Annotated in this window: 66 protein-coding genes (2 of these 66 cut by a window edge); 50 read left to right on the forward strand and 16 right to left on the reverse strand. The window is 35.1% G+C overall.

Features of this window, described 5'->3' with window-relative positions; translation table 11 throughout:
* Positions 1-688, forward strand: partial view of a competence/damage-inducible protein A gene (locus CIB95_RS03470; protein ID WP_094921854.1) — the 3' portion only. Its footprint begins 551 nt before the window's first position; 688 of the gene's 1,239 nt are visible here — the last part of the coding sequence; its start codon lies off the left edge, out of view; the stop codon is at positions 686-688.
* Between the two features lie 18 nt (positions 689-706).
* Positions 707-2,281 (forward strand): DEAD/DEAH box helicase, encoded by a 1,575-nt coding sequence (locus CIB95_RS03475; protein ID WP_094921856.1) that lies wholly within the window; start codon positions 707-709, stop codon positions 2,279-2,281.
* Positions 2,282-2,351: 70 nt separating this feature from the next.
* Here CIB95_RS03475 and CIB95_RS03480 read toward each other — a convergent pair whose 3' ends face one another.
* From CIB95_RS03480 to CIB95_RS03490, 3 genes are read right to left on the reverse strand one after another with little or no spacing between them, the layout of a single operon-like run.
* Entirely contained in the window at positions 2,352-3,104 is a 753-nt protein-coding gene (locus CIB95_RS03480; RefSeq protein ID WP_094921858.1) for a permease prefix domain 1-containing protein, read from the reverse strand.
* Complete coding sequence (locus tag CIB95_RS03485; RefSeq protein ID WP_094921861.1) at positions 3,104-3,442, reverse strand: PadR family transcriptional regulator; 339 nt, start codon at positions 3,440-3,442, stop codon at positions 3,104-3,106. Before CIB95_RS03485 ends, CIB95_RS03480 begins: the two co-directional genes overlap by 1 nt.
* Positions 3,432-4,457 (reverse strand): acyltransferase family protein, encoded by a 1,026-nt coding sequence (locus tag CIB95_RS03490; protein ID WP_094921864.1) that lies wholly within the window; start codon positions 4,455-4,457, stop codon positions 3,432-3,434. Before CIB95_RS03490 ends, CIB95_RS03485 begins: the two co-directional genes overlap by 11 nt.
* A 440-nt stretch (positions 4,458-4,897) precedes the next feature.
* Here CIB95_RS03490 and recA point away from each other — a divergent pair, with 440 nt between their 5' ends.
* The 15 genes from recA to hfq all read left to right on the forward strand — a co-directional run bounded on the left by recA (position 4,898) and on the right by hfq (position 23,336).
* On the forward strand, positions 4,898-5,926 hold the full coding sequence (gene recA, locus CIB95_RS03495; RefSeq protein WP_094921867.1) for a recombinase RecA: 1,029 nt from the start codon (positions 4,898-4,900) through the stop codon (positions 5,924-5,926).
* Positions 5,927-6,336: 410 nt separating this feature from the next.
* Positions 6,337-7,902: a ribonuclease Y gene (gene rny, locus CIB95_RS03500; protein ID WP_094921870.1), complete on the forward strand. Its 1,566-nt coding sequence runs from the start codon at positions 6,337-6,339 to the stop codon at positions 7,900-7,902.
* A 140-nt stretch (positions 7,903-8,042) separates the two neighbouring features.
* Positions 8,043-8,837, forward strand: a complete 795-nt coding sequence (locus CIB95_RS03505) for a TIGR00282 family metallophosphoesterase (RefSeq protein WP_094921873.1) — start codon at positions 8,043-8,045, stop codon at positions 8,835-8,837.
* A gap of 83 nt (positions 8,838-8,920) precedes the next feature.
* Positions 8,921-9,181 carry a stage V sporulation protein SpoVS gene (gene spoVS / locus CIB95_RS03510; protein ID WP_094921874.1) on the forward strand — a complete coding sequence of 87 codons (261 nt, stop codon included), beginning with the start codon at positions 8,921-8,923 and terminating at the stop codon, positions 9,179-9,181.
* Positions 9,182-9,250: 69 nt separating this feature from the next.
* A complete protein-coding gene (locus CIB95_RS03515; protein ID WP_094921876.1) occupies positions 9,251-10,171 on the forward strand; it encodes a dipeptidase in 921 nt (306 codons plus the stop codon).
* 251 nt (positions 10,172-10,422) lie between these two features.
* Positions 10,423-12,159 carry a 2-oxoacid:acceptor oxidoreductase subunit alpha gene (locus tag CIB95_RS03520; RefSeq protein ID WP_142296459.1) on the forward strand — a complete coding sequence of 579 codons (1,737 nt, stop codon included), beginning with the start codon at positions 10,423-10,425 and terminating at the stop codon, positions 12,157-12,159.
* Complete coding sequence (locus tag CIB95_RS03525; protein WP_094921878.1) at positions 12,160-13,026, forward strand: 2-oxoacid:ferredoxin oxidoreductase subunit beta; 867 nt, start codon at positions 12,160-12,162, stop codon at positions 13,024-13,026.
* 492 nt (positions 13,027-13,518) lie between these two features.
* On the forward strand, positions 13,519-15,057 hold the full coding sequence (gene miaB / locus CIB95_RS03530) for a tRNA (N6-isopentenyl adenosine(37)-C2)-methylthiotransferase MiaB (RefSeq protein ID WP_094921880.1): 1,539 nt from the start codon (positions 13,519-13,521) through the stop codon (positions 15,055-15,057).
* Entirely contained in the window at positions 15,057-15,488 is a 432-nt protein-coding gene (locus CIB95_RS03535) for a RicAFT regulatory complex protein RicA family protein (protein ID WP_094921883.1), read from the forward strand. The genes miaB and CIB95_RS03535 overlap by 1 nt, the downstream gene beginning before the upstream one ends.
* 350 nt (positions 15,489-15,838) lie before the next feature.
* Positions 15,839-16,405, forward strand: a complete 567-nt coding sequence (locus tag CIB95_RS03540) for an outer spore coat protein CotE (protein WP_094921885.1) — start codon at positions 15,839-15,841, stop codon at positions 16,403-16,405.
* A 57-nt stretch (positions 16,406-16,462) separates the two neighbouring features.
* Complete coding sequence (locus CIB95_RS03545) at positions 16,463-17,599, forward strand: putative amidoligase domain-containing protein (protein ID WP_094921886.1); 1,137 nt, start codon at positions 16,463-16,465, stop codon at positions 17,597-17,599.
* A 38-nt stretch (positions 17,600-17,637) separates the two neighbouring features.
* Positions 17,638-20,220 carry a DNA mismatch repair protein MutS gene (gene mutS, locus CIB95_RS03550; protein WP_094921888.1) on the forward strand — a complete coding sequence of 861 codons (2,583 nt, stop codon included), beginning with the start codon at positions 17,638-17,640 and terminating at the stop codon, positions 20,218-20,220.
* A gap of 19 nt (positions 20,221-20,239) precedes the next feature.
* Positions 20,240-22,129, forward strand: a complete 1,890-nt coding sequence (mutL, locus tag CIB95_RS03555) for a DNA mismatch repair endonuclease MutL (protein ID WP_094921890.1) — start codon at positions 20,240-20,242, stop codon at positions 22,127-22,129.
* A gap of 12 nt (positions 22,130-22,141) precedes the next feature.
* Complete coding sequence (miaA, locus tag CIB95_RS03560) at positions 22,142-23,098, forward strand: tRNA (adenosine(37)-N6)-dimethylallyltransferase MiaA (protein ID WP_094921892.1); 957 nt, start codon at positions 22,142-22,144, stop codon at positions 23,096-23,098.
* A 13-nt stretch (positions 23,099-23,111) separates the two neighbouring features.
* The gene (gene hfq / locus CIB95_RS03565) at positions 23,112-23,336 is read left to right on the forward strand and encodes an RNA chaperone Hfq (RefSeq protein WP_094921894.1); all 225 of its coding nucleotides are present in this window, start codon (positions 23,112-23,114) and stop codon (positions 23,334-23,336) included.
* A 23-nt stretch (positions 23,337-23,359) separates the two neighbouring features.
* Here hfq and CIB95_RS03570 read toward each other — a convergent pair whose 3' ends face one another.
* Positions 23,360-24,349, reverse strand: coding sequence for a tyrosine-type recombinase/integrase (locus CIB95_RS03570; RefSeq protein ID WP_094921896.1), 990 nt, complete (start codon positions 24,347-24,349; stop codon positions 23,360-23,362).
* Positions 24,350-24,447: 98 nt separating this feature from the next.
* Positions 24,448-25,074, reverse strand: coding sequence for a cyclic di-AMP binding protein CbpA (gene cbpA / locus CIB95_RS03575; RefSeq protein ID WP_094921898.1), 627 nt, complete (start codon positions 25,072-25,074; stop codon positions 24,448-24,450).
* A 274-nt stretch (positions 25,075-25,348) separates the two neighbouring features.
* On the opposite strand from cbpA, the gene CIB95_RS03580 reads away from it, so the two are divergent.
* From CIB95_RS03580 to CIB95_RS03590, 3 genes are all read left to right on the forward strand, one after another.
* Positions 25,349-26,323, forward strand: coding sequence for a carbohydrate kinase family protein (locus CIB95_RS03580; protein WP_094921900.1), 975 nt, complete (start codon positions 25,349-25,351; stop codon positions 26,321-26,323).
* Positions 26,324-26,412: 89 nt separating this feature from the next.
* Positions 26,413-26,646, forward strand: a complete 234-nt coding sequence (gene tlp / locus CIB95_RS03585) for a small acid-soluble spore protein Tlp (RefSeq protein ID WP_094921902.1) — start codon at positions 26,413-26,415, stop codon at positions 26,644-26,646.
* Positions 26,647-26,660: 14 nt separating this feature from the next.
* Positions 26,661-26,942 carry a hypothetical protein gene (locus CIB95_RS03590; protein WP_094921904.1) on the forward strand — a complete coding sequence of 94 codons (282 nt, stop codon included), beginning with the start codon at positions 26,661-26,663 and terminating at the stop codon, positions 26,940-26,942.
* Positions 26,943-26,993: 51 nt separating this feature from the next.
* Here the strand turns inward: CIB95_RS03590 and CIB95_RS03595 are convergent, their stop codons facing one another.
* Positions 26,994-28,112, reverse strand: a complete 1,119-nt coding sequence (locus CIB95_RS03595; RefSeq protein ID WP_158217551.1) for a WG repeat-containing protein — start codon at positions 28,110-28,112, stop codon at positions 26,994-26,996.
* Positions 28,113-28,282: 170 nt separating this feature from the next.
* Here CIB95_RS03595 and spoVK point away from each other — a divergent pair, with 170 nt between their 5' ends.
* Together spoVK and CIB95_RS03605 are read left to right on the forward strand one after the other, a co-directional pair.
* Complete coding sequence (gene spoVK / locus CIB95_RS03600; RefSeq protein WP_094921908.1) at positions 28,283-29,227, forward strand: stage V sporulation protein K; 945 nt, start codon at positions 28,283-28,285, stop codon at positions 29,225-29,227.
* Between the two features lie 113 nt (positions 29,228-29,340).
* Entirely contained in the window at positions 29,341-31,056 is a 1,716-nt protein-coding gene (locus CIB95_RS03605; RefSeq protein ID WP_094921909.1) for an ATP-binding protein, read from the forward strand.
* Positions 31,057-31,169: 113 nt separating this feature from the next.
* Here the strand turns inward: CIB95_RS03605 and CIB95_RS03610 are convergent, their stop codons facing one another.
* Complete coding sequence (locus tag CIB95_RS03610) at positions 31,170-31,253, reverse strand: YjcZ family sporulation protein (protein ID WP_094921911.1); 84 nt, start codon at positions 31,251-31,253, stop codon at positions 31,170-31,172.
* Positions 31,254-31,443: 190 nt separating this feature from the next.
* Here CIB95_RS03610 and CIB95_RS03615 point away from each other — a divergent pair, with 190 nt between their 5' ends.
* The 4 genes from CIB95_RS03615 to CIB95_RS03625 all read left to right on the forward strand — a co-directional run bounded on the left by CIB95_RS03615 (position 31,444) and on the right by CIB95_RS03625 (position 33,637).
* Positions 31,444-31,701 carry a stage VI sporulation protein F gene (locus CIB95_RS03615; RefSeq protein ID WP_094921913.1) on the forward strand — a complete coding sequence of 86 codons (258 nt, stop codon included), beginning with the start codon at positions 31,444-31,446 and terminating at the stop codon, positions 31,699-31,701.
* An 86-nt stretch (positions 31,702-31,787) separates the two neighbouring features.
* Positions 31,788-32,711, forward strand: a complete 924-nt coding sequence (gene rnz, locus CIB95_RS03620) for a ribonuclease Z (RefSeq protein WP_094921915.1) — start codon at positions 31,788-31,790, stop codon at positions 32,709-32,711.
* Positions 32,712-32,792: 81 nt separating this feature from the next.
* Positions 32,793-32,954, forward strand: coding sequence for a hypothetical protein (locus CIB95_RS16140; protein WP_158217552.1), 162 nt, complete (start codon positions 32,793-32,795; stop codon positions 32,952-32,954).
* A 128-nt stretch (positions 32,955-33,082) separates the two neighbouring features.
* Positions 33,083-33,637 (forward strand): DUF3221 domain-containing protein, encoded by a 555-nt coding sequence (locus tag CIB95_RS03625; protein WP_094921918.1) that lies wholly within the window; start codon positions 33,083-33,085, stop codon positions 33,635-33,637.
* A 262-nt stretch (positions 33,638-33,899) separates the two neighbouring features.
* Here the strand turns inward: CIB95_RS03625 and namA are convergent, their stop codons facing one another.
* Both namA and CIB95_RS03635 read right to left on the reverse strand, forming a co-directional pair.
* Complete coding sequence (namA, locus tag CIB95_RS03630; RefSeq protein WP_094921921.1) at positions 33,900-34,934, reverse strand: NADPH dehydrogenase NamA; 1,035 nt, start codon at positions 34,932-34,934, stop codon at positions 33,900-33,902.
* Between the two features lie 112 nt (positions 34,935-35,046).
* Positions 35,047-35,997, reverse strand: a complete 951-nt coding sequence (locus CIB95_RS03635; protein ID WP_094921924.1) for an alpha/beta hydrolase — start codon at positions 35,995-35,997, stop codon at positions 35,047-35,049.
* 222 nt (positions 35,998-36,219) lie between these two features.
* On the opposite strand from CIB95_RS03635, the gene CIB95_RS03640 reads away from it, so the two are divergent.
* Positions 36,220-36,408, forward strand: coding sequence for an aspartyl-phosphate phosphatase Spo0E family protein (locus CIB95_RS03640; protein WP_094921927.1), 189 nt, complete (start codon positions 36,220-36,222; stop codon positions 36,406-36,408).
* An 89-nt stretch (positions 36,409-36,497) separates the two neighbouring features.
* Here the strand turns inward: CIB95_RS03640 and CIB95_RS03645 are convergent, their stop codons facing one another.
* Positions 36,498-37,244, reverse strand: a complete 747-nt coding sequence (locus CIB95_RS03645; RefSeq protein ID WP_094921930.1) for a glycerophosphodiester phosphodiesterase — start codon at positions 37,242-37,244, stop codon at positions 36,498-36,500.
* A gap of 150 nt (positions 37,245-37,394) precedes the next feature.
* Here CIB95_RS03645 and msrB point away from each other — a divergent pair, with 150 nt between their 5' ends.
* The 3 genes from msrB (at position 37,395) to CIB95_RS03660 (ending at position 40,205) form a co-directional block, all read left to right on the forward strand.
* On the forward strand, positions 37,395-38,354 hold the full coding sequence (gene msrB, locus CIB95_RS03650; RefSeq protein WP_094921933.1) for a peptide-methionine (R)-S-oxide reductase MsrB: 960 nt from the start codon (positions 37,395-37,397) through the stop codon (positions 38,352-38,354).
* A gap of 94 nt (positions 38,355-38,448) precedes the next feature.
* Positions 38,449-39,417, forward strand: a complete 969-nt coding sequence (locus tag CIB95_RS03655; RefSeq protein ID WP_094921936.1) for an MBL fold metallo-hydrolase — start codon at positions 38,449-38,451, stop codon at positions 39,415-39,417.
* Positions 39,414-40,205, forward strand: coding sequence for an SDR family NAD(P)-dependent oxidoreductase (locus CIB95_RS03660; protein ID WP_094921939.1), 792 nt, complete (start codon positions 39,414-39,416; stop codon positions 40,203-40,205). Before CIB95_RS03655 ends, CIB95_RS03660 begins: the two co-directional genes overlap by 4 nt.
* 1 nt (position 40,206) lies before the next feature.
* On the opposite strand, the gene CIB95_RS03665 is transcribed toward CIB95_RS03660, so the two are convergent.
* Entirely contained in the window at positions 40,207-40,404 is a 198-nt protein-coding gene (locus CIB95_RS03665; protein ID WP_094921941.1) for a YqzH family protein, read from the reverse strand.
* A 48-nt stretch (positions 40,405-40,452) separates the two neighbouring features.
* On the opposite strand from CIB95_RS03665, the gene CIB95_RS03670 reads away from it, so the two are divergent.
* The 8 genes from CIB95_RS03670 (at position 40,453) to CIB95_RS03705 (ending at position 45,453) form a co-directional block, all read left to right on the forward strand.
* Positions 40,453-40,995, forward strand: a complete 543-nt coding sequence (locus CIB95_RS03670; protein ID WP_094921944.1) for a nucleotidyltransferase family protein — start codon at positions 40,453-40,455, stop codon at positions 40,993-40,995.
* A 311-nt stretch (positions 40,996-41,306) separates the two neighbouring features.
* On the forward strand, positions 41,307-41,786 hold the full coding sequence (locus tag CIB95_RS03675; RefSeq protein WP_094921947.1) for a hypothetical protein: 480 nt from the start codon (positions 41,307-41,309) through the stop codon (positions 41,784-41,786).
* Positions 41,787-41,842: 56 nt separating this feature from the next.
* Positions 41,843-42,313 (forward strand): CDI toxin immunity protein, encoded by a 471-nt coding sequence (locus CIB95_RS03680; protein WP_094921949.1) that lies wholly within the window; start codon positions 41,843-41,845, stop codon positions 42,311-42,313.
* 75 nt (positions 42,314-42,388) lie between these two features.
* Positions 42,389-42,796 carry a hypothetical protein gene (locus CIB95_RS03685; protein ID WP_094921952.1) on the forward strand — a complete coding sequence of 136 codons (408 nt, stop codon included), beginning with the start codon at positions 42,389-42,391 and terminating at the stop codon, positions 42,794-42,796.
* Between the two features lie 159 nt (positions 42,797-42,955).
* Positions 42,956-43,108, forward strand: coding sequence for a hypothetical protein (locus CIB95_RS16145; RefSeq protein WP_158217553.1), 153 nt, complete (start codon positions 42,956-42,958; stop codon positions 43,106-43,108).
* Positions 43,109-43,385: 277 nt separating this feature from the next.
* Complete coding sequence (locus CIB95_RS03695; protein ID WP_094921957.1) at positions 43,386-43,919, forward strand: hypothetical protein; 534 nt, start codon at positions 43,386-43,388, stop codon at positions 43,917-43,919.
* Between the two features lie 221 nt (positions 43,920-44,140).
* A complete protein-coding gene (locus CIB95_RS03700) occupies positions 44,141-44,812 on the forward strand; it encodes a 5'-methylthioadenosine/S-adenosylhomocysteine nucleosidase family protein (RefSeq protein WP_094921959.1) in 672 nt (223 codons plus the stop codon).
* A gap of 107 nt (positions 44,813-44,919) precedes the next feature.
* The gene (locus tag CIB95_RS03705) at positions 44,920-45,453 is read left to right on the forward strand and encodes a hypothetical protein (RefSeq protein WP_142296461.1); all 534 of its coding nucleotides are present in this window, start codon (positions 44,920-44,922) and stop codon (positions 45,451-45,453) included.
* A gap of 145 nt (positions 45,454-45,598) precedes the next feature.
* On the opposite strand, the gene CIB95_RS03710 is transcribed toward CIB95_RS03705, so the two are convergent.
* Complete coding sequence (locus CIB95_RS03710; protein ID WP_094922170.1) at positions 45,599-46,018, reverse strand: VOC family protein; 420 nt, start codon at positions 46,016-46,018, stop codon at positions 45,599-45,601.
* A gap of 243 nt (positions 46,019-46,261) precedes the next feature.
* On the opposite strand from CIB95_RS03710, the gene CIB95_RS03715 reads away from it, so the two are divergent.
* The 8 genes from CIB95_RS03715 to CIB95_RS03745 all read left to right on the forward strand — a co-directional run bounded on the left by CIB95_RS03715 (position 46,262) and on the right by CIB95_RS03745 (position 50,431).
* Complete coding sequence (locus CIB95_RS03715) at positions 46,262-46,909, forward strand: HAD family hydrolase (RefSeq protein WP_094922173.1); 648 nt, start codon at positions 46,262-46,264, stop codon at positions 46,907-46,909.
* Positions 46,910-46,963: 54 nt separating this feature from the next.
* Entirely contained in the window at positions 46,964-47,638 is a 675-nt protein-coding gene (locus CIB95_RS03720; protein ID WP_094921964.1) for an HAD family hydrolase, read from the forward strand.
* 42 nt (positions 47,639-47,680) lie between these two features.
* A complete protein-coding gene (locus tag CIB95_RS03725) occupies positions 47,681-48,166 on the forward strand; it encodes an AAA family ATPase (RefSeq protein WP_094921967.1) in 486 nt (161 codons plus the stop codon).
* 55 nt (positions 48,167-48,221) lie between these two features.
* Positions 48,222-48,596: a hypothetical protein gene (locus tag CIB95_RS03730; protein WP_094921970.1), complete on the forward strand. Its 375-nt coding sequence runs from the start codon at positions 48,222-48,224 to the stop codon at positions 48,594-48,596.
* Between the two features lie 194 nt (positions 48,597-48,790).
* A complete protein-coding gene (locus CIB95_RS16150) occupies positions 48,791-48,946 on the forward strand; it encodes a hypothetical protein (protein ID WP_158217554.1) in 156 nt (51 codons plus the stop codon).
* 104 nt (positions 48,947-49,050) lie between these two features.
* The gene (locus tag CIB95_RS03735) at positions 49,051-49,404 is read left to right on the forward strand and encodes a DUF3139 domain-containing protein (protein ID WP_233143882.1); all 354 of its coding nucleotides are present in this window, start codon (positions 49,051-49,053) and stop codon (positions 49,402-49,404) included.
* Positions 49,405-49,543: 139 nt separating this feature from the next.
* Positions 49,544-50,020: a GNAT family N-acetyltransferase gene (locus CIB95_RS03740; RefSeq protein ID WP_094921975.1), complete on the forward strand. Its 477-nt coding sequence runs from the start codon at positions 49,544-49,546 to the stop codon at positions 50,018-50,020.
* 18 nt (positions 50,021-50,038) lie between these two features.
* Positions 50,039-50,431, forward strand: coding sequence for a group-specific protein (locus tag CIB95_RS03745; protein WP_094921977.1), 393 nt, complete (start codon positions 50,039-50,041; stop codon positions 50,429-50,431).
* Between the two features lie 60 nt (positions 50,432-50,491).
* Here the strand turns inward: CIB95_RS03745 and CIB95_RS03750 are convergent, their stop codons facing one another.
* Both CIB95_RS03750 and CIB95_RS03755 read right to left on the reverse strand, forming a co-directional pair.
* A complete protein-coding gene (locus CIB95_RS03750) occupies positions 50,492-51,289 on the reverse strand; it encodes an NUDIX domain-containing protein (protein WP_094921978.1) in 798 nt (265 codons plus the stop codon).
* A gap of 29 nt (positions 51,290-51,318) precedes the next feature.
* Complete coding sequence (locus CIB95_RS03755) at positions 51,319-52,080, reverse strand: DeoR/GlpR family DNA-binding transcription regulator (protein WP_094921979.1); 762 nt, start codon at positions 52,078-52,080, stop codon at positions 51,319-51,321.
* Positions 52,081-52,422: 342 nt separating this feature from the next.
* Between CIB95_RS03755 and CIB95_RS03760 the strand changes: the two genes are divergently transcribed.
* A complete protein-coding gene (locus CIB95_RS03760) occupies positions 52,423-53,637 on the forward strand; it encodes a Y-family DNA polymerase (RefSeq protein ID WP_094922176.1) in 1,215 nt (404 codons plus the stop codon).
* Positions 53,638-53,651: 14 nt separating this feature from the next.
* The gene (locus CIB95_RS03765) at positions 53,652-53,981 is read left to right on the forward strand and encodes a YolD-like family protein (RefSeq protein ID WP_094921981.1); all 330 of its coding nucleotides are present in this window, start codon (positions 53,652-53,654) and stop codon (positions 53,979-53,981) included.
* Positions 53,982-54,009: 28 nt separating this feature from the next.
* On the opposite strand, the gene CIB95_RS03770 is transcribed toward CIB95_RS03765, so the two are convergent.
* Positions 54,010-54,390 carry a hypothetical protein gene (locus CIB95_RS03770; RefSeq protein WP_094921983.1) on the reverse strand — a complete coding sequence of 127 codons (381 nt, stop codon included), beginning with the start codon at positions 54,388-54,390 and terminating at the stop codon, positions 54,010-54,012.
* A gap of 144 nt (positions 54,391-54,534) precedes the next feature.
* On the opposite strand from CIB95_RS03770, the gene CIB95_RS03775 reads away from it, so the two are divergent.
* Together CIB95_RS03775 and CIB95_RS03780 are read left to right on the forward strand one after the other, a co-directional pair.
* Complete coding sequence (locus tag CIB95_RS03775; RefSeq protein WP_094921986.1) at positions 54,535-55,341, forward strand: aminoglycoside N(3)-acetyltransferase; 807 nt, start codon at positions 54,535-54,537, stop codon at positions 55,339-55,341.
* Between the two features lie 78 nt (positions 55,342-55,419).
* Positions 55,420-55,869 carry a GNAT family N-acetyltransferase gene (locus tag CIB95_RS03780; RefSeq protein ID WP_094921988.1) on the forward strand — a complete coding sequence of 150 codons (450 nt, stop codon included), beginning with the start codon at positions 55,420-55,422 and terminating at the stop codon, positions 55,867-55,869.
* A 126-nt stretch (positions 55,870-55,995) separates the two neighbouring features.
* Here the strand turns inward: CIB95_RS03780 and CIB95_RS03785 are convergent, their stop codons facing one another.
* A protein-coding gene (locus tag CIB95_RS03785) for an efflux RND transporter permease subunit (RefSeq protein WP_094921991.1) crosses the window boundary here: on the reverse strand, positions 55,996-57,671 show its 3' portion. Its footprint extends 1,375 nt past the window's final position; the window shows 1,676 of its 3,051 coding nt (coding positions 1,376-3,051); the start codon falls outside the window, past its right edge — the gene reads right to left on this strand; it ends in the stop codon at positions 55,996-55,998.

The following is a 57,671-nucleotide window of genomic DNA, read 5'->3' on the forward strand; positions in this document are numbered from 1 at the left end:
TTTCTTTGGAATAGGTGAGGCGCAATTAGAAACAGAATTAGAAGATTTATTGGAAGAACAAACGAATCCTACGATTGCCCCTTTAGCCGGTGAGGGTGAAGTTACATTACGCTTAACTGCTAAGCACGACACAATTCACGGGGCCGCAGAGCTAATCGATCGGTTAGAGCAAAAGGTGAGAAAAAAAGTAGGGCAATATATTTATGGTATTGATGATACTTCTCTTCCACAAGAAGTGATAAAAAAATTAACTGCTACTCAATACACTTTGGCAGCCGCGGAAAGTTTGACTGGTGGACTATTCTCAAAGGAAATGACAGAATTCCCTGGCGCTTCTTCTTTTTATAGTGGTGGAATTGTTAGTTATACAAATGAGATGAAAACGAATGTATTAAACATTTCACAAGATCTATTGCAAAAATACGGGGCTGTAAGTGAGCAATGTGCTATAAAAATGGCAGAAGAAGTTCGTTTACTTTGCAATGCAGACATCGGTATTAGTTTTACTGGAGTTGCGGGTCCAGAGCCACTAGAGAGTAAAGCAGTTGGTACTGTTTTCATTGCAATTGCAATGAAAAATAAAAAAACAGAAGTATTCTCAATAAATTTAGCTGGAAGCAGAGAGGCCATCCGTGTTAGAACAATTAAATATGGATATTATTATCTGCTTAAGCAATTGCAATTATAGAAAGGTGACATTTTATAGATGACTACAGGATTTACGAAATTTAACATAGCAAAAGACATTACGAATGCAATTGAGGAGATGGGCTTTGAACAACCATCACCTATCCAAGAAAAAGTAATACCAGTTATATTAGAAAAAGTGGATGTAATTGGCCAAGCACAAACTGGTACGGGGAAAACTGCAGCATTTGGTATTCCATTAATTGAAAAAACGACGCCAAAAAATGAAGTGCAGGCAATTGTTTTAACACCAACACGTGAATTAGCAATGCAAGTTGCTGGAGAAATTCAAAAAATCGCTAAGCATAAGCGTACAAGAGTGTTGCCTATTTATGGAGGGCAATCTATTGAAATGCAAATTAAAGCGTTAAAACGAGGTGTACAGATCGTTATCGGTACGCCTGGGCGTGTGTTGGACCACTTGCGTAGAAAAACGTTAAAGTTAGACAAAATCCATACATTTATTTTAGATGAAGCTGATGAAATGCTTAACATGGGTTTTATTAGTGATATTGAAGAAATTATTGGGCAAGCAAATAATGACAGACAAACGTTATTGTTTTCTGCTACTATGCCACATGAAATTAAGCGTTTAGCTAGAAATTATATGAAGAGCCCAAGAATTGTTTCTGCAACACCAAATAAAGTAACTGCAACTAAAGTTGATCAAGTATACTATCAAACATTTGATAAAAACAAAGTTGATACACTTTGCCGTATTTTAGATAGTAATGAAATAGACTTAGGAATCATCTTCTCTCGTACGAAAAAAGGTGTAGCGGAATTAACGGAAAGCTTGCAAGCTCGTGGTTACGTAACGGATGGATTGCACGGCGATTTAACTCAAATGCAACGTGATAAAGTAATGAATAAATTTCGCATGTGTAAAATTGATTTCTTAATCGCAACGGATGTTGCTGCACGTGGAATTGACGTAGAAAATGTTACACATGTTATTAACTATGATATTCCACAAGACCCTGAAAGTTATGTTCACCGAATCGGCAGAACTGGTCGTGCAGGAAGACAGGGAATTGCGATTACACTAGTAACACCTGCAGAAATGAAGCACTTACGATCGATTGAATCAGAGATTGGAATGCCACTTGAACAAGGTAAAGTGCCGACAATGAAAGAAGTAGTAATCAAAAGGTCTCAAGTGTGGAAAAAACAAATTATTGAGACAATTAATAAAGGGGAAGCAGATGATGCTTTCACACCTTTAATTAATGAGTTGTTGGAAAATCACGAGCCAAAAGACGTTCTTCATGCAATGATGAAATTGGCATTTTCTTATGATGGTATCGAAGAAGAGCCGATGGACTTTGGAGACACGGGTGGAAAACCTGGAATGGTACGTTTCTTCTTAAATGTAGGGCGAAGTGCAAACTTGCAGCCTAAAATGCTTGCGGAAGAAATTGCTAAATCAACAGGCATTTCAGCCCATACTGTAGGCAGAATTGATATGTTCGATAAGTTTACTTTCTTTGAAATTCCGAAAGAGCCAGCTCCTTTCGTTTACGAATCATTAAAACAGACGAGACTTAATGGCATGCGTATCTTTATCCAACCTGCGAAACCTCGAAATAGTTAATAATTAATCAAGGGCTTACCTTTTTGGAACAATTTTGTTCGCGAGGTAAGCCCTTGAATTTTGGAATTATTTATTTAAGTAAAGCATTCAACATTTTTCTGTTAGCATTAATTTTAATAAAAAATGAAGTTAATCCTAGAAGGATAAAGACAACTAAAAATCCAAATGGAATAGAATAAAGCTTATCGACTTGAAATCCCTTTTTATAAGTTAGTTCAAAATAGTATGCTTCATAGGGATCTTTCTCAATAATCAATCCAGATTTAGAATTGTTTTTGCTTGATGATAAGTCTCCATATTCAATTGCCGTCTCCCACTTGTCTTTGATTTCTTTTTTTGGAGTTGCAATGCTTGGAGTAGGATTAAAATATAAAGCAAAAGACTCTATTTCTTTTATTCCTTCTACCATCGAAAGGATTTGACTTTTTTTCTCATCTGAAAAATTACTATCTTCCATTATCTGTGACACATTCCTTGCTGCTTGATCTATTCTTTCAAAATTATTTTCAAAATTATTTTCAGTCCATATTAACCCGAGTAAAGTAGTTATACCTATAATAAGAGATAATATTGAGGCTTTGAATATATTCAAAATTAAATTATTATGTATTTTAAAAAGACTAAATAATCCTCTAGTTATTTGCTTTTTATCACCAAAACGTTCAAACGCAATATGAATCGCTTCCTGCTCTGATTTCCCTTCAGCTTGCAACTCTGCAATACTTTCCATTAAATGAACACGCATTTCTTCTTTTAAATCTGTAGCGTCTTTCTCATTTACATCAGCATATATATAATCTACGAATTCATTAACTTGTTTCATTAATGTTCTCTCCCATCTAAAAACGAATCAATAATATCTTTTACAAAAATCCATTCTAATCGCTTGGATTCTAATCCTTCTTTACCTAAAGGAGTTAATTTGTAGTATTTTCTTCTTCCTCCTGGCCCATTTTCATCGCCCCAATAAGAAGATATCCATTTATTCTTCTCCAAACGCTTTAACGATAAATATAGCGTTCCTTCTTTTAGTTCAAATTGTTCTTTGCTTTTTTCTCTTACGTATTTTGCAAGCTCATAACCATACATTTCTTTTTTATGTAATAGAGAAAGAATTAGCGTATCAATATGGCCTTTTAATACTTCTTTATTAACTTCCAAAATAAACACCTCCTGTTTTTCTTAATACATATCTTTTTAACATTTTAATGCTAATAATGAGTTTACTTACCGCCTCACCTGTAACAAAAGGCTTCATAATTAAAATAACTGGCTTTGAACATAAAAGTATAGAAATAAATAATGCTAACGCTGGAGAGGTAATTACCTTCCAACTTTCATAGGCGTAAAACCAACCGATGTTATACAAGAAGCCTATAATAGGCAAATGAAGAATGTATATATAGGCTGTTACTTGGCCAAAGTTAGTTAAACAATTTTGTTTTTTAGGTACCCAAGGTAGGTAGAAAACAACACCTAACAGCATGATTACATAGAAAAGAGCTCTCAAATAAATCCCTTCTAAATTTGAAAAATCTAAATTGCTATATGAAGTTTTGCCGAGCATAAGCCCTCTAGTTTCTAGCACAGAAAAATAACTAAGAATTGTAAAAGAAACAATGAGTGCAATTACAGACAGTAATTTTGCTTGTTTCTTTTTAAACCATTCCAAATGCACCTTTTCAGTATAAAAACCTATTAAAAAAATAGGAAAGAATACAAATGTTCTCGAAATACTAAAATAATGACCTGCATTTTCTACTAATCCTATTCCCACGCCAATAATAAGAGCGAAGATAATAGGTTTTTTTAATCTTGTAAAGATAAAGAGCAATAAATTCCAAGAGTAAACACTTAACAAAAACCATAAGCCAAAGCTAGGATTGAACCAGTTTATGGATAGGGTGGGATTAAAATTATAGATAAGTTGAAATATTAAATAAGGAAATAACAATTTAATTGTAATTTTTTCAATGAATCCTTCTTTATAAAACTTTTTTGAGAAGAAACCAGTTAGATAAATTAAAGCAGGCATTCTAAAAGATGCTAAAAAATTATTAATGAAATAAATAATTTCGTTATTATCTTTAAATGGACTTATTAAATGCCCAATAACAACTAATACAACTAAAATGAATCTAGCATTATCGATATATGGATCACGATTTACTTTCACTTAAATATCCCCTTTTCATTATAATTTTAAAATACCTAATAAAGCAAGGTAATAGGTTAAAAAAATTTGATCAGATAGCATAAATAATAATTCATCTAATGTTCTTTAAGGTAGATTAGATATGTTTTATTTGGAATTTAATACACCTTATGTCACTGGAAGTAATATATAACATAATACCTAATAATGCAATGTATTAATTTATTTATTATTATGAAAGAGGTGAGAAAATCTCTTTTAATAAAAAATTCAGGATAACATTTGTTTAATGAAATGATGGCTGGGGTATAAGTTATAAAGATGTACATTTTTTTAACATTAAATGATTTTACTAAATTTGGATTACAAAAAACCGAATAAATGTTCGTAAAAACTGTTGTCAAACGAACAAAAAAAAGATATGATGTGTATAGTTAGTAATCATTCAAGGGGGAATTAATGTGAGCGACCGTAAAGCGGCTTTAGATATGGCCTTAAGACAAATTGAAAAACAATTTGGTAAAGGTTCAATTATGAAATTAGGAGAACAAACTGAATCACGTATTTCAACGATTCCTAGTGGATCTTTAGCATTAGATGTAGCGTTAGGTGTTGGTGGTTATCCACGCGGACGTATTATAGAGATTTATGGACCAGAATCATCTGGTAAAACAACAGTTGCACTTCACGCAATTGCAGAAGTTCAAAGAAATGGTGGACAAGCCGCTTTTATTGATGCTGAGCATGCACTTGACCCTGATTATGCGCAAAAATTAGGTGTTGATATTGACGAATTATTATTATCACAACCTGATACTGGTGAACAAGCTTTAGAAATTGCTGAAGCATTAGTACGTAGTGGTGCAGTTGATATCATCGTAGTTGACTCAGTAGCTGCATTAGTACCAAAAGCTGAAATTGAAGGAGAAATGGGAGACGCGCACGTAGGTTTACAAGCACGTCTAATGTCTCAAGCACTTCGAAAACTTTCTGGTGCAATCAATAAATCGAAAACTATCTCAATCTTTATTAACCAAATTCGTGAAAAAGTTGGAGTTATGTTCGGAAACCCTGAAACAACTCCAGGTGGACGTGCATTAAAGTTCTACTCATCAGTTCGATTAGAAGTTCGTCGTGCGGAAACTTTAAAGCAAGGAAACGACATGGTTGGTAATAAAACGAGAATTAAAGTAGTTAAAAATAAAGTTGCTCCTCCATTTAAACAAGCAGAAGTTGATATTATGTACGGAGAAGGAATTTCAAAGTACGGTGAATTAATAGATATTGGTGCGGACTTAGATATTGTTCAAAAAAGTGGTGCTTGGTATTCATATAATAGCGAACGCTTAGGACAAGGTCGTGAAAACGCTAAGCAATTCTTAAAGGAAAATCCTGAGATTGCTAGTGAAATTAAGCACCAAATCCGTGAACATTATGGTTTGAATGGTGTTGCTGAAGAACCAATGGCTTCATTAGTAGAAGACGAATAAAAAATTTAATTTAGGCTAGTTATCCATATAACGTTTTGGGTAATTAGCCTTTTTCTATGAAAAATATGTTTCATAGTACAGTAGATAGGATAAAATAACTAATAATTACTATTTTATGAAAAATAATATTTTAAAATATTAAATGTGTGAAAAGCTGATTAAAGCTATACAAATCTTTGAAAATCTCTGAAAATAAACTAAAAATAAGTAGATTATTTCTAATTGTGAATTGGCAAGGCTTGACAACGTTTTTTGACACATTTAAAATTAAATTGTATATTTTTTTATTTTTTAATATTATCATCTGTTTTGTATGTCGAAATCACTAACTAAAAATGAGAAATGTTGAAAATGAATGACGACAATCTTTTTAACGATGTACATCAAGAAAGCAAGAGGAGGTGGAAGAGTTGGAGAACACTATTGTACTCATCTCCCTATTGCTTATCTCTGCAATCGTTGGAGCTGTTGTCGGCTATCTTATTAGGAAATCAATTGCAGAAGCGAAAATTTCCAGTGCAGAGCGATATGCGACTCAAATTGTTGAGGATAGTAAACGTGATGCTGAAGCTTTGAAAAAAGAGGCGCTTCTCGAAGCGAAGGATGAAACTTTTAAAATTCGTAGCGAAGCTGATAAAGAAGTAAAAGAAAGACGAAGCGAACTTCAAAAACAAGAAAATCGTTTGTTGTTGAAGGAAGAAGGCCTTGATCGAAAAAGTGAAACACTAGATAAAAAGGAGCTAATGCTAGATAAGAAAGAAGATACGCTGGCTAAAAAGCAACAGCAGGTTGAAGAGACTGAAAGCAAAGTGGAGCAAGTTTTACAAAAGCAACAAGCGGAATTAGCTCGAATTTCGGGATTAACTCGAGAAGAAGCAAAACAAATCATCATTAACGAGCTTGAAAAAGAAATTGCTCATGATACGGCAGTGATGATTAAAGAAAATGAAAACCGCGCAAAAGAAGAAGCTGATAAAAAAGCGAAAGAAATTCTTTCACTAGCTATTCAGCGTTGTGCTGCAGATCACGTTACAGAAACAACTGTATCTGTCGTCAACCTTCCTAATGATGAAATGAAAGGTCGTATTATTGGTCGAGAAGGTCGAAATATTCGAACTTTAGAAACGTTAACAGGAATTGACTTAATTATTGATGATACTCCAGAAGCAGTAATACTTTCTGGTTTTGATCCAATTAGACGTGAAATTGCTAGAACTGCATTAGACAAACTAGTTCAAGATGGTAGAATTCACCCTGCTCGTATCGAAGAAATGGTCGATAAAGCGCGTCGCGAAGTAGATGAATACATTCGTGAGGTTGGGGAAGAAGCTACGTTTGAAATGGGAGTTCATGGTTTACATCCTGATTTAATTAAAATCTTAGGACGCTTAAAGTATCGTACAAGTTACGGACAAAATGTTCTGAAGCATTCAATGGAAGTTGCTTACTTAGCTGGACTAATGGCAGCTGAACTTGGAGAAGATGTGAACTTAGCTAGAAGAGCAGGATTATTACATGACATCGGTAAAGCCATTGACCATGAGGTTGAAGGAAGCCATGTAGAAATTGGTGCTGAACTTGCAACGAAGTATAAAGAGCATCCTGTTGTAATTAACAGTATCGCTTCACATCACGGGGATACTGAACCAACTTCTATTATTGCTATATTAGTTGCTGCAGCTGATGCATTATCAGCAGCAAGACCAGGAGCTCGTAGTGAAACGTTAGAAAACTATATTCGTCGATTAGAAAAACTAGAAGAAATTACGGAGTCTTTCGAAGGCGTTGAAAAGTCTTACGCAATTCAAGCTGGACGAGAAGTTCGTATTATGGTTCAACCAGATATTATCGATGATTTAACTGCTTATCGATTAGCTAGAGATATTCGTAAGAAAATCGAAGAAGATCTTGATTACCCTGGTCATATTAAAGTAACTGTAATTAGGGAAACAAGAGCTGTAGAATATGCAAAATAAAGTGGCATTCTTGCCACTTTATTTTTTTACACATTAGGAAAGAATAACTTTAGTGGAAGAAGTAGATACAATCAGATATAAAATTAATTTAGTACTATACCATCACAAAAACATTTACAACATACATAAGGGGTTACAAAATGAAAATATTATTTATTGGTGACGTCGTCGGCTCACCAGGTAGAAATATGGTTAATGAATATTTGCCTAAATTAAAACGAAAATATAATCCTACATTTACGATTGTGAATGGGGAAAATGCCGCAAGTGGTAAAGGGATCACAGAGAAAATTTATCGAGGCTTTTTACAGGCAGGGGCACAAGCAATAACGTTAGGAAATCATACGTGGGACAAACGTGATATTTTTGAATTTATCGATGATGCACCTCACTTAGTTAGACCTGCAAACTTTCCAAAGGATACACCAGGAAAAGGTTATACCTTACTCAAAGTGAATAACCTACTATTAGCAGTTGTTAACTTGCAAGGCCGAACATTTTTACCGCCAATCGATTGTCCTTTTCGAAAAGCGGATGAAATAATTGCTGAAGTAAAAAAACATACGCCCTATATTTTTGTTGATTTCCATGCGGAAGCAACTAGTGAAAAGCAAGCGATGGGTTGGTATTTAGATGGTAAGGTTTCTGCGGTTGTAGGTACCCATACGCATGTGCAAACAGCAGATGAGAGAATCTTGCCTAATGGGACTGCATATATAACAGATGTTGGTATGACAGGGCCATACGACGGAATTTTAGGAGTAGAAAAAGAAGCTGTCCTAAAGCGCTTTTTAACAAGTCTACCTGTAAGATTTGAAGTTACTTCTGGGAGGGAACAATTAAACGCTGTTTTAATGAATTTCGATAACCAAACAGGCAAGGCAGAAGATATTAAACGAATAATCATTAATGAAGATCACCCATTTTTTGAATGATACATCTCGTACATAGTTAGTGGAATACCTCCATATAGTCTTGAATATAGTAGAAGGGGATGAACTATAAGGGGGTACTAGGAATGGAGATATTAAAAGTATCAGCGAAGTCGCATCCGAACTCAGTAGCTGGTGCACTTGCTGGAGTTCTCCGTGAACGTGGTGCAGCGGAAATACAAGCGATCGGAGCTGGTGCGTTAAATCAAGCAGTAAAAGCAGTAGCTATTGCTAGAGGGTTTGTAGCTCCGAGTGGTGTAGATCTAATATGCATTCCGGCTTTCACTGACATCTTAATTGATGGCGAAGAGCGAACTGCGATCAAACTAATAATAGAGCCACGTTGAAAAGAAATTGCCTGTTTGTTCAACTGAACAAGGGGGCTTTTTTTCTGTGAATCGATAGGAGGAATACATATGATATTTGATGCCCATTGTGATGTTTTGTATAAGATGTGGAAAAATCCTGCACTGTCTTTTGAAAAAAGTGCAGATTTACATGTGACATTTGCAGGATTGAAAAAAGCTAATGTAAAAGTGCAGTGCTTTGCAATATTTATCCCGCCAGAAGTTCCTAGTGAACAAAAATTTAATGTTGCACTTGAAATGATTGATATTTTTTATAGAAAAGTATTACCTATGCATCCTGAATTAAAATTAGTTCGAACTTCACAAGAGATTAACTCCCTAAAACATGATGAAATAGGAATTATGCTCACGTTAGAAGGGTGTGATTGTATAGGGAATGATTTAATAAAACTTAGAACGTTATTTCGACTAGGTGTTCGCTCAGTGGGATTAACGTGGAATTATGCTAATGCAGTAGCAGATGGAGCGCTTGAAAAAAGAAATGGCGGGTTGTCAAATTTCGGTATTGAGACTGTGAAATTGATAAATGAAGCATACAGCTGGACTGATGTCTCCCATCTTAGTGAGCAATCTTTCTGGGATACAATAGAATTAGCTAAGTTCCCGATTGCTTCACACTCAAATGCAAGAAAACTATGTAATCATCCGAGAAATTTAACAGATGAGCAAATTAAGGCTTTAATAAAACGAAATGCACCAATAGGAATAACATTTGTTCCAATGTTTCTTTCTGAAGGGAAAAGTGCAACTGTAAGAGATGTCTTAAATCAAATTGAATATATTTGTAGTCTTGGCGGAGAAAATAATATTGGATTTGGTTCAGACTTTGATGGTATTGATGAAACAGTAATTGGCTTAGAAAATGTTTATCAGTATGAATATTTTTCCAACGAACTGTTGAAATTGTATAAAGACGATATTGTAAGGGGATTTTTGTTTAACAATTTCTTCAGGAGACTTCCAATATAAAAAATATGAAATTATTGTCGGAAAAATGCAAATGACTATTGCATTTTTTACTCGATAGGTCTAGAATTGTATACGCTTAGTACATATCCAATAGTGCAAAATAGGTAAACTTTACATATTTTAATTTACTTAAAATGAATTAGATTTCTAGTGATTTTATTGGAAAAGTGCTACACTAGTCAATGTAGAAAATTTTCACATTTTATTCACATTTATTTTGTGAATGCTGAAAAATTGAAGGGGTGTAAAATATGATTAATCAACTTTCATGGAAAGTTGGAGGACAGCAAGGAGAAGGTATTGATAGTACCGGAGAAATCTTTGCAATAGCATTAAAGCGTCAAGGTTATTATTTATATGGCTATCGTCATTTTTCATCACGTATTAAAGGTGGACATACAAATTACAAAATTAGAGTAAGTACGACTGAGGTTCGTTCAGTTTCTGACGATCTTGATATATTAGTAGCATTTGACCAAGAAACAATTGATTTAAACTTCCATGAGCTACGTAAAGGTGGAGTAGTTGTTGCGGATACGAAATTCAACCCAACTATCCCTGAAACTAGCGATGTAACGCTTTATTCAGTTCCTTTTACTGAAATTGCTAACGACTTGGGAACTTCATTAATGAAGAACATGGTAGCAGCTGGTGCTTCTGCAGCAGTATTAGGAATGGATCCTGAAATGTACCGTGACGTTGTTCAAGAAATCTTCGGACGTAAAGGTGAGCAAGTTGTTGAGAAGAATATCGAAGCAATTCACGCTGGTGCGAAGTACGTTATTGACTTAGCTGATGGTAACATCGGAACAATGACGCTTGAAAAAGCTGATGGTAAAAAACGTATGTTCATGATTGGAAACGATGCTGTAGCTATGGGTGCATTAGTTGGTGGAGCACGCTTTATGCCTGCATACCCTATCACTCCAGCTTCAGAGATCATGGAATACTTAATTAAAAAGCTGCCAGAAGTCGGTGGTACAGTTATCCAAACAGAAGATGAAATTGCTGCTTGTACAATGGCAATTGGTGCTAACTATGCTGGTGTTCGTACATTAACTGCTTCAGCTGGTCCTGGACTTTCATTAATGATGGAAGCAATCGGTCTTTCTGGTATTACTGAAACGCCTTTAGTTATTGTTGATACGCAACGTGGAGGTCCAAGTACTGGATTACCAACGAAGCAAGAGCAATCAGACTTAATGGCAATGATTTACGGTACACACGGTGAAATTCCAAAAATCGTAATGGCGCCAAGTACTGTAGAAGAAGCTTTCTATGATTCAGTTGAAGCATTTAACTTAGCTGAAGAATATCAAGTACCTGTTATTATCCTAACTGACTTACAAATGTCTTTAGGTAAACAAACAGTAGAACCATTAGACTACAGCAAAGTAGAAATTCGTCGTGGTAAATTAGCTACGGAAGCTCTACCTGAATTAGAAGATAAAGAATACTTCAAGCGTTATGAAGTAACTGAAGATGGCGTATCACCACGTGTTATCCCTGGTATGAAAAATGGTATCCACCATGTTACAGGAGTTGAGCACGCGGAAACTGGTAAGCCTTCAGAGCTTGCAGAAAACCGTATTGCACAAATGGATAAGCGTATGCGTAAGCTTAATAACATTAAGTTTAATACGCCGGTACACGTTAATGCTCCTCACGAAGAAGCAGACGTATTATTCGTAGGTTTCAACTCAACGCGTGGTTGTATTGAAGAAGCTATGCCACGTTTAGAAGCAGACGGTATTAAAGCGAACCATGCACATGTGCGTTTATTACATCCGTTCCCAACAGATGAGTTAAAGCCATTAATGGATCGTGCGAAAAAAGTTGTTGTTGTTGAAAACAATGCAACTGGTCAACTAGCTAGCATCATTAAAATGAATGCTGGAAGCGGCGAGAAAGTTCATAGCATCCTAAAATATGATGGAAATCCTTTCTTACCTAAAGAAGTTCATAATAAGTGCAAGGAGCTGTTCTAAATGGCAACATTTAAAGATTTTCGTAACAACGTAAAACCTAACTGGTGTCCCGGGTGCGGAGACTTCTCAGTACAAGCAGCAATGCAACGTGCTGCAGCAAACGTTGGTTTAGAGCCTCAAGACCTTGCAGTAATTTCTGGTATCGGATGTTCTGGTCGTATTTCTGGTTACATTAATTCATATGGTTTCCACGGAATTCACGGTCGTTCATTACCAATTGCACAAGGTGTAAAAATGGCGAATAAAGATTTAACAGTTATTGCTTCTGGTGGTGACGGAGATGGATTTGCAATCGGTTTAGGTCATACTATCCATGCAATTCGTCGTAACATCGATGTAACTTACATCGTAATGGATAACCAAATCTACGGATTAACTAAAGGTCAAACATCTCCACGTAGTGAGATGGGCTTTAAAACGAAGAGTACTCCTGGTGGATCTATCGAGTCTTCTTTATCAGTTATGGAAGTAGCAATGTCAGCTGGAGCAGGCTTTGTAGCTCAAAGTTTCTCTAGTGACCTTAAAGAACTTACTTCATTAATTGAACAAGGAATTCAACATAAAGGATTCTCTTTAATTAACGTATTTAGCCCATGTGTAACTTACAATAAAGTAAACACATATGACTGGTTTAAAGAAAACTTAGTGAAACTTGCTGATGTGGAAGATTATGATCCTCATAACCGCAGCAAAGCAATGAATACACTAATGGAAAATAACGGTCTTGTAACAGGGTTAATCTACCAAAATAAAGAGAAAAAGTCTTACCAAGAACTTGTTAACGGATATAGTGAAGAGCCGTTATCAGATGCTGATTTATTATTTGAAGCTGAGAAGTTTGATAAATTAGTTAAAGAATTTATGTAATAACCTCAAAAACCAACCAAACGAAATATGTTTGGTTGGTTTTTTCTTTGCTAAACGGTCGCTTCAGCTTTTCTTTAATGTGTCTAGCTTCAGCAATCAACGTCTAGAAAACTTCACACTCTTCATTTCGATAAGTCTACATCGAATAGCTTCACTATTCGTGTATCCTTTATCTTAATCAGAGTGCTCCAGTTTTTACGCCGTTAACCGATTGCTTCAGCTTTTCTTTAATGTGTCTAGCTTCAGCAATCAACGTCTAGAAAACTTCACACTCTTCATTTCGATAAGTCTACATCGAATAGCTTCACTATTCGTGTATCCTTTATCTTAATCAGAGTGCTCCAGTTTTTGCGCCGTTAACCGATTGCTTCAGCTTTTCTTTTATTAATGCGATTCTATTGTCTTACAATGGCGAAAGCTTTATACTATGATATGGACATATTATTTATTTTTTAATTTATCGTTTTTTATATAGATGAAAGGAGAATCATAATGAATGAAGAGCAACGTAAAGAAATGAATGCAGTACTAGATTCTTCCGTTGAGAAAAAATCTACGAAAGATTTCTCGAAATACTTCGAGTCTACTTATACTCCACCTTCTTTAAAGGATGCAAAAAAACGAGGGAAATCAGATGTCAATTTTGAATATGACTTTGATATTCCTGCAGATATGAAAACAATTGGTGTTGGGAAAAAATTCTTAATCCGTACTTATGGATGTCAAATGAATGAGCACGATACGGAAGTTATGTCAGGTATTTTTATGGCGATGGGTTATGAAGCTACAGTGGATACAAAAGAAGCTGACGTCATCTTATTAAATACATGTGCAATTCGAGAAAATGCTGAAAACAAAGTGTTTGGTGAAATTGGCCATTTAAAACCTTTAAAATTAGAAAACCCCGACTTAATAATTGGAATTTGTGGTTGTATGTCACAAGAAGAATCCGTTGTAAATCGTATTTTAGAAAAGCATCACTTTATTGATATGATTTTCGGGACTCATAACATTCATCGCTTACCAAATATATTAAAAGATGCAATGTTTAATAAAGAGATGGTCGTTGAAGTTTGGTCGAAGGAAGGAGATATTATTGAAAACCTTCCTAAAGTCCGAAAAGGTAGTATTAAAGGCTGGGTAAATATAATGTATGGCTGCGATAAGTTTTGTACGTACTGTATCGTTCCGTATACTCGTGGGAAAGAGCGTAGTCGCCGTCCTGAAGATATTATTGAAGAGGTCCGCCATCTTGCTCGTAATGGCTATAAAGAAATTACTCTATTAGGTCAAAACGTAAATGCATACGGTAAAGACTTAAAAGATATGAATTATGGCCTTGGTGACTTAATGGATGAAATTCGTAAAATTGATATTCCACGTGTCCGTTTTACAACGAGTCATCCTCGTGACTTTGATGATCGTCTAGTTGAAGTACTAGGTAAAGGCGGTAACTTAGTTGAGCATATTCATTTACCGGTTCAATCAGGTAGCTCAGAAGTATTAAAGCTAATGGCCAGAAAATATTCTCGCGAACATTACTTAGAGCTTGTTCGTAAAATTAAAGATGCAGTTCCAAATGCGGCATTAACGACAGATATCATTGTAGGTTTCCCTAATGAAACAGAAGAGCAATTTGAGGAAACAATGTCACTTGTTCGTGAAGTCGGCTATGAAGGCTGTTATACATTCATTTACTCTCCACGTGAAGGAACTCCTGCTGCAAAGATGGAAGACAACGTACCGATGGAAGTAAAGAAAGAGCGTTTACAGCGTTTAAACGCATTAGTTAATGAGCAAGCTGCAAATGCAATGAAAAAATATGCAGGCCAAATTGTTGAAGTGTTAGTAGAAGGTGAAAGTAAAAATAACCCTGATGTGTTAGCTGGGTATACTCGAACAAGCAAACTTGTAAACTTTAAAGCTCCAAAGTCTGCAATTGGTAAACTTGTTAAAGTGAAAATTACTGATGTTAGAACATGGTCTTTAAATGGCGAAATGATAGAAGAAACTGCAGAGGTGACAATGTAATGACAAAAATTACTAAAGAAGCAATAGTAGCAAAAGCAAACGAAGTAGCAAAAATGATTGCTGAAACAGAAGAAGTAGATTTCTTCAAAAAAGCAGAAGCTAAAATTAACGAGAACGAAAAAGTACAAAAGCTAATTGCTGAAATTAAAGCATTTCAAAAGCAAGCAGTAAATTTACAACACTATGAAAAAACAGAAGCTTCTAAACGTGTAGAAGCTAAAATTGATCAGTTAAATAATGAACTAGACGAAATTCCAATTGTACAAGAGTTTAAACAGTCTCAACAAGAAGTAAATGGCTTACTACAACTAGTGGCTAACACAATCTCTAATGAAGTGACGGATGAAATAATCCGCTCAACTGGTGGAGATTTACTACAAGGAACTACAGGTTCAAAAAAAGAAGATGAAAAAGGCTGCGGAAGCTGCTAATTATAGGAACGCGTGAAATCTGTAAAAGATTTCACGTGTTTTTTATTTATATCAGTCAATATGGTTGGATTGATCTCTGATAATTGTTTCCTAACCTTAAACCGTTGTACATAAGTAACTCCCCGTTCATTTTATCATCTATTATTTAGCTTCCTTTTTTCTTTAAAATTGGCTGGAATTCTAAAATTATGAACAACTTTTCCAAAACAACACATACAATGTACTAATATGCTTGCAATGACTGTGAACTCACATCTTTTTGTAAGGCAAACAACTAAAGAATTTTGGCACACTAGTTATTCGCCCTGCATACGATATGAGTGAAACTTGGAAGAGGAGGTAATGCGCAAATGTCTGAAATAGAACATGACCGCCACTTTCGTGAAATTATAACGAAAGCGGTTTGTGCAAAAGGCAGAAAGTTTACTCAAGCAACGAATACAGTAAATCCTGCACATCGTCCTACTAGCATCTTAGGCTGCTGGATTATTAACCATCAGTATAAGGCTAAAAAGAAAAGCGATTGTGTGGAAATCGAAGGACGCTATGACATAAATGTATGGTACTCATACAACAAAAATACAAAAACAGAAGTTGTAACAGAAACTGTTGAGTACTGTGATGTCATTCCTTTAACACAAAAGGATGAGAATTGCTTGAATGATGACCTTGAGGTAATCGCTCGAGTTCTTCAACAACCAAATACGTTAGAGGCAACAATTTCACCGAATGGTAACAAAGTTATCGTTCAAGTAGAAAGAGAATTCCTTGCTGAAGTAATTGGTGAAACAAAGATTTGTGTACTTGTAAATCCTGATGGATGCGTAGAAGGCATCGACAAAGATTGGGATTGTGACATCAGTGATGATGACTTTGAGGACTTAGACCCAGATTTCTTACTTGGGGATGAAGAGTAACTTTTAGGAAGAATATTTTATTCTTCCTTTTTTTATTTCGATTTAGGGGGCATTTTCGTGGATGATAAAATAAGACAAACATTATCATTACACCAAGTCTCAACTTCTAATTACTTTAATAAAAATTTTCTCTCCGTAAAAATAGTCGGTGCACAGTTCCACATGCTTGCTGTACGTATTTGGGTGCCAACAAAAAAAAGGTGGATTTCCTTAAAGGAGGGCAACAACTTCTTTAAAAGTAAGGAAATGATTCATCTAGCACTTCAATGTCTTTATTACGTAAATATCCCAATTGGGGTTTGCGTTATCCAACGTGGTCTTGGTGGTAAATGTCATGTGTATTCAATCAAAGAGAAAAGAGCAGAGGAACTACCTAATGTGTTACAACGAAGATTAGAGCAAATAAAAGAACAATCTCCTTTCAATTCTGAGCTAACATTTGGTGCTGATGTTGAAGGTCTTCTGTATCATGAAAAACGAAAAAAATATATAACTGCCTCTTCGCTATTTAAGCAAAATGATCGATTAGGCTATGATAATGCAATGATTGTAAGAGAGAATAAAACGAAAAATCATATTTTAGAATTACGCCCTTTACCTGGTAAAAACGGAAAAGAGCTATATACAAATTTAGTACTAGAATATGAAAAATTACTCGAGGTTACAAGAAAATACGATTTATCAGTTATTGGAGGAGCAAATCCTGTAAGTAGTGTTATGTTAGGAGGACACATCCACGTCGGTAATAAAAACTTGAATTTTCAAGTCGTTCGTACGCTTGATTTATTTTTCGGAATACCGATGAGTTTGACGGAGGATCAAGGAGCCGTACAAAGAAGGAAAACTTATGGCAGACTAGGTTCTGTCAAGATGAATAAGTACAATGGTTTTGAATATCGTACGTTACCTTCTTGGATTGAACAAATTCCAGACATGCTACCAGTTTTTCGCTGGTATTGCTTACTCTTAAAAAATGCGCATCTATTTCAAGATGGTCGACTTCCAAGTAAACTATTAAATGGGTACTATACACAAAATAATAAGTTTTTGGAAACGGAAGTAAAAAAAGTACATGGTAAAGCGTTATCAGTGTTACACCGCCCTTCTCATAAGGAGATTGCTAATGAATTTTTCGAATTGGTTCTAGAAAAGTCCGTGTCGAACAATAAAGAATTTGCCGGAAATATGCTATAATATGATAAAAGAAGATAGTATATTTATCGGAGGTTCATATGTCTGAATATACCCCAATGATTAAACAATATTTAGCGATAAAGGCACAATACAAGGATGCCTTTTTGTTTTTTAGATTAGGAGATTTTTATGAAATGTTCTTTGAAGATGCTGTGACGGCATCCCAAGAACTAGAAATTACATTAACTAGCCGTGATGGTGGACAAATTCCGATGTGCGGAGTTCCACATCATTCTGCAGAAGGTTATATTAATCGATTAATTGAAAAAGGTTATAAAGTTGCATTATGTGAGCAAGTGGAAGACCCTAAACATGCAAAAGGAGTCGTTAAGCGTGAAGTTGTCCAGTTAATTACGCCTGGAACGGTCATGAATGGAAGTATTGTTTCTGAAAAAGAAAACAATTACTTAGCAGCTATTACATGCTTTTCAGATGGCACATTTGGATTAGCTTTATGTGACTTAACGACTGGAGAAAATAAAGTAACGTTACTCCAAGAAGGTAAAGACGAATTAATCCATGAACTATTTTCTTCAGGAGCAAAAGAAGTAGTTGTTGCTAGCAATGTAGATGAAAGCTTATTGCAAGCAATACAAGAGCGACTTGAAGTAACAGTTTCACGAGAAGATGAAAGTTTTATTCCAGACGAGTTTACTACTTTAGTTGAGAACATCGAGCAACCAAAGCTGATTGAATCGTTTGCTAGATTATTGCAATACATGATTCGAACGCAAAAAAGATCACTAGATCATTTGCAACCTGTTTTTTACTTTGAAGTCAATGAATTTATGAAAATTGACATGCATTCTAAACGAAATTTAGAACTAGTAGAGTCTAATCGCAATAAAAGTAGAAAAGGGTCATTATTATGGCTATTAGATAAAACAGTAACTGCTATGGGTGGAAGAATGTTAAAACAATGGATTGAGCGTCCACTCATCACTAAGGAAAAAATTGAAACTCGTCAACAAATGGTAGAAACATTTGTTCAGCAATTTTTTGAACGCGAAAATTTAAGAGAACAGTTAAAAGGTGTGTATGATTTAGAACGCTTAGCTGGTCGAGTAGCATTTGGAAATGTAAATGCTCGTGATTTAATACAGCTAAAAAAATCATTACAACAAGTTCCAGAAATAATCTCTACATTGCAACAATTGGACAACCCTTACAGCTCGGAATTAGCTGAGAAAATGGATCCATGCGAAAGACTTACAGCTATGCTCGAAAAAAGCATTCAGCCGTCACCACCGCTTTCTATTAAAGATGGAGACATAATTAATGATGGCTATAATGAGCAACTTGATAGATACCGTGATGCTACAAGGAACGGAAAAGCGTGGATTGCTCAATTGCAACAACAAGAGCGAGAAGAAACGGGAATCAAATCATTAAAGATTGGTTACAATAAAGTGTTTGGTTACTATATCGAAGTAACAAAAGCAAATTTACACTTACTTCCTGAAGGGAAATATGAGCGTAAACAAACGTTAACAAATGCAGAGCGTTATATTACCCCTGAATTAAAAGAAAAAGAATCGCTAATTTTAGATGCTGAAGAAAAAATTGTTCAACTTGAATATGAACTTTTTATCGCTTTACGAGAAGAAGTGAAAACCTATATTCCAGTCATGCAAAAACTTGCGAGGCAAATTAGTGAAATTGATTGCTTACAATCGTTTGCTACTATTAGTGAAAACTATCATTATGTGAAGCCTACTTTCTCGGAAAATCGTAATGTCCTTATTAAAGAAGGGCGTCACCCTGTCGTTGAAAAAATGATGAATTCCCAAGAATATGTTGCAAATGATGTAGAACTAAATGCTTCTAGGGAAACGTTATTAATTACAGGACCAAATATGTCAGGTAAAAGTACGTATATGCGCCAAGTGGCACTTACTGCAATCATGGCTCAAATAGGTTGCTTTATTCCGGCAGACAGTGCGGAATTACCGATCTTTGATAAAGTGTTTACTAGAATTGGAGCAGCAGATGATTTAGCTGCTGGTCAAAGTACCTTTATGGTTGAAATGCTAGAAACAAAGTTAGCGTTAGCTAAGGCTACACAAAATAGTTTAATTCTTTTAGATGAAATTGGCCGAGGCACTTCCACTTATGACGGGATGGCGTTAGCGCAAGCAATAATTGAATATATTTCTGAGGAAATAAAAGCTAAAACGATGTTCTCCACACATTATCATGAATTAACGGATTTAGAGGATGAACTTGAAGCTCTTCACAATGTTCACGTAAGTGCTATTGAAGAGAATGGTAAAGTAGTATTTTTACACAAAGTTCGTGATGGCCGAGCAGATGAAAGCTACGGGATACATGTAGCACAATTAGCTGAGCTGCCAGATAAATTAATAGTCAGAGCAAGAGAAATATTAGCTAAACTAGAAAGCGGTCAATCGAAAAATAAGCCAACTACTTCGAAAGTTAATCAGAAGACAGAGGAAGAGCAATTATCCCTCTTTGTTGCCGAAAATAATAATGTAACTCCACCTATAGGCAGTAAGGAGCAAAAAGTCTTAAAACAGTTGCAAGAGATGAATATGTTGGAAATGACGCCACTTGAGGCGATGAATAAACTTTATGATTTACAAAAGAAATTAAAAGCGTAAAAAGAAATGAGGGGAAAGCATGGGAAAAATCGTTCGTTTGAATGAGCAGCTTTCTAACTTAATAGCAGCAGGTGAAGTAGTAGAGCGCCCGGCATCTGTCGTAAAAGAACTTGTGGAAAATGCGATTGATGCAAACAGTACTCGGATTGAAGTTGAAGTTGAAGAAGGTGGACTTTCTAAAATTCGTATACTTGATAATGGGACAGGTATAGCTTCTGATGACTGTGAAGTAGCTTTTGAACGTCATGCAACAAGTAAAATAAAAAATGAACGTGATCTTTTTCGCATTAAATCACTAGGCTTCCGCGGCGAGGCACTTCCGAGTATCGCCTCGGTATCCGATTTCCATTTGAAAACTAGCACTGGAGATGGGCCAGGGACATATGTTCACCTACAAGCTGGATCAATTAAAGAAAAAACAGCTGCGAATAGTCGTAAAGGAACGGAGATAACCGTAAATAATCTCTTTTTTAATACGCCAGCTCGTTTGAAATATATGAAAACAGTCCATACTGAATTAGGGAACATTACTGATGTTATCAATAGATTAGCAATGGCTCACCCGACAATCGCCTTTAAATTAACTCATAATGAAAAACAAGTGTTAGCGACGAGTGGAAATGGTGACTTACGCCAAGTTATCGCAGCAATATACGGTATGCAAGTTGCTAAAAATTTATTACCGATAAAGGCAGAGTCGATTGACTTTTCCATTTCTGGTTGGATTGCGAAACCGGAAGTAACGAGAGCATCAAGAAATTATATGTCCACTATAGTTAATGGTCGATATATTAGAAACTATCAAATTATGAGGGCTGTCCAAGAAGGTTTTCATACATTATTGCCAATCGGAAGATATCCAATTGCGCTATTGCATATTGAAATGGACCCGTTACTAATCGATGTAAACGTTCATCCTTCTAAACTAGAGGTACGATTAAGCAAAGAAAAGGAACTAACAGCGCTTATACAAGAAGCTATTAAGGCTGAACTTAAAAAGACTACTCTTATCCCTTCGGCAGCTTTGCCAAGAAAAGAAAAGGATAAAAGTGAACAACAACAAATGGTCTTTAACCATACCGTGCCTAAGCAAAGCGACGCTTTAAAACAAGTGGATCAGCCGGCTAATTATTACAGATTTTCAGAAACAGAAAGTGTAGCGGAAACACTTATCAGTAAAGAGGCGCAACCCGCTCTTCAGGAAACAAAACATTATGATAACTCTCCAATTGTGGAAGAGGAACGATTACAGACACCATTTAAAGAAGAAGCGACAATTTCTTCTCAATCAGGTGAGGGAAATGAGCAACAGGAAGAAGGCGAATCTCGCTTACCGCCACTTTATCCTATTGGGCAAATGCACGGCACGTATATTCTAGCTCAAAATGATAATGGGCTATATTTAATTGATCAACACGCCGCGCAAGAAAGAATTAAATACGAGTACTTTCGAGAAAAAGTAGGCGAAATAGAGCCCGAACTTCAAGAACTTTTAGTTCCATTAACATTTGAGTTTACTGGTGCAGAAATGCCGGTCATTGAAGAAAACATCGACAAGTTAAAGGATGTTGGCATATTCTTAGAACCTTTCGGACATCAAGCCTTTATGGTCAATGCTCATCCTTTATGGTTTCCTGAAGGGCAAGAAAAGGAAATCATCGAAGAAATGATTGAGGAAATTTTGAAGCAAAAGACGATAGACGTGAAAAAATTACGTGAAGAAGCGGCGATTATGATGTCATGTAAAGCATCGATAAAAGCTAACCGTCATCTTCGTAATGATGAAATTTTTTCATTGCTCGAAACTTTAAGGAAAAGTAGTGATCCATTTACGTGTCCACATGGCCGTCCAATTACGATCCACTATTCTACTTATGAAATGGAAAAAATGTTTAAACGAATTATGTAATAGGAGCATGTGATGAAGGAAAAATTAATCGCCATCGTCGGACCAACGGCGGTAGGTAAAACAAAAACTAGTATCGAGTTAGCAAAAGCTTTAAATGGAGAAATTATTAGTGGTGACTCGATGCAAGTATATAAACATATGGATATTGGAACTGCCAAAGTGAAAGACGAGGAAATGGAAGGAATTCCGCATCATTTAATTGATATTAAAGAACCTACAGAGCCTTTTTCTGTTGCAGAATTCCAAAAAAGGGCTACGGAACTTATTACTGACATAAACCAAAGAGGTAAAATTCCAATCATTGTAGGGGGAACAGGTTTATACGTCCAATCTGTTACACATCAATATAATTTTTCAGATGCCTCATCAAACGTTGAATTCAGGAATAAATTAGAACAACAAGTTGCTGAAAATGGTATCGAACCACTTTATCAAAAACTTGTTTCTATTGATCCAAAAAGTGCAGAAAATATTCACCCTAACAATCACCGCCGCGTTATTCGAGCATTAGAAGTATATCATGAAACAGGACTTACGATGAGTGAATATCAAGCAAAACAGCAGAAGGAATCACCTTATGACTTGTTTATGGTAGGTCTTACAATGGATAGAGATAAGCTTTACGAACGAATAAATATGCGAGTAGACATGATGGTGGAAGAAGGATTAATAGAGGAAGTCAAAGGATTGCATGAGAAAGGTGTTCGTGACTGTCAATCAGTGCAAGCGATTGGATATAAAGAAATATATGACTTTATTGAAGGTAACGTTTCCTTAGAAGGTGCAATTGAAAATTTGAAGCAAAATAGTAGGCGCTATGCAAAGCGTCAATTAACATGGTTTCGTAACAAAATGGATATATCTTGGTACGATATGACAAACAACCGAGAAAAAGTCATATTAGAAATTTTAGAGGATGCAGCAGGAAAGTTCATCATAAAAAGAGAATGTAATACTATTGACGAATGAGGAGGACTGCTGAATGAATCAATCAGTTAATATCCAAGATCAGTTTTTAAACCAACTACGTAAAGAACGTACATTCATAACCGTATTTTTATTAAATGGTTATCAATTACGTGGGGTAATAAAAGGATTTGATAACTTTACAGTGTTATTTGAATCTGAAGGGAAACAACATTTAATTTATAAACATGCAATTTCAACTTTTGTGCCACAAAATGCACTTAATATCGAAATTGAATAAACAAAAAGTCATCTCCATTTTTATTATGGGGATGACTTTTTTAATGATTCAGCAAATGTAAGATATCTTTTTAATGAGATAGCTGCTTTAAAACCGAACTTTCGTTGTATTTCCTCGTGAGTTTCACCCGCTTCAATTGCTCGTAATATTGCTGAGTTTCGCATATGTTGTGCGCTAAGACCTTTTCGTAAATTAGCTCTTTTCCCTTCGGTGCGAATCATCTTTTGTACAGCAATATCAGTCATACGCTTTGGAGCATCAAGATCATACATCCAACGATACGTGTTACGTTGAAAATCAAAAGCGAGAAAAAATGGGTCATCACTATGATATTGCGGTCTTACTGGAGCCGGAATCGACTTAAAATAGGCGAAGTATTGTTGTTTATTTTCGTGAGAAATCCGAATGGTTCTTGCCATACTTGTAACAGAAGGAACATCTATTTGATTATTCTCAAAGTGGATATCTTTCATTGTCAGTGAGACGAGTTCATTTAATGTCAGTCCTTCATCACATAACATAAGAATAATACTTTTATTTCGATCGTTTAATAAATGTCTCGATTTTAACTGGTTTTCAGATAAACCTTCCCTTGAAGAGATGATTTTCAAAAAGTGCTCACGCTCATCTTCAGAAATAAAATCTTCTGAGCTAAGTGGAACTGCTTTTTTGTTAGCCTCGACGGTTAGGTTTGGAGATACAATGTTGTTGTACCCTTGTTGTTCATAATAGCGGTACAATTGTTTTAAGACAGTTGCGATACGTTTCATTGTCCGTTCGGAGTAGTCTCGTTGTTCAATCAAAAAGGTATAGTAAGATGCAAAATCCTTTGCTGATAATGATTGCCACTGTTCAAAAGAAACGTTATTGTAATTGGCACGCATCCACTGTAGAAATTCATCTAAATCATACAAGTATCTTTTAATCGTTGATGATTGTCGCCCTTTTTCTTTATAGGAAAGTAAAAACTGATTAATATAAGATGGTAACGATTGATTATTTAAAATAGCCATGATTTTCCTCCTTTCGTATATAATTCGCCTTAACGTCGGAAATGCCCTTTTTTCAATGCAAAAGGCTACTTCTGTTAAGAAGCAGCCTAGTTAAAAATTTAAATTTTGTCAATATATGGGACGCGGAAGCCTTTAGGTTCAAGCTTCTTAACAAGTTGCTCAATATCTTGCTCAGACAATTCTTTCGGCAAATTTACTACAATTCGTCTAATGTAATGTTCCCCATTATCGAGTGTTAGTAATCCTTCTACATTGTAATCTTTTAATAACGTTAATAGACGCTTCAAAGCACCTTTTTCCTCATGAGTCGTTACAGTTAAAGTATAACCACCAGTTCTCATACCAAATGAATCTTCTAACACATCCATGACATTAGCATGTGTTAAAATACCAGCAAAATCACCAGTTTCACTAATTACTCCTAAAAACGGCAAACGTCTAATGGAGAGGAATGATTTGAAAAAAGAATCGTCTTCCGTTACAAATGCTTCTTTATTTTTAACTAGTCCTTCAATGGATTCTTCATGATAGCCATTATTTTCATATAAATATTCTAAAATAGTTACTTTGTAAATCTGACCTTTAAATTGCGTGCCATCTTCACTTAGTACTGGCACACAGCGGTAGCCAGTTTCTTTTAGTAAGTCATATGCTTGTTGTACATTAAAAGTTTCAGGGCAAAATGCAACTTCTTCTTTCGGGACAAAATTGTATTTTACTTTCACAATAGCCACTCTCCCATATGTAATATCTTTTACAAGTCTATTATAACCCTTTTTCACTGGCAATGCTTGTAATTATATGTTTTTTTACTTAATTTTAACAATTTGTTACTCCCGAAAAATACTTAGTTATAATAAACATAAGAAGTAATATTTACTTGTATGACGAACTTGTCTAAGATAGATGTGAAAAATTTTTTGAAGGGTGAAAATTTCAAAGTGACATTTAATCAATGGCACTTGTCACTTAAATAGGTAACGGAAAGCAGGTGGAAAAATGTTCGATGTTGTCGCCTTAGGAGAGATATTAATCGATTTCACACCACACGGTAATTCGAAAAATGGAGGACATCTTTTCGAACAAAATCCAGGTGGTGCGCCAGCTAATGTGTTAGCTGCATTAAGTAAGCAAAACTATAAAACGGCTTTTATTGGTAAAGTCGGACAAGATGAATTTGGCGATTTTTTAAAACAAACGTTAGACAATAGTAATATTGACTCCAAAGCACTCATTATGACAAAAGAAGCCAATACAACATTAGCATTTGTTCATCTAGAAAATAATGGTGAACGCTCTTTTAGTTTTTACCGGAATCCTGGTGCTGACATGATGTTAAGAAAAGACGAAATTAATAAGACGATAATTGAAAAGACTAAAATCTTTCACTTTGGCTCTATATCAATGACACATGAACCTGTAGCTTCAGCAACAATTGCTGCCTTAAAAGTGGCCAAAGAAAATAATGTTATCATTTCATTCGATCCTAATTTACGCCCGGCATTGTGGAGTAATTTAGAACATGCTAAAAAAATGATACAAACAGGGTTAACATATACGGACATTGTAAAAGTTTCCGAAGAAGAGTTACAGTTTTTGACAGGAACAACTGACTTATCGAATGGTACTGAAAAAATAATTAAGGAATTTGACATTACTTTTCTATGTGTGACATTAGGGGAAAAAGGATGTTTCTACAGATATAAGGGTACAGAAGGTTCTGTTAATGGATTTGAAGTCTCAGTAAAAGATACAACAGGAGCAGGCGATGCTTTTTTAGGTGGCTTACTTGCGCAAATTTTATCATGTTTAGATGAGGGTATCGGACTTTCTGAACTCAATGAGTCTAAATTAATAGACATTGTCACTTTTGCTAATGCTGTTGGAGCTTTATCTACTACTAAGATGGGTGCTATACCAAGCATGCCTACTTTAGAGGAAATCAACAAATTAATTAAAAAAGGTACGTATTAATCAACGGAACTGCTTTTGCAGTTTCTTTTTTTGCGTATGAAGATGTAATTTAGATATAAACTAACCATTAAAAAGGAGGATGGACAGTTTTGAACAGTAAACATAATCCAGATAATCGCAAAAACAACGTAGAAAGACTGCATGATATGATTGAAAACACGCAAGCAAAAATGGAAGAGGCCGAACGAATCATGGAGTATTCAAGCTCTGAGGAAGAAAAGATGCGTCTTCGTGAGAAAAATGAACATCGCCAGCAAAGCATTACAGCGATGCAACAAGAAATGGCAGATGAAGCTCAGGCTAGAGAAAATGGGTACCAATGATGTAAAATGACAGTATGTTACTTTTCTTATTTTTAGTTGTACTTACCATAGCAGGTGTTATTGAATTTATCCGGAAATATGTACTTCATATGAAAGATCCTGATGCCAAAGAATTACTTGAAAAGGTAGAACAGAAAAGATGGTTTCAGGAATTATTAGAGGTAGAGGAATATAAAAAGCAAGTTGAATTACAAAAAAAGAGTGGGTTGCTGAAGGACCCACATTATTTACAAAAATTATTGGAGCATGAAGGAACTGTTCTTGGATTTATTACATTTGTTAAAAACAGGAATTAATGAAGTGAAAAGTCAGAGTTGCTCAAGAGGCACACTCTGACTTTTTAATCTTTATTTGCTAGAGTAGACTACTTTTCCTTCTGTGTTGATGTATGATTCTCTATCACCTACAACAACCTTCGATAATCCATATGAAAATGGATAGACTTGCTCATATGAAAAAGGAATTTTTACTTCCCCAGATGTATTAATAAACCCATAGTTTAAACCGCTTCGAGCAATGGCTAAACCGTCATTAAATGTGAAATCGGAAAATTCATCGCCTTCATATTGAAAATCAATAACTAACTCTCCTTCTCTATTTATGTAACCAACAGAAATACCGAGATCAGTTTCACCGCCATTTGCCGTTTGTTTTTTGAACACAGGAGCAATGTCATTAGTAAATGATTTAGCAATATCAAATTGTGGCTCAATAACGAACTCCCCATTGTTATTAATATATCCGTATTTATTCTCTTTTTTGACAGCAGCTACCCCTTCGGAAAATGGAAGCGCATGCTCATATTCTGCATCAATTACAATGCTGCCGGATTTATCAATAAATCCATATAAGCCATCAACTTTTACAAAAGCTACCCCTTCGCTAAACCGCGATGCAAACTCAAATTGTGGTTCAATCACGACAGCTCCGGATTTATCAATATAACCCCAACCTTTGCCTTCGACTTGAACAGCAGCTAGTCCCTCGTTAAAGAAAGTCATTTCAATGCCTTCAGAAAAAGGGAAATCCTTTAGAGAATAAGTTGGCTCGACTATAAAGTGACCTTTTTTACCTATGTAACCAACTTTTCCGTTCATTAAAACCATCGCAAGTTCTTCCTGAAAAGGAAATGCCGCTTCAAATTTCGGTTCAATAACAAATTCTCCAGTTTTATCAATAAAACCGACTTTCCCTTTTTCCGTTTTTTTTACAGGTATGAGCTCGTCATGTTTATAGGCGCGCTTAGTAATTACGCGATTAAACGTTGCTTCAATAATCATCTTTCCATCTTGGTTTATAAAACCGACTAAACCATCTTTAGTGACGGGGTGTAATGACGTTGTTTCATCTGCAGTTTCTTTGTTTTCCTCTTGCACGGTTTGAATACTTTCTGTTCCATTCAATAATAAGTAACTAATAGATATTAAAGCTAAAATAGTTATGAAAATAATAAAATTCTTGTTCATAATAGTTCCCCTTTTCTTGTAATGACGAGGATAATAATAGATGGTTTCAAAAAATGATGAGTTTCCAAAAGGATTAACTGAATATTGAATTCTTAAATCTCTATAAAATATAGGCATTTGTCACGATTTTGTTATTTAAGCGTATACTGTGAAGAGAGAGGTGATGGCTCTTGGATCAACAAATTCGAAAAAGGGATAGTCAAATAAATATTGTCCTAAATCAACGTGAAAAGAAAGAGCCGCTAGGTGTGAAAAGGAAGCAGCAAATAGAAACATTTGTAGAAAGAACAATACCGGCGGAGCATCACTTGTTACAAAGGGTAGAACAACAACTTGATGGAATGGTTGGACTAATTGAAATTAAAAAAATAGTAAAAGAAATTTATGCCTGGATGTACGTCAATAGGAAGCGAAGAGAACATGGTTTATCCGTGCAACATCAATCCATGCATATGCTATTTAAAGGCAATCCTGGAACGGGAAAAACGACAGTTGCCAGAATATTAGCGAGGCTCTTTAAAGAGATGCACGTATTATCAAAGGGGCATTTAGTTGAAGCGGAACGAGCGGATGTTGTTGGTGAGTATATCGGACATACTGCGCAAAAAACTAGAAAGTTAATTGAAGAAGCGAAAGGTGGAGTCCTTTTTATTGATGAAGCATACTCTTTGGCACGGGGTGGAGAAAAAGACTTCGGGAAAGAGGCAATTGATACGTTAGTGAAAGCTATGGAAGATAAGAAAAATGAGTTTATTCTTATTTTGGCAGGTTATTCAAATGAAATGGATCAATTTCTTTCTTTAAATCCAGGCCTACCGTCGCGCTTTCCGTTTGTCATGGAATTCCCCGACTATTCAATTGATGAACTATTAAAAATCGCTTCAATCATGGTCGACGAAAGAGAATATTGTTTTTCAAAGGACGCAGAGTTTAAGCTTAAGGATTACATTATGCAAGAAAAGTATTCTAGAAGCGGTACTTTTAATAATGCGAGATTTGTCCGGAATGTCATTGAAAAAGCGATCAGAACGCAAGCTGTTCGCTTATTGAATGAAAGTGGTCCGAACAGGGAGCAGTTAATGACATTGGTCAAAGAAGACTTTCAGTTCAAGTGAAAAGGCACATTTGTGCCTTTTTTCTCTGGATACTAGTAAAGAATGCAATAAATTGATAGAATTGAAACTAATATTCTATTTATATGAAAAAAACTTAAAAGAAGTGAAAAAAATTGAAATCAACTAAAGCTAAACAACTAGCCAATATTTACTTATTAACAATTACAATAATAGGGCTACTTATTTTCTTACTCAAAGTGGACTACATGGTCTTTTTAAATCAGTTTCCATTGATTTTTGTTCTAACGTTATGCTCGGCACTACTGGCTATTTATCAAATAAAATTACCTTTAAATGGAAATTGGTTTTCTTTAGACTCTGCCATTTATTTATCTGCTTTATTAATATATGGATTAGAGGTTACTTTTATAGTTCTACTCCTTACTATTATTGTCGAAATGATATTTAATAAGCGTTTGGTCTGGTGGAAGCATATCTCAAATTTTGCTATTTATATAATAGCTCTCTATGCGAGTTTTTCTTACCTTGCCTTTTTAAATGTCGAAGCATTATCTAATGATACGTTAGGTAGTTATATAATTACATTATTAATATACTTAGCTCTTAATACAATGACTTTGTGTATATACTTTGCATTTTTGCAAGGTGAGTCTATCGTGAAGACTATTAAGTTATTAACAAATGATGCAATAGTTACATATTTAATAACGCTAATTAGTGCAATATTAGTTAGCTATTTGCTAGTAAGTAGCCAAATGATAGGTCTTATATTATTTACTATAGTAGCATTATTGATATCTCTGTCTAATCGCCGTTATTTTAAAATGTTTAAAGAATTAAAAGGCATGCAACAAACATACCAATCATTATTTGACTATAACCCTGACCTCGTGTTTATGTTTGATCGCAATGGTAAGTTAACAAAAGTGAATGACAACTTTACTAACGTAACAGGGTATTCTGAAGAGTATTTTCAAAAAAAATCGTTTGCTTCAATATTTTCTAAGGAAGACTTAAGACTCGTCCATTCGACGTATGAAAAAGTTATTTCAGGTGAACCACAAAACCATTTCATTGAAATCATTCATAAAGATGGGAAGAAGTTAAAAATGGAAGTTACTGTTGTGCCTATGGTCATCGCTGAAAGTATTCAAGGTATTATCGGATATGCGAAAGATGTTACCTTATTGAAAGAAACAGAGGAAATGCTAAAACGATCTGAAAAACTTTCGGTTGTTGGAGAACTTGCTGCTGGAGTTGCCCATGAAATTCGTAACCCACTAACGACAATACGAGGTTTTTTACAAATGGAAAAAAAAGAAGATCGTAAGGCGGCTTATTTCCAAAGTATTATGATAGATGAAATTGATCGCATTAATTTCATTGTTAGCGAGTTTTTAGCTTTAGCAAAACCTCAAAAGCTTTCTTTTGAAAAAAGGTGTATCGTGCCAATTATTGAAGAAACTGTGGCATTGACGCAATCAGAAGCAAATTTAAATTCTGTCATTATTAATGTAAACTTTGAGGGTGAAATACCTGCTATTAATTGTGAAAAAAATCAGCTTAAACAAGTATTCATAAATATTCTAAAAAATGGGATGGAGGCTATGCCTCAAGGAGGAAATGTTTTAATTAAGGTGTTCGCTAGAAATGATCAAGTCGTTATTCGCTTTATTGATGAAGGTGTCGGTATTCCGGAAGAAAGGATTGAACGAATAGGTGAGCCATTCTTCACTTTAAAAGAAAAAGGAATGGGGCTTGGTATGACAATGAGCTTTAAAATTATTGAAGAACACGCTGGTGAAATTAAAATTAAAAGTAAGGTAGGCGTCGGTACGACAGTAGATGTCTTACTGCCAATCTCCTAATTTAAATCCCCCTTCAGCAAAATTTGTTAAAGGGGATTTTCATTTATATGTAGCCCCTCACTCGGTTTCGAATGAGGGGAGTAGTTATTTCATGGACAGGACCTTACGAAATCCTAGTATACCCAGCTAGCACCAACAATGATTAATAGGATGAACAATACTACGATTAATGCAAATCCACCTTTATAGTGACCCATAAATTTCACCTCCTACTGTTTCAGTACTATTAATATATGGTTCCTTGACTTTGGTCGTATGGGAGATTGTCCACCTATTTCTCAAAAATAATCAAATACCCTAGATTTATTGGTTAATTCCTGTAAGAAAGATACACATGTTTCTCTTTCGTTCATAAACTAATAATGAACAGTGCGAAGGAGGATAGATATGAGCGATAATCCATTTTTTAATAATATAGAAAAGAAAACAGGTGTTAATATGGGTGAGGTGCTTAAACTAGCCCAATCCTTACAATCAGCTAACTTTAAAGATGAAAAAACGGTGCGTGATGTTATTCAAAAAGTATCAAAAATAGCGAATAAACCTGTTTCTAAGGAAAAAGAAGAACAAATTGTGCAAGCGATTCTTAAAAACAATATGCCTTTAGACCTTGCATCACTTACGAAAATGTTTGATAAGAAGTAATATCGTGACAAAGAACTCCATACCGGGGTTCTTTTTTTCTATGCAATTTGTCATGTATAATGAGAATTGTACAAGGAGGAATTATGATGGAACTTACGTTTTTAGGAACTGGTGCGGGTGTACCGGCAAAGGAAAGAAATGTATCAGCTATAGCCTTGAAATTTTTAAATAATAATGGTGCAGTTTGGTTGTTTGATTGCGGAGAAGCTACACAACACCAAATTTTACATACATCAATAAAGCCGAGCAAAATAGAAAAGATATTTATTACTCATTTGCACGGGGATCACATCTTTGGTTTGCCTGGCTTGTTAGGAAGCAGATCTTTTCAAGGGGGAGAAACCGAGTTAACGATTTATGGACCAAAAGGTATTAAGTCTTTCGTTGAAACAGCCCTAACAGTGAGTGGTACACATTTAAAATATCCTTTGAAAATAGAAGAAGTCGATGAAGAGTGGGGCATAGAAACGAGTCATTATTCGGTGACATCAGCACTTCTTGAACATGGCATACCGTGTTTTGGCTATCGCGTTGTGGAAAAGGATCAACCTGGCGAGCTTAATGTCAAAAGACTACAGGAAATGGGGATTGCTCCTGGTCCGATTTATCGCGAGTTAAAAGAAGGGAAAAAAATAACGTTGCCAGATGGTAGTACATTAGATGGTAATACGTTAATTGGTCCAGCAAAAAAAGGACGTATTATTGCAATATTAGGTGATACAAGAGTATGTGAAAATGCTGTCAATTTATCTAAGAGCGCCGATCTAGTCATTCATGAAGCTACTTTTAAATCAAATGAACATGAATTAGCGCATCGTTATTTTCATTCAACGGCAAAAGAAGCAGCGGCAGTAGCTGAAAAGGCAGGTGCTAAAAGGCTCATTTTAACGCATATTAGTTCCCGTTATCAAAAGGAAAGTGCTTTAGAATTAGTGAATGAGGCAAGAGAAAATTTTACTAATACAGAGATTGCTTCGGACTTAGCAATGTATAAAGTGGAAAAAGAATGAAAATTTCTTATTGATAATGAATATCATTCGTGATAAACTAAACTCAAATGATAGTAATTCTCATTATCAGGGGGAAAAAACATGCTAATTTCATTTATCGGAATGACAGTAATCGTCTATGCGGTAATTATGTTAACTATATTTTATAAAATTCAAGATCGTACAACTACAAAAATTGTTAATGCAGTTAAAAACGTACTACATATTTCGACTTCAAATAAACAAAAACAAACTGCAATGTAATAGAAGAAAGCAAGGAAGACAGGGAGGAATCCCTGTTTTTTCTTTGTGGTTTATTATTTTTTTTGAAACTTTTTTATAAATCTATTCGTCACATTAGCAAAAGAGGATTAATTGAAAGGATGTACACAATGAAAAAAGTTATTTTAGGAATTATTTTTACAATGCTATTAACAGCTTGTGGGTCGACTAGTGTTAATGATAACCCTTCTAATGGGAATAACAATTCAAGTGATGAAAAAGAACCAATGTATGAAGGTGTAAGTGGATTTATCATCAGTCTTTCTAGCGATGAGATGCTAGTTATAGGCATAAAGGATAATGAAGAAGCCACATATTACTCTTTCAATGATAAAACGATTGTTGAAGATGGTCACGGTGATTGGCTTTCATATAAAGATTTGAGGATTGGTCAATTCGTTGATACGTATTATAGAGGAGGAATTGCAGAATCTTATCCAATGCAAGGTGGAGCTGCGAAAGTAATTATTCATTCAGATGCTACGTATCCTCCAGCTACTGGTATAGCAAATGCAATTTCGACATTAGACGTTGAAGATGATTATCCTTATATTTATGCCTTTAATAAAGACGGTGATTTCTGGACAATTGAAATTAGCTTTTTAAATCAATCGCAAAGCAATATTCAATTCAAAATAAATGAAGATGGAGAAATTATTGAGTAATAAAAATTGCACAGCTACTGAGATAGCTGTGCATGTTTTTGTTTTATAAAGTTTAACTTTTTACACAAGAACTAGGATGATGAAATTAGGGATTGCTTCAGCTTTTCTTAGCTGATCCAGCTGCGGCTCACAGCGACTAGTAATCTTCACACTTTTTATTTACGATAAGTCAACATCAGCTCGTACCACTCGCTGTGTTTCCTTTATCTCAAACAAAGTGCTCCAGCTTATACGTCGCTGAGCGTTCGCCTCGCTTTTCTTATTACCACGCTCGATTATATTGTTGCGGACTTTCTATTGTTGCGTTTAGTTCTTTAGCTGCAGTTCTTGGCCAGTAAGGGTCACGTAATAATTCTCGACCAATAAATACTAGATCAGCTCGATTATTTTGAATGATTTCCTCTGCCTGCAGCCCACTAGTGATCATTCCAACTGCACCTGTTGCAATATGTGCTTCATTGCGGATTTTATCTGCAAAGGCTACTTGGTAGCCAGGAAATACATTTATTTTTTGTTGTAATTTAACTTGGATAACTCCACCAGAGCTGCAATCAACTAGGTCAACCCCTTGCTCTTTCATCCACTGAGCAACGGAGACATATGTATCAGCGTTATTTCCTTGTTCATGGTAGTCACTAGCAGAAATACGAACGAATAATGGACCATCCCACACTTCTTTGACTGAAGTAATGATTTCTTTTAAGAAGCGGTAACGGTTCTCCATATTACCACCGTACTGATCTTGGCGTGTATTGATTAGTGGCGATAGAAATTCATTAATTAAATATCCGTGTGCGCCGTGTAATTCAATAATATCAAAGCCAGCTTCTTTTGCTCTTCTAGCCCCTTCCTTGAAGTCATTAATCGTTTTCTTAATTTGTTCTTCACTCATTGCTACTGGTACTTTCATGCCTTCTTTATGAGGTTCAGCTGTAGGTGCGATTATATCTTCCTTTACCATAGCTTTTCTTCCAGCATGTGCTAGTTGAATTGCTGCCTTACTACCTGCTTCATGGATGCCATGGACTAGCTCCTTTAAGCCAGTAACATGCTCATCATTCCAAATTCCAAGGTCCTCTTCAGAAATACGTCCTTCTGTAGAAACTGCGGTTGCTTCTAAACAAATTAGTCCAACTTGGCCAACTGCTCGACTTATGTAATGAGTTTTATGAAAGCTTGTTACTTTTCCATCTTGTTCTAGACAAGAATACATGCACATAGGTGACATAACTATTCGGTTTTTTAAGGTAACACCATTAATAGTGATCGGTGAAAATAATGCTGTATTGTTACTCATTTGAAACACCCCTTCATTCTCTAATCTATAAATATCGTACCACATTAAAAGAATCTTGAGAAAAATTAAACTTGAGAAACATTGCATTAAAAAAGAAGGAATCTAATCCTCCTTAAAAGCCATAGCGATTAAAAAATTCTAGTATATCAGCTTTATATTGCTTGGGAAACTGTTTGTAGGCATCCTTATGTCGGTCACTATCATAAAGTATTAATGTTATTTCTTTTTTCTCTTTATATTTCTCATAAATATATTTGCTATTTTTAGCAGGGATTGTTGTGTCATTTATGGAGTGAATGAGTAGAATAGGTCCGTTGAAATTATTTATCGCATCAATTGGTGAAACATCAGCTATATTGGTTCCTGTAATAATCGGAATCATAAATAAGATTGCGGGAGTAAAAGGATAGTTAGGGAGATTTGACCATTGTGATAAGTTCTCATTAACAAACCCTTGTAAGTTCCTAAATGAGGAATCGGCAACAACTAGTTTCACAGATTCATGTTTACTGGCAGTAAGTAATGAGACTGCAGCCCCTTGTGACCATCCCATTAAACATATCTCGGCATCTGCATTTATGGTTAAGATATAATCAATCGCCCCTAGCAAGTCATTTTCTTCATGATAGCCTACTGTTGTTATTTTTCCATCAGATACTCCGCTATTACGGTAGTCAAACGTCAAAATGTTGTAGCCATTATCATGCAAGAATTTATAAAAATTAGGACCTTTACTGCCAAATATATTACGGTTTCCACCGTATCCATGTGATAATATGACCCATTTATTCGTATCACGTTTTGCCTTAATAATCCATCCACTAAGTGATATCTTATCTTTTCTACTTAGAAAAATTATATTTTCAGTGGGGAGATTTTTTTTGGAAGGGTGATGCTTTGCAATGGTTCGATCTGGGTGAGTCAACTTCGTAGCAACGGAAAAACTTAGTAGTGATACTGTACATAAACTAAAGACTAGTAAAATAAAAAGTCCTAATGCCAATTTAGAATAGTTGCTTTTTACATCGGAGGGGCGTTTTTCATTTTTATTTTTCGCCCTCAAATCTTATTTCACGCCCTTTCAATCTAAATTTAACAAGGCACACATATATATACTTTATACTATGTCAATCGTCCTATTTTGGTCGCAAAAGTTTGCATACATTGTCGATTTATACATAAGAATGTAAGTTGATGACTAGTTTTCTCGAATGTATTTTTTTTTGAATTTTACTAGTGTATGATTAAATTCGTTGCTGATTTTTTTGAATTGGAGTGAGTTTTTATGCCTTTAATGTCTCTAGTGGATTTAATTGAAATGAAACGTAATCGTATGTTTGAAATTGCCGAACAATATGGTCTTACTGATGATAAAACAGTTAAATGTAGTCAAGAACTAGACCAATTATTAAATATGTATCGAAAAGTAGTGAACGGTACGTATAGAGATCAATATAGTTCTGTTACTGCTTAATATATTTAGGCTAACGTTGAAAGTATAAAAATAACCCGCTCAAAATAGAGGGGGTTACATGTGTAAGGGGTAATTAATTTTTTTCTTTTTTACCAAAGCCAGCATCTTTTTTTGTTATCTCTTACTTCTAGTGCTTTGTTCGGCATATCAGTCATTATTGCATCGATGTTCCACTTGAAAAATTGCCTCATTAAAAAGCTACGATTGACAGTATAAGTTCTAACTTTTAACTCTTCTTTATGAAATCCTTCAATCGTTTTTTGTGACAAGCTCGTAAAGCGAATATGCATGCTAGTTGCGCCCATTCCTTTTGCGTATTTCCAAGGTGTAATCATACGTGCTGATTGAAGTGGCGCTACATTAATATGTTCATCTATCTCTAATAATCGCTTTAAACTGCAATGGTTAAATGAAGAAAAAATAACTTCCGTTTCCATGCCGTATTTTTTAACGAGTTCGTAGACTATTTTTTCGATCTTTTCATAATCAATAATATTGTTTTTCAGTTCAATATTTAGCTCAAGCTTCGTATCTTTTATCCACACTAGCACTTCTTCTAAAGTTGGAATTTTTTCTTTATTAAAAGTTGAGTTAAACCAGCTACCTGCATCTAATTCCTTCAGCTCTTTTAATGACATATCTTTGACGAAACCACTACCGTTTGTCGTTCGTTTTAATTGCTCATCATGAATAACGACGGGAACATTGTCTTTTGAAAGTTGAACATCAAGCTCAATTCCTTCTGCGCCCATTTCCAATGCCTTTTTAAAAGCAATCATTGTGTTTTCCGGGTAGTCTTTACTAGCGCCACGATGTGCGTAAATGAGTGTCTTCATCCAATCACCTTCTATGTTATAATCTGCAAAAATGAACGTTTACTATAAAAGTGGTACGATAGAAATATAAATGTCATAGATATGATTATAATATAGTTTGTAGATAATTTCGTATAGGTATTTATCCAACTGATGAGGAGATGTTTTGAAATGAGTGAAAATGTTCAATTAGCGACATTTGCTGGGGGCTGTTTTTGGTGCATGGTTAAGCCTTTTGATACAGAACCAGGAATTATGAAAGTAGAGTCAGGTTATTCGGGTGGAGATAAAGAAAACCCTACATATAAGGAAGTTTGTTCAGAAACGACTGGGCATTATGAAGCGGTACAAATTACGTTTGATCCGGCCATTTTTTCATATGAAAAGCTATTAGATGTGTATTGGCGTCAAATTGATCCGACAGATGCAGGAGGACAGTTTCATGATCGCGGACATTCGTATACAACAGCGATTTTTTATCACGATGAAGCGCAAAAGATAGCAGCAGAGAATTCAAAACGAGCATTGGAGGAAAGCGGGCGTTTTTCAAAGCCGATTGTAACGAAAATTTTACCTTACAGCGGTTTTTATCCTGCTGAGGAATACCATCAACAATTTTATAAGAAGAATCAGTTCCGGTATGAACTTTACCGAAAAGGATCTGGCCGTGATGCTTTTATCAAGTCTCACTGGACAGACGCGGAAAAAAAGCAGCATTTAAAGGAAAAGCTAACACCGATGCAATATGAAGTTACGCAAAATAATGGTACCGAGCCACCGTTTGAAAACGAGTACTGGGATAATACAGAAGAAGGGCTATATGTTGACATTGTCTCAGGCAAGCCACTCTTTAGCTCACGTGAGCAGTTCCAATCTGGTTGTGGTTGGCCAAGCTTTACGAAACCTCTTGAAAAAGAAGAAGTGGAAGAAAAAATGGACATTTCTCATCGAATGGTGCGAACAGAAGTCCGTAGTAAATCAGCAGATTCTCATTTAGGTCATGTGTTTGAGGATGGGCCGAAAGAGGCGGGCGGACTGCGCTATTGTATTAATTCTGCTGCTCTTCGCTTCATTCCTAAGGAAGATCTTGAAAAAGAAGGGTATGGCGAATACAAAAAAATATTTGAATAGAAAGTGACCTTGGCACAGCATCTTTTTCGCTGTGCCTTTTTCTCTTTGGTGGTAAAATAGATGAAGCAATACTTTTAGGAGGAAAATCTTACATATGATAGATAAATTAAATGATGAACTATATAAAATTGTCATCCCGACACCATTTGCTGTTGGTCCAGTAAATGTTTATTTAATGAAAGGTGAAAAACTAACATTGGTTGATGTCGGTCCGAAAACGGAAGAAGCTTGGAGTACATTAACAGTAGGGTTAGCACAGCTAGGGTACACTCCTGATGATATAGAGCAAATCGTTATTACACATCATCATCCAGATCACGTTGGGCTAATTGATTATTTTCCTGGAGTTCCTATTGAAGGCCATTGGCGCAACAAACTATGGTTAAAACAAGACGAAGAGTTTTTAAACTATCATAATCGTTTTTTTACTGAACTGTTACGAGAAAATGGGACTCCAGAAAAATACCTTGAAAGAGGAATAGATCTTACTAGCACATTGAAATATTCCTGTAATTCAGAATTACATAGAGAAGTTAGTGAAGGTGATACGATTGATGGTTTACCTGGATGGAAAGTGTTTGAAACGCCAGGGCATGCAAGCAGTCATATCGTTTTATATCATGAACAAGAGGGAGTAATGCTTGGAGGAGATCATATTTTACAAAAAATTTCCTCAAACCCTCTTTTAGAACCGCCAATTCCTGCAATAGATAAAGAGCGTTTAAAGCCGTTGTTACAATATCGCGAGTCATTAGAAAAATGTATTGAGCTAAAGCCAACAGTTGTACACTCTGGTCACGGTGATGAAGTGACAAATGTTGCTTCTTTATTAAAGATGCGTTTAAAACAGCAAGAAAAGCGAGCGGCAATGGTTAAAAGGTGGATCAGCAGTGAACCGATGTCAGCGTTTGAAATTTGTCAGCGCTTATTTCCTAAAGTGTATGACCAACAATTTGCATTAGCAATATCGGAAACGTTTGGTCAATTAGACTATTTAGAAGCAAACAATGAAATTAAGAAAAAACAAATGAACAATCAAATTATATTTGAGGTAACGTCATGAGTAGGTTAGCTGGGAAACATTTCGTCATTACTGGAGCATCGAGTGGACTTGGAAAAGAGCTCGCTCACGAAGTAGCAAAGTGTGGGGGACATGTGAGCTTGCTTGCTCGTTCTTCGGAAAAGATAAAAGAGTTAAGTGAGAAAATTTCTTCTACATATGGGGTGAAAAGTGCGTATTACGAGCTTGACGTCTCTGATGAAAAGGCTGTGAGAAGCGTTTTCTCAACTATTTATTCAGAGTGGCAAACAATTGATTGTTTAATAAATAATGCTGGTTTTGGTCTTTTCGAACGCGCTATAGATGCTAATTTTGCTGAAACGAAAGAGATGTTCGAAGTAAATGTCCTCGGGGTGATCTCATGCACCCAAGCAGTGTTGCCGAGAATGCTTAAAGAAAATAGCGGCCAAATCGTCAATATTGGTTCACAAGCAGGGAAAATTGCTACACCTAAATCAAGTGCATATTGCGCAACAAAATATGCATTAATTGGATATTCAAATAGCCTCCGTCTTGAACTGAACAAAACAAATGTTGCAGTTACTGTCATTAACCCAGGACCAATGAAAACGGACTTTTTAACGATTGCCGATCCTTCTGGAAATTACGTCAAAAATGCTGGGAAGTATATGCTTTCTGCCCGTGATGTTGCGAAAAAAACAGTCATTGCTATTGAGAAGCGTAAGCGGGAATTAAACTTACCGTTATGGATGAATATAGCAAGCAAAGTGTATGCGCTATTCCCGAGCTTGTTTGAAAGATTAGCAAGGCGTTCGTTTGAGTTGAAATAACTTAGTTTTTCGACAAGTATTCATAGACAACATCGTGAATAATGACATGTAAATCTGCTTTTTTATGTTCATTTACATAGTCGTTTATTTGCTGGGCAATTATTTCATAGTCCTTTTTTGGAAACGGCATTACGTCTAAATCATGATTATAATTTAAAAAGCACTGTTGTACTTTCTTATATAGAAACTTTTCGTTCATTTAGGCATTCGACCTTTCTATTACGCTACATTTACTTTTGGAGGAACTATGAATTATACTTTATCTCAAATTGCCAAAGTGCTCAATGAAAAAAATGTGACTTGGGCTGTCGGTGGTTCGTATTTATTACGACAATATAACCTTTGTAATGTTGTACGAGATTTAGATATTTTTGTTGCAGAAGAAGATATACATGAAGCACTAAAGCAACTGGATATGCTCGGAGAAGGGAAAAAGGGGACATCAAAACTTCCTTATGGAACTGAATTTTTCTATAACTATGTTATTGCTGATACGTCAATAGATGTTATGGCTAAATTTAAAGTGTTTCATGAGGAAGGGGAGTATGAGCACCCTTTTTCATCGCAGTCAGTAAATGCCTTTATATGCATTGAAGGTGAGAGAATTCCCTTGATGGAGGTTACCGATTGGTATGTACTTTATCAGCTTATCCCAAGGCGTGATGAAAAAGTGAAGGCAATAGAGCGATACTTTCATGAAACTGCCCCGCCCAATTCTGTTCGACTAGCGCAGTTAAGTAATGCGATTTTACCTAAAAAGGTGAAAGAAAATATAGCTGGATATCTTTAATATATTAAAGGTCCTTAGTTATGCCGTTCTCTCTTAAAATACATCAGATTTAAAAATCATAATAAGAACAGCTATGTTAGCAGGGTGATCCGTATTTGGATTGACTCTGCTTTTTGTTTTTTTAGCATTGGAATGACTATCGTTACAAATCTTCCCCTGTTCAATAATCTGCATTTCATTAGTAAGACAATTTAGAATATATGTTAAAATTAAATAAAGGAATATATTTACTATTGAACTAACGGGTACGGATAGTGCAAGAAGGGTTAGAGGATTTTAAGAATTATTCATTAATAAAGGAGAAAAAGTTTATGAGGTATTTAATTATATTTGTTGTTAGTATTGTGCTAATGTCAGGGTGTATTGGATTTGATCACAAAGCCACGATAGACCCAAAAGTCCAAGGGTCAATTCAGACAGGGATTGTCATACAACTGGAAAATGAAAAAGTGCTTGGTTTTGATTTACATGACGCTAAAATTGATTGGAGCGAAGAAGTATACAATGAATTACAACCACTTTCAGATGAGTGGATGACAACTTTAAAAGTTACTCACCAGGCACCAGAGATATATATTGATGAGTACATTGTTATTTATTATCCACATCCAACTGATGAAAATGAGAATGTTTATTTTCATATACCATTAAAAAAATCGGATAAACCTCATAAAAATATTTTATTATCTGGCAGAGATAATGGAGCATGGGTCTATTACGTTATAGAGGCTGGAAAAAAAGAAACTCAAGCATTAATAGACTTTATGAAAGAAAAGCAACCAAACTTTTAACTAACGAATGCAGGTTAATTCAAGAAGTTACACTCCTTTTGAATGGATGGAGATTAATGAACAGAGAAGACAGAAAGAAGAAATTAGAACTTTTAATTGAAAAACGAAAAGCAAAAATCAAGGAAGGTTATGGAGCTTTATTTGATGAATGTATAGAGGCATTGGGTGATGGCGTGACAATTCTTTCCGATAATAAGAGTGAAGAACTTTATGACCTATTTGAAGAAAATGTTCCATTTACTGTGTGGGGAAGAATAGATTGGGAAAAGTTTAAAAACCCTGTGAACATAAACGATTTCGTTGAGTTAACAGATTTACTAGATTCAGAAGAAGAAATTGAAATTTATTGGAGTCATGATAAATTCCCAGTATTGAAAGCTAAATTCGATAATATTCAAAAGGCTTTAGATGATGTTATAGCAGTATCAGCAGATACTTTCCTATACGTGAGAGGTAAATGTTTAGTTGAGATTAATCGCGAAGGAGAAATAACTCTAGGTTATTTAGGTAATGGCTTCTTCAACTAACGAGTGCACGTTTGTTCAATAAGTTATTCACTAAAGCATAGGCGTTATATCATTAAAAGGGAGTGAAACTCCAAAATGAAGTCGTCTAACGAAATTCTTAATGAAATGATTGAGATTCTGGATAAAGAGTGCTTTTCAAAAGCTCGTGTTCTTTTACAGGATAGATCACATCGGGTAATCGGTAAATATCCTACACGAGAGAAAGTTAATAGCCTTTTGCCGACACTTAAAGCTCGGCACAAAATTTCAACTCATATTACTGGTAAGAAGTTTTATGGTCTATCTCCACTAATTAAAGTTTTATCAAGCTTTAGTGAGGACTTAGTGATTAACGGATATGGGTTTGTATCTTCTAATGTTGCAGGTGTGTTTTATTTTTTGGAGTTAGAAGATAAACCACTTGGTGCAACAATTGTGGACCGAGACTATTCCAATGAATTATTAAACAAAAAGTTATTTCGGACATTAAATGATTGTGATTAATTTGAAAAAACACTTCAGGAAAATTAATAATACTAATATGATTGATGTTAATAAATTCGAGACAACCAGCACTTTTTATCATTTATCAGAAGTTGAAAAATGTATTGGTACAATTGAAGAATTATTAGAAAAAGTTATAACAGTGGAGGAAAAAAGATTTTGAAGTGGATTATAAAAAGAAACAAGATAACTATTTTGCTTTTATTATTAATAATTTTTATCATTGCTGGTCTGCTAGATATTAAATATGAAGGGTTATTCTTTCAAAGTTTACCTAAGTTTATACAAAACTATTTAGTAGATATTTTATAAATAGTGATTTTATATTTCATCAGCATTCTTCCACTATGGAAAAATACACTTGCTAGTTGGAAGGATATAAAAATCCTTTTTGTGCTAACGAGTGCAGTATAGTTCAGCAACAGTTATCATGGGGGCGTAACAAATGATTAATAAAGCTGAGATTAGTAACGGGGTGAAAACTATTAATAAATCATCCCATTTCTTCTTCAACTATCGTGTGGAGGTTATGTGAAAAAGGACTGTGTAATATCGCAGCTTCTGCTGGGCTTTAATAAGGGGGTAAAATATGAAACAAAAGTTTTATTGGGCAATTATCATTTTGGCTGGACTTATTTGTATATTGATTTATTTTAACCTTCGAGCACAAATACAAGAAAAACAAGAAATTATTGAAGATGTTGAATTTGAAATTTATAATTACAACTTACAACCGAAAGCAATGTATGATGCGCTTAAAGACACGGTAAATCATCCTACTCAAGAAAATTTTGCACACTTAGCTCCGTTATGGCTGAGTACCAAATACAATCTACAATCACTAATTAGACTTCATAAAAATGATATAGATGAGCAGATTTATGATGAATATTATGATAATCTGAATAATCAAGTTTATGCGATGTTTGTAACCTATGCTGACCCAGATTTAAAAGAGTTTGAAGAAATAAGAGAAGATGACTTAAAAAGAATATTAAAGGCTTGGGAGGATTTCTCTCGATATATAGATGTGTTCGGAGGGTATCGAAAAGTAGAGAACCCAAATCAGTTCACACAAGAATATACGAAATTTTTAAAACAAGTAAGAATTGAGTGGCCATAGTAATTTTACTTAAGGATGCGTTCCTGCAAGAAGGAAAAGTACCCTTATTTAGTGAATTAATAACAAAGCGTTGTTAAACTAACGATTGCAGGTTGGTAAAAAAGGATACTTACATTCTAATAACTAATTGTTGATGAACAGAGTAAAGAAGAATAGTGATAAAAACAGACCATGTATAGACATTTAATAGTGAAAAATTACATTTGTAGGGTGAAAAGTCGATGATAGGAATAAGCATAGCAACGAAGTGGGAATACGAAGCAACATTGGAATACTTTAGCATAAAAGATAACGAACGTTTCGGTTATCCATATGGCGAGTATTTCATAAGAACAATGAATGATACTGAACTTGTTTTTTATAGTACAGGTGTAAGAAAAGTAAATGGTGTTGGTGGTAATCAGTATATGATTTCTAAATTTAATTTAACTAAAGTAATCGTTGCTGGAACATGTGCAGGAATAGATGATAGGTTTAGTAATTTAGATATTTTTGTACCCAATAAAGCCGTTCAATATGATTGCACAGTAAAAGAAGTTGAGCCTCTTATTAAGCAATCCTTCATAGTTAATATTGATCTATCAAAATATGGAAATGGTTTTTATACCGGAACAATTGGCACCGCTGATAAAGCTGTAGTTATGTGGAAGGACTATTTAGAACTTAAAGAAAACGGAATAACAATAGCCGATACAGAAGCGGGTGCAATTGCTTATATTTGTAAGAAGAATGATGTTGAATGCATTATTATTAAAGGGATATCTGATTTTCCAACAGATGAAAGAAATTCTGATAAATTCGAATCGAACATTGAGCAAATTAATGTTTATTTAGAAAATACCCCCAAAGTTATAAACAAAATATATGGGGAATATTTAAAAAGATTTATTTAAAAATGTTATAGAAGTAAAGGGGTGCTCTTCTATAAGAAGGAAAAGCACCCTTATTTATTGAATCGATATTAATACGTTATTGCGCTAACGAATCAGGATTCTTAAACATGCACATAGGTTATTGCGCAGTATTTTATAAGGAGGTACTAACCATCTTTAAGGTGTTAGAAAGAAAAATTATTATACTTATTAGTGTTATCGCGATTATTTCTGTTGTTCTAAACGTTACTCAGCTTAAAATGTACCAACAATTAGAAAAACAACAACAGTATCATAATTCTACAATTGAAAATCACATTTTGTCGAATATCGGCATGGCGATTAAACGGTTTGAGGGTAAGATTGGATTATCTAACGATAAGGAGTATGGATTAACTGAATTGATTGTTTCCGCTGAAATGGTTGGGTTAATTGACTCTAATCAAAATAGCGTATTTAGAAATTTTAGTCTAGAAATTGCTTTAAATAATATAGTTTCTAATGTTTTTCAAGCAAATGAATATACACAAGAAATAAATGATTTGAAAAAAATCTATCAATATTTAAACAAGAATACCACTGCCCCTTATGGTGATAAAGATGAATATGAAGATGTAACGAAAGAAGAATATGAAAATGTAATTAAAAAATATATGCCTTAGTTTTCTTATTCTGCTAAACAGAATTTATATATAAGGTGTTGTTTAACGGAAGTTGCATTTGGTGAGAGGAGCCTGCTGTCCATACGCAAACAGGAGGCTATTTTTGTTAGTGATTTGGAAGCCAGTATGTTTTTTTATGTAGCTATTATCCTGGGACATTTACATTAAAAGTAATCCCGAACTTGTCTTGTACCATCCCATATAAAGGGCTCCAAGCTGTCTTATGAAGGGGGATAATGACTTGTCCACCGTCTTCTAAAGCGGCGAAGATTTCTCTTGCTCTATCCTCTTCTTTCGGATGAATGGCAATCTGAATCGTGTTGCCTGGCTGATAGGGCATTCCTGCATACGTATCGGAGAACATGAGATCCGCGTCGCCAACTTTCAAATGTGCATGCATAACGCGATCTTTCATGTCATCGGTCAATGGGTTATTCGGGTCAGCTGGCATATCTCCGTACGTCATGATACCCATTACTTTTCCGCCAAGCACTTTCTCATAAAAATGGACAGCTTCTCTCGTGTTACCGTCAAAAAACAAATACGGGTTTAAACTTATTGACATCATGCAACAACTCCCTTGGAAAAAATTGATAACTACTTAATGATACTTTAATATTGATGTTGAGTAAACGGTTGTTCAATAGCTTAAAAGATTTGCTGGGGTATTTCTTGATAAGAGGAGCTTTATTGTAATTGCAATAACTTGGAGCTTTCCATTAAGGAGCGGAGGCACCTATTTGAGGCTGCTAATTAGAATGAAAATTTCGTGAGAAGGCTGTGTATATACTTGAGAGCTTATGAAGCAATCTTATTTGATTTAGATGATACCTTACTTGATAGGGACAAGGCAGTAGAAAAAATGTTTTCAATCATTTTAGAAAAGTTTTATGACGATGTTGATCAATCAGAAAAAAACAATATGTTGGTACAGTTCAAGGAATATGATAAAAAATCCTATGGTGATAATAATAAAATAATAGTTTTTGAATCATTATTTCATGAATTTCCACCCCAATATAGATTGCCTCAACAGCACTTGCAAGATTTTTGGAATGATCATTTTCCTCAGTGTTTTTCAATAAGTCCAAACACTATAAAAATCATAAATACTATCAAAATGCATGTTAAAGTTGCAATAATAACAAACGGCTCAACGCAGAGACAAAAAGCTAAAATACTGAAAACTAATTTAAATCGTTATTTTGATGAAATAATTATTTCTGAAGAAGTCGGTATTAGTAAGCCTGATAAGCAAATATTTGAATTAGCATTAAGGAAGATTCATGTGAATCCAGAAGCCGCACTATTCGTTGGTGATGACTTGGAAAAGGATATTGCTGGTTGTCAAAATGCAGGTATGAAGGGTATTTGGTTTAATCCGCAAAAAATCAAGAATGATTCCGAAATAAAACCATATGCCGAGATCAATTCTTTTGATAGATTATTAAGTTAATAATTTTAAATAATTAAAGAATATGCTGTTCTTATTATTGGAGAGTAGGTAAAAGTGATTAAAGCTGTTATTTTTGATTTAGATGGAACATTACTAAATAGAGATGAATCTGTAAAACACTTTGTAAATGAACAATATGATAGATTAAACGATTATGTAGGACATATCCCAAATGCAGAGTATGTCGCTAGATTTATAGAATTAGATATGCGTGGGTATGTATGGAAAGATAAAGTGTATCAAAAGTTAGTCAATGAATTTAATATTGAAGGCATAACTTCTGAAGAACTACTTCAAGATTATATAATTAACTTTAAGAATCATTGTGTCCCTTTTGAAAATCTAATGGACATGTTAGAAGACTTAAAAAGAAGCAATCTCCTTTTAGGTATGATTACTAATGGGTATGGAAAATTTCAAACGGATAACATAAAGGCTTTAGGTATTGAAGAATTTTTTGATTGTATTTTAGTATCTGAGTGGGAAGGGATAAAAAAACCCGACCCCGAAATATTTTATAGAGCTACTGATAAGCTTAATATCGCTCCAAATGAATGTATCTTTGTTGGAGACCATCCAGAAAATGATGTTTATGCGGCCGAAAGTTTGGGGATGAAGACAATTTGGAAGAAAGATTCACAATGGAATAAAGTGAATGCAGATTATACCGTAGATAATTTAGCAGAAGTTCCATTAATTATTTCTGAACTAAACAAACAATATGATTAATTGTTAAACCGACAATGATAGATGGAAATGGAGGGGAAATTTATGGGGAAAAGGAATTATCTAATTGAAGGCGTATCCTGCACTGGCAAAACTTCGGTTTGTGATGAATTACAGAGGCGCGGCTACCATGCTATTCATGGTGACCGTGAATTGGCTTATCAAGGCGATCCGGAAACTGGTACACCCACAGAAGGTGCCACGCACGAGCACCACATTTGGCATGTAGATAAAGTAAAAGCTTTAGTTGCCAATCACGATGAGGATGTCACATTTTTCTGCGGTGGTTCTAGGAACTTTTCGAAATTCATAGATCTGTTTGACGGCGTTTTTGTCCTTGACGTCGATCTTGACACATTAAACCGAAGACTTGACGAGCGGCCGGAAAATGAGTGGGGCGGAAAGAAAAAGGAACGGGAACTCATTTTACGATTGCACGAAACAAAAGAAGACATTCCTAAAAACGGAATAATAATTGATTCCACCGCGCCGATCGAGCGCGTCGTTGACGAGATACTTCGTCAATGCTAATAAATAACTGCCAGCGACAATAGCTAATGATTTTGAAAACGGGGAGAGATAACGCATGAAAACTAGAAATATTATCATTACAGTATCTGTTTTATTGAATGTGGTATTAGGCGTTCTATTTTATAATGAAACAATAAAAAAGGGTCCCGATGATGTTGGACTTTTCTTTAAAAGTGCAGTTCAAGTTGAAAATTATGTGCGTGCTAAAACACTTATTGATGAAGGTAGACAAGAATATATATCTGATGAAACATTAAAAGCAGTACATGAAGTGATGAGTGCTGGTACAAGTTTTAAAACCTATCAATTATTAGAATTTGATAACGGAGAAATGGTATTACTTAATCTACACAATAATACACCAGATAGAAAATATAAAATACAAGACGTTGTAATTGTTCCTGACGAACTAAAATCTATCTTTAAATAAGGTATTTAGATAAGTATCATTTCCAAAAATAGAGTTGTTTCAAATACATAAAAGTTTACGATCGCTGATCTTTGGTGCATTTCTTCGAGGAGGAGAAATGCCTTTTTTATTGAATTTATTTAGGTAGCGTAATTACGCTGCCGAGAAAAGACACTTACATTTTCAGTCATTTAATTAAATAGGAGAAATAGAATATGAAAAATACCAAGGAAAATAAAGAAGAAAGCCAAAACCCATTTGTAGCATTCCTTGATAAACTTACAGATGGATGTCAAGTAATTGGTTGTCTTGGCTGCCTTACACCAATTTTATTTATTGTAATACTTAGCTTTATTTGGATAGTTATTTAATAACAAACCGATTAACGAAGGCACGATAGTTAATGACTGCATATTAATGGGGTTAATTAATGAAAAAGCTTCTGTTCTTGTTAAATTTTAAAAGGGGGATATTTGTGAATAGAAATAAAAAGATTTTTATTATAGTTATCTGGATATTGATTATTGGTCTTATACTCACCCCTTTTATATATGTAGAAGGAAACAAATTCATTTATAAGAATAAAGTAATGAATTATCTTGTAGAAGAAAAGGGCTATAAGGAAAAGGAAATTCAGTTAGTGGAGGGTGTTTGGGGAGTGAAATTGCCCCCTTTTTTCACTAGAGTTATCTTTGAAAACGAACCATATGTTGAATATATTTATTTTGCACATGATGACATCATTCAATTTGAATATAGCTTAACTGAAGAGGGAATACAAAAGGGAATCACTGAAAAAGATTTAAAAAATTATGAATCTAGTAATTAAACTAACAGGTGCTTTCCAGTAAGAAGAAGTGCCCTTATTTATTGAATTTATATGAAAGAGTTATTGCGCTAACGAGAGCAGATTAGTGAAATGAAATATTTGCAATGTTAAATTCTTTAAAAGTTAGGAGCATAAAGGAATGGATATTAAGTTACGAAAAGCAAATATTACAGATTTTCATCAAATGTTAAAGATCTATAAAGAATTAGATGAAATGCATAGGGTAGAATATCCAGATATATTTATAGAACCAGAGGGTGAAGCTAGACCTTTAGAATATATTGAGAAACAAATTGAAGACGATGATAAATATTTAATAGTGGCTGAAACAGATAAACAAATAGTTGGTTTTGTTGAATGTGTTGTTATGGAATCAAGCTCATTTCCAGTAATAAAGAAAAGAAAATGGGTTGAATTAAACAGCCTAGTGGTATTAAAGGAGTATCAAGGTATAGGGGTAGGAAAAATGTTGCTTGAAAGTGTTATTAAATGGAGTAATGAAAAAAGAATAAACAGAATTGAATTAAAGGTATTTACTTTTAATTCAAGTGCTAAAGATTTTTACTCAAAGGCTGGTTTCAAAGATATATTCTCTAGAATGTACTTAGACTGTTAATTTATTAGGAGGATTAATATGAAGAAATTTTATGTTGCTTCAAGTTTGAAGAATATTGAGAACGTCCGTTACGTTAGCCAACAGTTAATAAATAAAGGGTACATTCATACATATGATTGGACTAGAAACGAAAGTGCTTCGACATTAGCTGATTTAAAAGAGATTGGTCAACAAGAAAAAGATGCAATAATAGAGTCAGATTTTATTATAGTTTTATTACCAGCTGGAAAAGGAAGCCATATTGAATTTGGGATTGCACTTGGACATGGGAAAAGAATTTATCTATATTCAGCTAATGATGATGTTAATAATTTCGAAACAACTAGCACATTTTATCAATTACCAGAAGTTGAAAAATGTATTGGTACAATTGAAGAACTGTTAGAAAAAGTTACAACTAGTCAAATATAAAAAAGCTAACAATGGTGAGCTATGATCTGAGTTTGGACTCCAAAAGAGAGGGGCATATCCTTATATGGACGCCCCTCCAATTTCTTTCTTTGCTTCAAATCTACTTATTAGTTCATATGGGCGAACACGAAATGCTTCGTAAGGTAAATAATTTGGTTCCATTGCATCTAACGTTCTATTTCTGAAGTGTGGTCGTGTGATTAGTTCATTTACACGTTCTTTCGTCAAGTCAGTGAAGACTACTTCTGACGTTTCTCCTTCGGCAGTTCGTACTTGGCCTGATACATATTGTCCTCTGAATACAATACATACTATTCCACTTGTAATGTTTTGATAAATTCCTGTTATTCCACTTAACTGAATCGTAATTCCTGTTTCTTCGAGAATTTCTCGATGAATTGCATCTTCTAACGTCTCACCTTCTTCAACTTGACCACCTGGCATTTCCATCGTATTTGCACGATGAATATTTTTGACGAGTAAAACTTCACCAGCTGCATTCGTTATATAGCCACTAACTGAAACGATTTGTTTTGGTGGATGATAAGTTGCAGGAAATGCTGTTGATGATAAGAAATCTTGATTACTCTCTATGTAAAGCTCTCCAAGTTCCTTTCGCTTTTCCTTTGCAGCTTGGTGTAAATCACTTTTTCGAATCATACTCTCGATGTTTTCATAATGCTCTTTACTACGGTATTCCCATATAGCGATAATTTCATCTTTATTTTCAGTTGTCCAACGTCCTACTAATTTTGCCCCATGTCTTAGTTGATTTGGATACAAATATGTATGGAAAAAATCATTAAAGTCATCTAGTTTTTCCGGTCTTATTTTATATGTTTTTCTTCTGTAAATCATTTTTACAAGCTCCTTACCAAGGGGATTTGTTAGTCGGCAACAATAACTTTTGCTCCGTGTGCCTCTAACATTTGAATATCTTCTTTTGTTGTTTCGTTGTCTGTAATAATGACATCTAGTTTTTCGAGAGGGAACATTACTGTAAACATATTTTGACCAATTTTCGTATGTTCTGCTAATGTGACAATTTTTTTCGCGTTACTGTAGACCGTTTTATGGAACAGTGCTACTTCTGGTGTTGCTGTGCTTAGCCCTTTTTCAGACAATCCACCTGCTGTTGCAAAACACAAATCAACAGTAAATTGGCGTGCGAACGCGTTTGCGAGTGCGTCTGTTATATTTCCTGAACCTTTCACTTTTCCACCGATTAAGTATGTTTCAATATGTTCAGCAGCGCGTAATTTATAAGCAATTTCTAGTGAGTTAGTGATGACGGTATAGGAAATATTATTCGGTAAATAGTGAAGCATGGCATAATGAATGCTTGCCCCGCCAAGAAATACGGTGTCACCTTCTCCAATATAAGAGACTGCTTGTTTTGCTATTGCTTGTTGATATTCTGTTCCTTCTCCGTACCTTAAGGATGGCACTAGCGGTAATGCTTGTGCTTGTGTTAAAGGAATTGCACCACCATGTGTTCGCTTTAGAAGTCCTTGATCTTCCATAATCGATAAATCTCTTCGAATGGAGTCAATGGACACTTGGAATTTTTCTGCTAAATCTTTTGCTAAAATACGTCCGTTTTTTTCTACTAATTTTAAAATTTCTTCACGTCTTTCTTCCGAGAACATGTAAAATCACTCCAATTTTTATGAAAATCACCTGTTTCTGCATTTATTATTTCATGTTTATTCACGTTTTGTCAACAAAATTATGCGTGTTTGTGCGTGTTTGTTGTTATTTTGTTCAATTTAGTTAATGTTTATCACTTCGCACCTCGATTTTATTCATGTTTATTCATGTCTTTGCACCTTTCAATTTCCTGTTCCCTAAATTTTCTTATTGTAATACGAACGTATATTCGTGTAAAATGATGAATATACTAAAATGCGAACACAAGTTCTTGTTTTGGAGAGTGATAGCATTTGATTGATTATGAATCATTGCCGAAGAAAACCGTGTTTTGTATTGATATGAAAAGCTTTTATGCGAGCTGCTCTGCAGTCATGCTCGGTCTTGATCCACTTACGTGTTATTTAGCTGTTGTTGGCGATACGGAGCGTCAAGGGAGTATCGTTTTAGCAGCATCGCCAAAACTTAAGCAAGATTTCGGTATTAAAACGGGTAACCGCCTTTTTGAAATACCGAATGACAAACGTATTCATATTGTGAATGCAAAAATGGGCTCATATTTAGAAGTATCCATGGGATTGACGAAACTTTTTCATCGCTATGTTCCGAAAGAATGTATTCATACGTATAGTGTCGATGAAAGTTTTTTGCAAGTGGATGGCACTGAAAAGTTATGGGGGTCTAGTTGGGCGTTAGCGGCACGGATTAAGCGAGAGATGCTGCAAGAGTTTGGCCTTCCTTGTGCAATTGGGATTGGCCCGAATATGCTTATTTCAAAGCTTTGCTTAGACCTTGAAGCTAAAAAGATTGGAATTGCGGAATGGAAATATGAAGATATACCAAGCAAACTTTGGCCTGTTTCTCCCCTAAGTGAAATGTGGGGCATCGGTAAACGTTTAGAACTTACGCTCAAGCGGATGGGAATTGTGTCTGTTGGACAACTGGCGCAAACGCCACTTGCTTTGCTCGAGAAAAAGTTTGGTGTCATGGGAAATCAATTGTATTATCATGCGCATGGTGTTGATTTATCAGATCTTGGTGCGCCATTAATGCAAGGGCAAATTAGTTTTGCCAAAGGGCAAATTCTACTTAGAGATTACGATGACCCAACGGAAGTAAAGCATGTCATTTTAGAAATGTGTGAGGAAGTTGGACGTAGAGCAAGAAAGGCTGGAAAAGCTGGCCGGACGATTAGCTTAGGAATTGGTTACAGCAAAGATGAATCTGGCGGTGGATTTAATCGTTCGAAAACGATGGAGGAGCCGACGAATATTACAATGGACATTTATAAGACTTGTTTGCAGCTATTTCGTACATTTTACGAACATGGAAAAACCGTTCGGCAAATCTCCATTTCTTTATCGAATATTACGAGTGATGAAGAGATGCAACTTAATCTTTTTGATCCAGCACGCCCAAAACGCCAAAAACTAGGTTATACGATGGATGCTATTCGTGATAAATATGGATCAGATAAGTTATTGCGCGGTGTTTCGTATACAAAAGCAGGAACTGCTCGTCATCGCAGTAAACTTGTTGGGGGACATAAGGCGTAGAGGAGAGAGGATAAATGATACGCGACCGTGGAAAAATTAAGTGGACATCACTTATGCTGCCAGAGCATGTGAAAATGCTCCGTGAATGGGCAGAAGAAGATCGATATAAAGCAAAGCCGCAATTAGACGAACAACAGCTTGAAGAGTTGAATGAAACGATCTGTTATGCAATGGAAGCTGGGGATGAACTAGCAATCACCTCCTACATTAATAACGATTACGAAGTGTTAGTTGGGCGGATTCATTACTATGATGACTTCGAAAAAAAATTACGCTTAATCGATGCATTTAATGATGTTCACCACATTTCAGTAAAAAATATTATAGATGCTAGGAAAGCATAGAAAACCCGAAATCAAAGGAGATTTCGGGTTATTTTTTCACGTGATTTGAAATGAAAGTGAGAATTACTAAACAAAGAGATGCAGTGGCTGTTAAGTATACACCTAGTAAATAAGTGAAATTTTGACCGTGCAAAAAGTAAGCAACGAGAAAAAACGATAAAGGGTATACGCCAGAAACAAAAAGTAACCATTTAGAGAGCTGGTTACGTGATCCTTGATACAAAACAAGAAATCCTAAAATAGGAATAATGTAAAAAGCTATTGTAAAAAGTCTCGAATATTCACCAGAAAGGTTTGCTACTTGTACACCACTTAAGCTCCATAAGTCTAACACTTTAATCCAAGGGATAAAAAAGAATGAAATAAGTCCTACTGCACACCAGCTTTCTACTGTTTTAAAAAAGTTCATGTAACCACCCTAACGACATATTATCAATAAATTCGTTGCCCGGTATTGTATAAATAAAGTGTAATAGAAGGTTTGTCTATATGCAACTTTTTCCAAATATATTAAACTAGTAATAGAGACATAAAGCAGGAAGGAAGAATTAGTATGGGAGAAAAACAAGCAGTTGAAAAACAACACATTAATACAATAGAAAGCATCGCAGCTGATTTACAAAAGTTAGGTGTGAAACAAGGAATGAATGTCATTGTTCATTCTTCACTAAGCTCGCTCGGCTGGGTATGCGGTGGACCGGTGGCTGTTATTGAAGCGCTAATGAAAGTGGTAACAGAAGAGGGAATGATTGTTATGCCAAGCCAATCTGCCCACCTTTCAGATCCAGCAAATTGGATGGCTCCTCCAGTGCCAGAAGAATGGTGGGAAACAATTCGTGAAACAATGCCAGCATATGATTCGAAAACAACTCCAACAAGGGGACTAGGGGCTGTGCCAGAGCTATTTCGTACATATCGAAATGTAATGAGGAGTGAGCATCCAGCCTTATCATTTGCAGGATGGGGAAAAGGGAAAGAAGCCATTCTTCATCCACATCCATTAAATGATGGTTTAGGTGAAGATTCACCATTAGGTAGAATGGTAGAAAATAATTTTTATATTTTGCTAATAGGTGTTGGTCATGATAGTAACACGTCAATGCATTTAGCAGAACACGCGGATCCGACGATAAAAGAGCAAATCCAATATGCACCAATAATAGAAAATGGAAAGCGCGTCTGGAAGAAATATAAAGAAATTGCTTATGATGATGAAAAATTCCCGGCAATCGGCGAGCAATACGAAAAGATTGGTCGAGTGAACAATGGGAAAATAGGGTTAGCTGAGGCAAAACTATTCCCACAAAAAGAAGCGGTGGAGTTTGCGAAGAAATGGATGATAGAAAATGCCTCAAATTAAGATGAAGAAGACAGTGAAATGTAAACTAGGTAAGCAACACGAAATAGTTGACTAGACAACTGTAAAGGAGGTATTGTGGTGAACCAATACAAATACATAATAATGCAGTATATTCCTACACACGCTGAACAAACGGTGGAAATGTGGCGAAATAGTAAGGAGCGTGCAATTGGTCAAAAAGAAATTCATAGCATTGAAAATCATATCAATTTTTTAAATCATATCTTATTTGAACAATATCAAATAGAGTTAGCGTTAATCGATGAGAAAGTAGTTGGGATGATTGCTTATAATGAAAAAGAGATAAGTCAACTTTATATTCATGTTGATTATCAACGAATCGGGATAGGACAAGCATTGCTTGATAGGGCAAAAGAAAAATCAAGTGGTAGGTTAACTCTATATACATTTGAAGTAAATAGAAGTGCACAACAGTTTTATGAAAAGAATGGATTTCAAGTCATTGGTAGAGGACATGAAAATGAAGAGAATTTGCCAGATATTCAATACGAATGGATATCTCCGTAAACATTGTAAACGATCACTATATATGAAAAACTAAAGAAAGTAAGCGTATTAAACCTAGAAGTTGTCTTAGTAATAAAAAAGGGATGTAAATTCAACTATGAATTTACATCCCTTTTTATTTGTGTTTTAACTTTGCTCTGGACTACTTAATTCCAGCTCACGCTTTATTTGTTTTCGGTAAAACAGTTCATATAACACAGGTACAATGATTAACGTTAACAACGTCGAAGTAGTTAGACCACCGATAACGACAACTGCTAAACCTTTGGAAATTAATGTACCTTCAGATGTCGTAAATGCAAGTGGTAAAAGTGCAGCGATCGTAGCTAAAGCCGTCATTAAGATTGGACGTAATCGAGTTTGACCAGCCTCAATAACTGCTTCACGCACTTTCATGCCTTTTTCATAACGATTTTGCCCAATTCGATCGACGAGTACAATTGCGTTTGTCGTTACGATACCAATTAACATTAATACACCAATCATTGCGCTAACCGATAGTGGTTCATCAACTGCTAATAGCCCTAAGATTGCACCTATTGGTACAAAAATCAGCGAAGATAAAATAATAAATGGTATACGTGCTTGCCCAAATGTAATAAGCATTGTTAAGTAAACGAGACCGATTGCAACGATCATCGCTAATCCTAAATCAGCAAATGTTTTCATCGTTTCATCGCCGCCACTTCCTGCTTCAAGTGAGACGTTAGCTGGAATTTTGCCTTCACCTACTAAAGCTTTAACCCCATCTACTACTTCACTTGATACAGCAACAAGGCTATTTCCATATACTTGTGCAGAAACGCGTGCAAAGATTTTTCCATCAAGCTTTTGGATAGCGGATACGTTTTCAACTTCTTTAACAGAAGCAAAATCTTTTAAGGCAATTGGGCCATTACTACTGAATATAGTCATGTTTTCTAGCTCAGTTGCACTAGAAGGTCCTTGATCATAGGCAATGCGAACGTAACGCTCTGTTCCGGATAGTGTTAGGTCACCAACAGAAACAGGTTTCGTTTGTTCGGCAATCATGCCTAGTACCATGTAGCCTGAAACACCGTATGCAGAGGCTTTTTTAGGATCAATTTCTACTAATACTTGCTTTTGCTTATCTTGCATATTATTGGTTACATATTTTAACGATTCGTGCTCATTCATATATGCTTCCACAGCAGTGGCAGCTTCTTGTAATGCGTCAAGGTCAGTTGAATATAGATCGATATCAACGTTATTACTTGAAGGTGGACCACCGGATTGTAACTCAGTTAAGCTAATGACAGAATTCTTATCGAAAGCAAATATGATTTTTTGGAATTCTTCTTCTAACACTTTAATTTCCTTATCAATATCTGCGCTATCCGTCAAGTTAATAAAGTAGCTAGCGACGTTTTTACGAGATATTCCAGTTGAATAATCACGACTACCCACACCTGTTGTTACATCTTGAATGGTATCTTCGCGATTCGCAAGTAATGTCTCAATTTTTAAAGATATCTCGTTAGTTTTCTCTAATGATGTTGCAGCAGGTAATTCAATTTTTGCAACAATAGTTTTTTGTTTTTCATTTGGTAAAAATGTTGCATCGAGTGTTGTTGCAATACCAATTGAGCCTGCTAACAGGACCAATGAAATTGTAATAACTAATGCTTTCATATTTAATGCCTTTTTCATAATGCTAGTATAAATGTTTTGTAGTTTCTTATTTTCACTTTCATCTGGAACAACAGTTTTGAAAGAACTGTTTGCTAGGATAGGCACTAAAGTAATTGATACTAAAAGTGACATAAATAGTGCGACAATGA

It is taken from the genome of Lottiidibacillus patelloidae (assembly GCF_002262935.1).
GTDB lineage: Bacteria > Bacillota > Bacilli > Bacillales > SA5d-4 > Lottiidibacillus > Lottiidibacillus patelloidae.

Bases quoted from the DNA above. Each gene is read 5' to 3' on its own strand.
- CIB95_RS03475 (WP_094921856.1), top strand. From the start codon at position 707: ATGACTACAGGATTTACGAAATTTAACATAGCAAAAGACATTACGAAT.
- CIB95_RS03755 (WP_094921979.1), bottom strand. From the start codon at position 52,080: ATGTTCTCGGAAGAAAGACGTGAAGAAATTTTAAAATTAGTAGAAAAA.
- CIB95_RS03655 (WP_094921936.1), top strand. From the start codon at position 38,449: ATGATAGATAAATTAAATGATGAACTATATAAAATTGTCATCCCGACA.
- CIB95_RS03695 (WP_094921957.1), top strand. From the start codon at position 43,386: ATGAAACAAAAGTTTTATTGGGCAATTATCATTTTGGCTGGACTTATT.
- CIB95_RS03665 (WP_094921941.1), bottom strand. From the start codon at position 40,404: ATGAACGAAAAGTTTCTATATAAGAAAGTACAACAGTGCTTTTTAAAT.
- spoVS (WP_094921874.1), top strand. From the start codon at position 8,921: ATGGAGATATTAAAAGTATCAGCGAAGTCGCATCCGAACTCAGTAGCT.
- CIB95_RS03580 (WP_094921900.1), top strand. From the start codon at position 25,349: ATGTTCGATGTTGTCGCCTTAGGAGAGATATTAATCGATTTCACACCA.
- CIB95_RS03615 (WP_094921913.1), top strand. From the start codon at position 31,444: ATGAGCGATAATCCATTTTTTAATAATATAGAAAAGAAAACAGGTGTT.
- CIB95_RS03610 (WP_094921911.1), bottom strand. From the start codon at position 31,253: ATGGGTCACTATAAAGGTGGATTTGCATTAATCGTAGTATTGTTCATC.
- CIB95_RS03765 (WP_094921981.1), top strand. From the start codon at position 53,652: ATGATACGCGACCGTGGAAAAATTAAGTGGACATCACTTATGCTGCCA.
- namA (WP_094921921.1), bottom strand. From the start codon at position 34,934: ATGAGTAACAATACAGCATTATTTTCACCGATCACTATTAATGGTGTT.
- CIB95_RS03710 (WP_094922170.1), bottom strand. From the start codon at position 46,018: ATGTCAATAAGTTTAAACCCGTATTTGTTTTTTGACGGTAACACGAGA.
- mutS (WP_094921888.1), top strand. From the start codon at position 17,638: ATGTCTGAATATACCCCAATGATTAAACAATATTTAGCGATAAAGGCA.
- CIB95_RS03730 (WP_094921970.1), top strand. From the start codon at position 48,222: ATGAAAACTAGAAATATTATCATTACAGTATCTGTTTTATTGAATGTG.
- CIB95_RS03685 (WP_094921952.1), top strand. From the start codon at position 42,389: ATGAAGTCGTCTAACGAAATTCTTAATGAAATGATTGAGATTCTGGAT.
- CIB95_RS03750 (WP_094921978.1), bottom strand. From the start codon at position 51,289: ATGATTTACAGAAGAAAAACATATAAAATAAGACCGGAAAAACTAGAT.
- CIB95_RS03640 (WP_094921927.1), top strand. From the start codon at position 36,220: ATGCCTTTAATGTCTCTAGTGGATTTAATTGAAATGAAACGTAATCGT.
- CIB95_RS03525 (WP_094921878.1), top strand. From the start codon at position 12,160: ATGGCAACATTTAAAGATTTTCGTAACAACGTAAAACCTAACTGGTGT.
- CIB95_RS03515 (WP_094921876.1), top strand. From the start codon at position 9,251: ATGATATTTGATGCCCATTGTGATGTTTTGTATAAGATGTGGAAAAAT.
- CIB95_RS03520 (WP_142296459.1), top strand. From the start codon at position 10,423: ATGATTAATCAACTTTCATGGAAAGTTGGAGGACAGCAAGGAGAAGGT.
- CIB95_RS03705 (WP_142296461.1), top strand. From the start codon at position 44,920: ATGCACATAGGTTATTGCGCAGTATTTTATAAGGAGGTACTAACCATC.
- CIB95_RS03700 (WP_094921959.1), top strand. From the start codon at position 44,141: ATGATAGGAATAAGCATAGCAACGAAGTGGGAATACGAAGCAACATTG.
- miaA (WP_094921892.1), top strand. From the start codon at position 22,142: ATGAAGGAAAAATTAATCGCCATCGTCGGACCAACGGCGGTAGGTAAA.
- CIB95_RS03745 (WP_094921977.1), top strand. From the start codon at position 50,039: ATGAAGAAATTTTATGTTGCTTCAAGTTTGAAGAATATTGAGAACGTC.
- CIB95_RS03645 (WP_094921930.1), bottom strand. From the start codon at position 37,244: ATGAAGACACTCATTTACGCACATCGTGGCGCTAGTAAAGACTACCCG.
- CIB95_RS03740 (WP_094921975.1), top strand. From the start codon at position 49,544: ATGGATATTAAGTTACGAAAAGCAAATATTACAGATTTTCATCAAATG.
- CIB95_RS16140 (WP_158217552.1), top strand. From the start codon at position 32,793: ATGCTAATTTCATTTATCGGAATGACAGTAATCGTCTATGCGGTAATT.
- CIB95_RS03670 (WP_094921944.1), top strand. From the start codon at position 40,453: ATGAATTATACTTTATCTCAAATTGCCAAAGTGCTCAATGAAAAAAAT.
- miaB (WP_094921880.1), top strand. From the start codon at position 13,519: ATGAATGAAGAGCAACGTAAAGAAATGAATGCAGTACTAGATTCTTCC.
- CIB95_RS03505 (WP_094921873.1), top strand. From the start codon at position 8,043: ATGAAAATATTATTTATTGGTGACGTCGTCGGCTCACCAGGTAGAAAT.
- CIB95_RS03660 (WP_094921939.1), top strand. From the start codon at position 39,414: ATGAGTAGGTTAGCTGGGAAACATTTCGTCATTACTGGAGCATCGAGT.
- CIB95_RS03540 (WP_094921885.1), top strand. From the start codon at position 15,839: ATGTCTGAAATAGAACATGACCGCCACTTTCGTGAAATTATAACGAAA.
- CIB95_RS03675 (WP_094921947.1), top strand. From the start codon at position 41,307: ATGAGGTATTTAATTATATTTGTTGTTAGTATTGTGCTAATGTCAGGG.
- rnz (WP_094921915.1), top strand. From the start codon at position 31,788: ATGGAACTTACGTTTTTAGGAACTGGTGCGGGTGTACCGGCAAAGGAA.
- CIB95_RS03760 (WP_094922176.1), top strand. From the start codon at position 52,423: ATGAAAAGCTTTTATGCGAGCTGCTCTGCAGTCATGCTCGGTCTTGAT.
- CIB95_RS03625 (WP_094921918.1), top strand. From the start codon at position 33,083: ATGAAAAAAGTTATTTTAGGAATTATTTTTACAATGCTATTAACAGCT.
- msrB (WP_094921933.1), top strand. From the start codon at position 37,395: ATGAGTGAAAATGTTCAATTAGCGACATTTGCTGGGGGCTGTTTTTGG.
- CIB95_RS03535 (WP_094921883.1), top strand. From the start codon at position 15,057: ATGACAAAAATTACTAAAGAAGCAATAGTAGCAAAAGCAAACGAAGTA.
- CIB95_RS03770 (WP_094921983.1), bottom strand. From the start codon at position 54,390: ATGAACTTTTTTAAAACAGTAGAAAGCTGGTGTGCAGTAGGACTTATT.
- CIB95_RS03725 (WP_094921967.1), top strand. From the start codon at position 47,681: ATGGGGAAAAGGAATTATCTAATTGAAGGCGTATCCTGCACTGGCAAA.
- CIB95_RS03590 (WP_094921904.1), top strand. From the start codon at position 26,661: ATGTTACTTTTCTTATTTTTAGTTGTACTTACCATAGCAGGTGTTATT.
- CIB95_RS03775 (WP_094921986.1), top strand. From the start codon at position 54,535: ATGGGAGAAAAACAAGCAGTTGAAAAACAACACATTAATACAATAGAA.
- CIB95_RS03570 (WP_094921896.1), bottom strand. From the start codon at position 24,349: ATGGCTATTTTAAATAATCAATCGTTACCATCTTATATTAATCAGTTT.
- CIB95_RS16150 (WP_158217554.1), top strand. From the start codon at position 48,791: ATGAAAAATACCAAGGAAAATAAAGAAGAAAGCCAAAACCCATTTGTA.
- CIB95_RS03595 (WP_158217551.1), bottom strand. From the start codon at position 28,112: ATGAACAAGAATTTTATTATTTTCATAACTATTTTAGCTTTAATATCT.
- CIB95_RS03480 (WP_094921858.1), bottom strand. From the start codon at position 3,104: ATGAAACAAGTTAATGAATTCGTAGATTATATATATGCTGATGTAAAT.
- CIB95_RS03680 (WP_094921949.1), top strand. From the start codon at position 41,843: ATGAACAGAGAAGACAGAAAGAAGAAATTAGAACTTTTAATTGAAAAA.
- mutL (WP_094921890.1), top strand. From the start codon at position 20,240: ATGGGAAAAATCGTTCGTTTGAATGAGCAGCTTTCTAACTTAATAGCA.
- hfq (WP_094921894.1), top strand. From the start codon at position 23,112: ATGAATCAATCAGTTAATATCCAAGATCAGTTTTTAAACCAACTACGT.